51 protein-coding genes, 1 tRNA gene and 1 riboswitch (1 of these 53 only partly in view) are annotated in these 57,671 nt (G+C 43.3%); of the genes, 19 read left to right on the forward strand and 33 right to left on the reverse strand.

Annotation, left to right across the window (positions count from 1 at the left end):
* The 16 genes from FQ608_RS19180 to FQ608_RS19255 all read right to left on the reverse strand — a co-directional run.
* On the reverse strand, positions 1-2,791 hold the 5' portion of the coding sequence (locus FQ608_RS19180; protein ID WP_158860106.1) for a hypothetical protein. Its footprint begins 569 nt before the window's first position; 2,791 of the gene's 3,360 nt are visible here — the first part of the coding sequence; the start codon lies at positions 2,789-2,791; its stop codon lies off the left edge, out of view.
* Between the two features lie 9 nt (positions 2,792-2,800).
* Positions 2,801-3,871 (reverse strand): tail fiber domain-containing protein, encoded by a 1,071-nt coding sequence (locus FQ608_RS19185; protein ID WP_158860107.1) that lies wholly within the window; start codon positions 3,869-3,871, stop codon positions 2,801-2,803.
* A 33-nt stretch (positions 3,872-3,904) separates the two neighbouring features.
* Entirely contained in the window at positions 3,905-7,147 is a 3,243-nt protein-coding gene (locus FQ608_RS19190) for a baseplate J/gp47 family protein (RefSeq protein WP_158860108.1), read from the reverse strand.
* A 4-nt stretch (positions 7,148-7,151) separates the two neighbouring features.
* Positions 7,152-7,553 carry a GPW/gp25 family protein gene (locus FQ608_RS19195; protein WP_158860109.1) on the reverse strand — a complete coding sequence of 134 codons (402 nt, stop codon included), beginning with the start codon at positions 7,551-7,553 and terminating at the stop codon, positions 7,152-7,154.
* 14 nt (positions 7,554-7,567) lie between these two features.
* On the reverse strand, positions 7,568-7,852 hold the full coding sequence (locus tag FQ608_RS19200; protein WP_199856417.1) for a PAAR domain-containing protein: 285 nt from the start codon (positions 7,850-7,852) through the stop codon (positions 7,568-7,570).
* A gap of 15 nt (positions 7,853-7,867) precedes the next feature.
* Positions 7,868-9,616 carry a type VI secretion system tip protein VgrG gene (gene vgrG, locus FQ608_RS19205; RefSeq protein WP_158860111.1) on the reverse strand — a complete coding sequence of 583 codons (1,749 nt, stop codon included), beginning with the start codon at positions 9,614-9,616 and terminating at the stop codon, positions 7,868-7,870.
* On the reverse strand, positions 9,613-10,380 hold the full coding sequence (locus FQ608_RS19210) for a CIS tube protein (protein ID WP_158860112.1): 768 nt from the start codon (positions 10,378-10,380) through the stop codon (positions 9,613-9,615). Before FQ608_RS19210 ends, vgrG begins: the two co-directional genes overlap by 4 nt.
* Positions 10,380-10,568 (reverse strand): DUF5908 family protein, encoded by a 189-nt coding sequence (locus FQ608_RS19215; RefSeq protein WP_158860113.1) that lies wholly within the window; start codon positions 10,566-10,568, stop codon positions 10,380-10,382. Before FQ608_RS19215 ends, FQ608_RS19210 begins: the two co-directional genes overlap by 1 nt.
* Positions 10,569-10,582: 14 nt before the next feature.
* Positions 10,583-11,095, reverse strand: coding sequence for a phage tail protein (locus FQ608_RS19220; protein WP_158860114.1), 513 nt, complete (start codon positions 11,093-11,095; stop codon positions 10,583-10,585).
* Between the two features lie 2 nt (positions 11,096-11,097).
* Entirely contained in the window at positions 11,098-11,529 is a 432-nt protein-coding gene (locus FQ608_RS19225; protein WP_158860115.1) for a phage tail protein, read from the reverse strand.
* 27 nt (positions 11,530-11,556) lie between these two features.
* Positions 11,557-13,590: a phage tail sheath C-terminal domain-containing protein gene (locus FQ608_RS27555; RefSeq protein WP_158860116.1), complete on the reverse strand. Its 2,034-nt coding sequence runs from the start codon at positions 13,588-13,590 to the stop codon at positions 11,557-11,559.
* Between the two features lie 15 nt (positions 13,591-13,605).
* Positions 13,606-15,066: a phage tail sheath family protein gene (locus tag FQ608_RS19235; RefSeq protein WP_158860117.1), complete on the reverse strand. Its 1,461-nt coding sequence runs from the start codon at positions 15,064-15,066 to the stop codon at positions 13,606-13,608.
* 29 nt (positions 15,067-15,095) lie between these two features.
* Positions 15,096-15,713: a hypothetical protein gene (locus tag FQ608_RS19240; RefSeq protein WP_158860118.1), complete on the reverse strand. Its 618-nt coding sequence runs from the start codon at positions 15,711-15,713 to the stop codon at positions 15,096-15,098.
* Between the two features lie 2 nt (positions 15,714-15,715).
* On the reverse strand, positions 15,716-16,306 hold the full coding sequence (locus FQ608_RS19245; RefSeq protein ID WP_158860119.1) for a DUF4255 domain-containing protein: 591 nt from the start codon (positions 16,304-16,306) through the stop codon (positions 15,716-15,718).
* 491 nt (positions 16,307-16,797) lie between these two features.
* A complete protein-coding gene (locus tag FQ608_RS19250) occupies positions 16,798-18,981 on the reverse strand; it encodes a polysaccharide lyase family 8 super-sandwich domain-containing protein (RefSeq protein WP_158860120.1) in 2,184 nt (727 codons plus the stop codon).
* Positions 18,982-19,037: 56 nt separating this feature from the next.
* Positions 19,038-19,265, reverse strand: coding sequence for an MbtH family protein (locus tag FQ608_RS19255; protein ID WP_158860121.1), 228 nt, complete (start codon positions 19,263-19,265; stop codon positions 19,038-19,040).
* 187 nt (positions 19,266-19,452) lie between these two features.
* Between FQ608_RS19255 and FQ608_RS19260 the strand changes: the two genes are divergently transcribed.
* On the forward strand, positions 19,453-19,881 hold the full coding sequence (locus FQ608_RS19260; RefSeq protein WP_158860122.1) for a DsrE family protein: 429 nt from the start codon (positions 19,453-19,455) through the stop codon (positions 19,879-19,881).
* Between the two features lie 52 nt (positions 19,882-19,933).
* Positions 19,934-20,200 carry a hypothetical protein gene (locus FQ608_RS19265; protein WP_158860123.1) on the forward strand — a complete coding sequence of 89 codons (267 nt, stop codon included), beginning with the start codon at positions 19,934-19,936 and terminating at the stop codon, positions 20,198-20,200.
* 6 nt (positions 20,201-20,206) lie between these two features.
* On the opposite strand, the gene FQ608_RS19270 is transcribed toward FQ608_RS19265, so the two are convergent.
* The 5 genes from FQ608_RS19270 to FQ608_RS19290 all read right to left on the reverse strand — a co-directional run bounded on the left by FQ608_RS19270 (position 20,207) and on the right by FQ608_RS19290 (position 28,868).
* Entirely contained in the window at positions 20,207-22,168 is a 1,962-nt protein-coding gene (locus FQ608_RS19270) for a right-handed parallel beta-helix repeat-containing protein (RefSeq protein WP_158860124.1), read from the reverse strand.
* A gap of 153 nt (positions 22,169-22,321) precedes the next feature.
* Positions 22,322-23,005 (reverse strand): MarC family protein, encoded by a 684-nt coding sequence (locus tag FQ608_RS19275; RefSeq protein WP_158860125.1) that lies wholly within the window; start codon positions 23,003-23,005, stop codon positions 22,322-22,324.
* 647 nt (positions 23,006-23,652) lie between these two features.
* Positions 23,653-24,204, reverse strand: a complete 552-nt coding sequence (locus FQ608_RS19280; RefSeq protein ID WP_158860126.1) for a DUF2911 domain-containing protein — start codon at positions 24,202-24,204, stop codon at positions 23,653-23,655.
* A gap of 491 nt (positions 24,205-24,695) precedes the next feature.
* Entirely contained in the window at positions 24,696-26,909 is a 2,214-nt protein-coding gene (locus tag FQ608_RS19285; RefSeq protein ID WP_158860127.1) for an outer membrane protein assembly factor BamB family protein, read from the reverse strand.
* Positions 26,910-26,987: 78 nt separating this feature from the next.
* Positions 26,988-28,868 (reverse strand): c-type cytochrome, encoded by a 1,881-nt coding sequence (locus tag FQ608_RS19290; RefSeq protein WP_234364279.1) that lies wholly within the window; start codon positions 28,866-28,868, stop codon positions 26,988-26,990.
* Between the two features lie 361 nt (positions 28,869-29,229).
* Here FQ608_RS19290 and FQ608_RS19295 point away from each other — a divergent pair, with 361 nt between their 5' ends.
* Positions 29,230-31,857, forward strand: a complete 2,628-nt coding sequence (locus FQ608_RS19295) for a histidine kinase N-terminal 7TM domain-containing protein (protein WP_158860128.1) — start codon at positions 29,230-29,232, stop codon at positions 31,855-31,857.
* Positions 31,858-31,916: 59 nt separating this feature from the next.
* Here the strand turns inward: FQ608_RS19295 and FQ608_RS19300 are convergent, their stop codons facing one another.
* The 3 genes from FQ608_RS19300 to FQ608_RS19310 form a co-directional block, all read right to left on the reverse strand.
* Positions 31,917-32,237 (reverse strand): 2Fe-2S iron-sulfur cluster-binding protein, encoded by a 321-nt coding sequence (locus FQ608_RS19300; protein WP_158860129.1) that lies wholly within the window; start codon positions 32,235-32,237, stop codon positions 31,917-31,919.
* Between the two features lie 15 nt (positions 32,238-32,252).
* The gene (locus FQ608_RS19305) at positions 32,253-33,257 is read right to left on the reverse strand and encodes an NAD(P)/FAD-dependent oxidoreductase (RefSeq protein ID WP_158860130.1); all 1,005 of its coding nucleotides are present in this window, start codon (positions 33,255-33,257) and stop codon (positions 32,253-32,255) included.
* A 93-nt stretch (positions 33,258-33,350) separates the two neighbouring features.
* Positions 33,351-33,785: a MarR family winged helix-turn-helix transcriptional regulator gene (locus tag FQ608_RS19310; protein WP_158860131.1), complete on the reverse strand. Its 435-nt coding sequence runs from the start codon at positions 33,783-33,785 to the stop codon at positions 33,351-33,353.
* 126 nt (positions 33,786-33,911) lie between these two features.
* On the opposite strand from FQ608_RS19310, the gene FQ608_RS19315 reads away from it, so the two are divergent.
* Entirely contained in the window at positions 33,912-34,697 is a 786-nt protein-coding gene (locus tag FQ608_RS19315; RefSeq protein WP_158860132.1) for an SDR family oxidoreductase, read from the forward strand.
* Between the two features lie 136 nt (positions 34,698-34,833).
* On the opposite strand, the gene FQ608_RS19320 is transcribed toward FQ608_RS19315, so the two are convergent.
* The 3 genes from FQ608_RS19320 to FQ608_RS19330 are packed head-to-tail and all read right to left on the reverse strand — an operon-like array spanning position 34,834 to position 38,029.
* Entirely contained in the window at positions 34,834-35,841 is a 1,008-nt protein-coding gene (locus tag FQ608_RS19320; RefSeq protein WP_158860133.1) for an ABC transporter ATP-binding protein, read from the reverse strand.
* A gap of 6 nt (positions 35,842-35,847) precedes the next feature.
* Positions 35,848-36,882 carry an iron ABC transporter permease gene (locus tag FQ608_RS19325; RefSeq protein ID WP_158860134.1) on the reverse strand — a complete coding sequence of 345 codons (1,035 nt, stop codon included), beginning with the start codon at positions 36,880-36,882 and terminating at the stop codon, positions 35,848-35,850.
* On the reverse strand, positions 36,872-38,029 hold the full coding sequence (locus FQ608_RS19330) for an ABC transporter substrate-binding protein (protein WP_158860135.1): 1,158 nt from the start codon (positions 38,027-38,029) through the stop codon (positions 36,872-36,874). Before FQ608_RS19330 ends, FQ608_RS19325 begins: the two co-directional genes overlap by 11 nt.
* 98 nt (positions 38,030-38,127) lie before the next feature.
* Positions 38,128-38,343, forward strand: a riboswitch (cobalamin riboswitch).
* 201 nt (positions 38,344-38,544) lie between these two features.
* On the opposite strand from FQ608_RS19330, the gene FQ608_RS19335 reads away from it, so the two are divergent.
* Positions 38,545-40,428 carry a TonB-dependent receptor plug domain-containing protein gene (locus FQ608_RS19335; protein WP_234364280.1) on the forward strand — a complete coding sequence of 628 codons (1,884 nt, stop codon included), beginning with the start codon at positions 38,545-38,547 and terminating at the stop codon, positions 40,426-40,428.
* Positions 40,425-41,486 carry a YncE family protein gene (locus tag FQ608_RS19340; protein ID WP_158860136.1) on the forward strand — a complete coding sequence of 354 codons (1,062 nt, stop codon included), beginning with the start codon at positions 40,425-40,427 and terminating at the stop codon, positions 41,484-41,486. Before FQ608_RS19335 ends, FQ608_RS19340 begins: the two co-directional genes overlap by 4 nt.
* Positions 41,487-41,513: 27 nt before the next feature.
* Here FQ608_RS19340 and FQ608_RS19345 read toward each other — a convergent pair whose 3' ends face one another.
* The 4 genes from FQ608_RS19345 to ruvC form a co-directional block, all read right to left on the reverse strand.
* Entirely contained in the window at positions 41,514-42,119 is a 606-nt protein-coding gene (locus tag FQ608_RS19345) for a hypothetical protein (RefSeq protein ID WP_158860137.1), read from the reverse strand.
* Between the two features lie 10 nt (positions 42,120-42,129).
* Positions 42,130-43,407, reverse strand: coding sequence for an LVIVD repeat-containing protein (locus tag FQ608_RS19350; RefSeq protein ID WP_158860138.1), 1,278 nt, complete (start codon positions 43,405-43,407; stop codon positions 42,130-42,132).
* A gap of 219 nt (positions 43,408-43,626) precedes the next feature.
* Positions 43,627-44,043 (reverse strand): nucleotidyltransferase substrate binding protein, encoded by a 417-nt coding sequence (locus FQ608_RS19355; RefSeq protein WP_158860139.1) that lies wholly within the window; start codon positions 44,041-44,043, stop codon positions 43,627-43,629.
* A 119-nt stretch (positions 44,044-44,162) separates the two neighbouring features.
* Positions 44,163-44,735, reverse strand: coding sequence for a crossover junction endodeoxyribonuclease RuvC (gene ruvC, locus FQ608_RS19360; RefSeq protein WP_158860140.1), 573 nt, complete (start codon positions 44,733-44,735; stop codon positions 44,163-44,165).
* A gap of 98 nt (positions 44,736-44,833) precedes the next feature.
* Here ruvC and FQ608_RS19365 point away from each other — a divergent pair, with 98 nt between their 5' ends.
* The 13 genes from FQ608_RS19365 to FQ608_RS19425 all read left to right on the forward strand — a co-directional run bounded on the left by FQ608_RS19365 (position 44,834) and on the right by FQ608_RS19425 (position 55,513).
* Positions 44,834-45,922, forward strand: a complete 1,089-nt coding sequence (locus FQ608_RS19365) for a glycosyltransferase (RefSeq protein WP_158860141.1) — start codon at positions 44,834-44,836, stop codon at positions 45,920-45,922.
* Between the two features lie 23 nt (positions 45,923-45,945).
* A complete protein-coding gene (locus tag FQ608_RS19370; protein ID WP_158860142.1) occupies positions 45,946-46,197 on the forward strand; it encodes a hypothetical protein in 252 nt (83 codons plus the stop codon).
* Between the two features lie 22 nt (positions 46,198-46,219).
* On the forward strand, positions 46,220-47,434 hold the full coding sequence (locus FQ608_RS19375; RefSeq protein ID WP_158860165.1) for a PP2C family protein-serine/threonine phosphatase: 1,215 nt from the start codon (positions 46,220-46,222) through the stop codon (positions 47,432-47,434).
* 2 nt (positions 47,435-47,436) lie between these two features.
* Positions 47,437-48,063 (forward strand): polysaccharide deacetylase family protein, encoded by a 627-nt coding sequence (locus FQ608_RS19380; protein WP_158860143.1) that lies wholly within the window; start codon positions 47,437-47,439, stop codon positions 48,061-48,063.
* Positions 48,060-49,166, forward strand: coding sequence for a glycosyltransferase (locus FQ608_RS19385; protein ID WP_158860144.1), 1,107 nt, complete (start codon positions 48,060-48,062; stop codon positions 49,164-49,166). Before FQ608_RS19380 ends, FQ608_RS19385 begins: the two co-directional genes overlap by 4 nt.
* Before the next feature lie 47 nt (positions 49,167-49,213).
* Positions 49,214-49,996: a TatD family hydrolase gene (locus FQ608_RS19390; RefSeq protein ID WP_158860145.1), complete on the forward strand. Its 783-nt coding sequence runs from the start codon at positions 49,214-49,216 to the stop codon at positions 49,994-49,996.
* Entirely contained in the window at positions 49,986-51,062 is a 1,077-nt protein-coding gene (locus tag FQ608_RS19395) for an asparaginase (protein WP_158860146.1), read from the forward strand. The genes FQ608_RS19390 and FQ608_RS19395 overlap by 11 nt, the downstream gene beginning before the upstream one ends.
* Positions 51,063-51,222: 160 nt before the next feature.
* A tRNA-Ser gene (locus tag FQ608_RS19400) sits at positions 51,223-51,310 on the forward strand.
* 287 nt (positions 51,311-51,597) lie between these two features.
* Positions 51,598-52,404 carry a MotA/TolQ/ExbB proton channel family protein gene (locus tag FQ608_RS19405; RefSeq protein ID WP_158860147.1) on the forward strand — a complete coding sequence of 269 codons (807 nt, stop codon included), beginning with the start codon at positions 51,598-51,600 and terminating at the stop codon, positions 52,402-52,404.
* Between the two features lie 18 nt (positions 52,405-52,422).
* On the forward strand, positions 52,423-52,791 hold the full coding sequence (locus FQ608_RS19410; RefSeq protein ID WP_317168937.1) for a hypothetical protein: 369 nt from the start codon (positions 52,423-52,425) through the stop codon (positions 52,789-52,791).
* Positions 52,792-52,801: 10 nt separating this feature from the next.
* Positions 52,802-53,440, forward strand: coding sequence for an ExbD/TolR family protein (locus tag FQ608_RS19415; RefSeq protein ID WP_158860148.1), 639 nt, complete (start codon positions 52,802-52,804; stop codon positions 53,438-53,440).
* Between the two features lie 2 nt (positions 53,441-53,442).
* Positions 53,443-53,904, forward strand: a complete 462-nt coding sequence (locus FQ608_RS19420) for an ExbD/TolR family protein (RefSeq protein WP_158860149.1) — start codon at positions 53,443-53,445, stop codon at positions 53,902-53,904.
* Between the two features lie 118 nt (positions 53,905-54,022).
* A complete protein-coding gene (locus FQ608_RS19425) occupies positions 54,023-55,513 on the forward strand; it encodes an NAD(P)H-hydrate dehydratase (protein WP_158860150.1) in 1,491 nt (496 codons plus the stop codon).
* Positions 55,514-55,550: 37 nt separating this feature from the next.
* Here the strand turns inward: FQ608_RS19425 and FQ608_RS19430 are convergent, their stop codons facing one another.
* Both FQ608_RS19430 and asnS read right to left on the reverse strand, forming a co-directional pair.
* Positions 55,551-56,003 carry a hypothetical protein gene (locus tag FQ608_RS19430; RefSeq protein WP_158860151.1) on the reverse strand — a complete coding sequence of 151 codons (453 nt, stop codon included), beginning with the start codon at positions 56,001-56,003 and terminating at the stop codon, positions 55,551-55,553.
* Positions 56,004-56,078: 75 nt separating this feature from the next.
* Entirely contained in the window at positions 56,079-57,530 is a 1,452-nt protein-coding gene (gene asnS, locus FQ608_RS19435; RefSeq protein WP_158860152.1) for an asparagine--tRNA ligase, read from the reverse strand.
* Between the last annotated feature and the right edge of the window lie 141 nt (positions 57,531-57,671).

Genomic DNA, 57,671 nt, shown 5'->3' on the forward strand with positions numbered 1-57,671 from the left:
CTATTGCAAATCGATAGGAATCCGTTGCAGGATTTTCTACAAGGTAGTTGGATTCCTCCATACCATATTGTATCAATAGCTGCCCGGCGTGGGCTGCAGCAATCAAAGCTTCAGGTTCGGTATCCCCTGAAAAATTATCCACGCTTTCCAATAATACAACCCCTGACAATCCGATTTCCGACCAAAGCCGGAAACGTTTTTCCAATACCGGATTACCATCGATATCATCAAAAATTTCCACGAATTCCGACCAAGGATTGCTAATTGGACGCCTTTGCATAAATTTAACCCCAAGACAATGGTACATTCTCCATTCTAAAGGAATCAGGGCGGTAGAAATCCATAATCGTCTAAAGGTTTCGGCTAGTTGGGCCAGTCCATTTTCCACAAGAATATCGGAATCATAATCTTCCACAGATTCGGCAAGTACCCTGTTTTCGGAGCTTCTTAGCACAATCCTTCTTGTAGCCCCATCTAATATGATGGAATAATTACCCGGTTGGGTAGCTAAAATGAGGACTTGTTTTACAATCCTTTCCACTTCAATTAAAGATTGGGATGATTCAGATTGTCTTAACAAAGGAACTCCCGCACCATTATTTAATACCCAGTCATATACACTTCCCACATGCTGGATTTCTAGGAGATTTTTGTTTCTTTGCAAGAGCTGACCAAATGCTTGCCCCTTGTTCTTATTGAGTTCAGGTAAATCTCTGTAGTAGTCGGATTTTTCTTGAATCAAATTTTTCAGCACCTGAATTTTCTGTATTTGTTGAAGGTCCTGGATTTGGGTTATCGATAAATCAAACCTATCAGGGACATTAGATGCCAGTTGGAAAAGGTAATCCGAACGATGCTTCATTTCTTCGCCTTGAGTCGCCAAAAGGTGATCCAATACCGCGTTTCGTTGCACTAGGAATTGTTCCTCGGTCTCAATGTTATCATGCAAAATTCTTTCATAGGGATTGTTTTTATCCCCCTGAAATTCCTGCCAAGAGATAGTGGAGTCATCAAAACCTTTAATTAATGGGGAAATTTCGGGAATATTATACAAACCTTTTTGAAACAGACTGCGGTCTACATCAGCATCCGAGCTGAAAAAAGTGTTGAAGTTTGACAATTGAGCCTGGCAACCGGCAAGCATTTGTTCAAATAGAAAAAGATACCCCTTGAGCTGTTTTGCTTGAGATTTCCGTAAAGGAGGTGCATTTTCTGGCAGACCTGCTTCTCCCACTCCATAGGTTTTCGGAAGGTCACACTGTATGGGATAAAAATCATTTATCGGAAAAATTTCACCTTGGGGAACAGGTAAATCCAGGTCCGTACGCAATGCTTTCTGCCCATTTAAACTCAATTTTTCTTCAAAAAGCTCCAATACAAGATTTGAGTCATACGGTACTTTTAGACCATTTCGGAAAATGGTGATCCTGCTTTTTGTCACACTGAAACGGGGAACATGATTCTTGCTTTTAACTAAATGCAGGCAATCCCTTGCGCCGGAAGTGATAGGCCTATTGTTTAGGAAATTGGATAAGGTTAGGCTCCTTAAGGCAATAATAGTTCTATTTGCCAAATTTTCGCGTTGGGTCACATCTGAATTCCCCAAATTTCTGGTCTGGTAAATTATTCTAAGAATATCTGAAGCATAGATGGTTTCCATAATCTGATGTTTCCCCAAACTATTTTCTGAAAGAAATCCAGAGTCGGTCACAGGGCCATCAAAAATCCCATCAGCCGTACCGATGAGGTCCAGTTGATCAGAAAGGGAATCCAGCTGGATTTTAGGAGAAATCATCCTATAAATTCTATAAAAAATTTCAGCTAACAATTCTTCAATATTGACTTTGCTTCCTACCTCCAGAAGTGCGGAGATACTTATCTCCTGTAGACGGACGGCGTTAAACTCCCTAATGTCCTCACACATATTCCGATAGGGCATTAGGTACCTTCGTATTTCCCTCATGTTTTCATGTGCGAAAACCACCCTCCGGTTGAGTTGTTTTATTAGGCTTTGATCAGAAGGGCTATTGTCCCCTATGGTCTCTACCTCGGACTGAAGTTCCTGAAGGATGCCCGAGGATTCCAATAGAGGGTCATTCATTAATGTGATTATATTGGCCACTATCCAAAGTTCCATTACCTGTGGGATCCCATTCGGATCAAGGTAATTTATTTCAGCTCTGGCATAATAAGAGTGACCTCCAACAATGTTATTCCATTCATTTCCCGCTGTTCCATTGAGATTTATAGTTTGGATCAAAACATCCTCCCTAAAGGGGGCAATTTCCGGATCACTCCAATGCGGGAATGCCACTTCCACGGTATAGGGCACTGAAATCGGTGGAATATCAAATGCCAAAACAAAATTATTGGAATTCAATTCATCATTATTGAATTCCAGCAACACATTAAACCTGCCCAACGGGGTATTGGCTAAGGGAAAAACCCAGGCATTGGAAACAGTGGGATGGTTGATAAGAATTTTACGGAAGTCCGATAGGTTCACAGGAGCAGTTGGCAAAACCTCAGCTGCGGTAAAGAAACTTGCTTTCTTAAATTCCCCACTGCTGGAAATAAGATCTTTGGCATCCATACCCGCACGTAATCCGGTTTCAGTAAATGCATAGCAGATGGCTTCAAGAATAGTAATTCCAGGATCATGAAGGTTGTGGTCGGTCCAAGTATTGGCTGCCAATTCCTGAATTACATTCAGACCCTGTTGCCTAAGAAAATCGAAATCCTGGCTTTTGAGTTCAGGGGGTTGTTTGGATATGCTTTGGGATTGGTTCATCCTTTAAACCTATTTTGATTTTGCCGCAAGTTGAGATTCTAGTTTTTTAACTCTTTTTTCGAGTTCCTGTATGGCATTGATCATGATATAAAATAGAGGTTGGGTATCATAAGAAAGGTATTCTACATCATCATCTTCACTTTTTTGGGATTTAATGACCATAGATGGAATTACTTTTTGAATATCCTGAGCTATTAAGCCTATCCGCTCTTTGCCGTCCTCGGGTGTTCCCCCCTTTCCGTTGTACTTAAATGTTACCGGCTTTAGTTCAACAAGCTCTTTTAGACCAAATTTAAGTGGTTTTGTATCCTGCTTTAGCCGTATATCCGAAGGCCCAGGAGTAATAGATCCAGTAGCATTGATATTACCAGTAACACTGATATTTCCAAAAACTGACAAGTTCCTATTTTGTGTAGGAGATCCAAGCGCAGTATTTCCATTAAGGTTAATACTCGCTGAAGGGCTCATGGTGATGTTGCCAGCATTGGTAATTTGCATTCGGACCACATTGTTTTGTCTTAAAGAAAGGGTAGCACTGCTGCCTGAATTGAGTGCTGTATTTCCAAGTGAATCCTGCCGAACGGCATAGTTTTCGGAATTGACATTGTTTCGGTGTGCTAAATATGCGGCATCATCAAGCGGTCCATTGTGAAAAATGGTATTCCCTAGCCGTACCTGTTCCGATGCACCTGGTAGGTTTGCGGCCAATGGTACATCCAATCTATGGGCAGGATCTTCTGGAAATTCCCCTATACCTACATTTCCTCCTGCGAATGCAACTCCATTTCCATCAGGAACCGGAACAAATGCCCCGCCACCTTCCCCAGCAATAGCACCCCAGGTGCCTGCACTGAATACCTCCACCTGGCCAGCGGTAAACCGCAAGGTACCTTCTTGTCCATTGGTAGCATTTGAGAGATTCAGACCCGCTGGTATGGTCAAATTACCGTTGGTGTCCAGTTGAATATTGTCATCTACTTTGTTGATTGCAGAATCAATTAGATCTGAAAAATTTGATCCGGTAGGTCTTGCCCCGTCTTCAAATCTATCAAATAAGTAACTTCTACTTCGATTAGCCATGATTGCATGAAAATTAATGTTAGAATTAAATTTTTAAGAAACTAAGATGAAATCCAAACCGACCACCATTTGTCCTATGCCAATTTCCTGGGTACCTATACAAATATCCTCGGAATGGACACCAATTCTGTGGTGGGTATTTGATACCAAAATGGCATCCGGTCTGGATGCTGCGGCAATTTCCACCGGTACGCCAATTACAAAATCACTGTTGATGATTTTACCTGACCCTGGAGGACCAATGGTTGGTTCAGGGGTAAGTGCTACCTCAAAATCCAGATCTATCTGCATTTCGCTAATTCCACCAAAATCGCTACCTGAAAAGCGGTGATAAATTGCAAAATCAATTATATAGTCCACATACTGCCTCCCTTCAATAAATGCCTGTATTTCTGAGGAATGGATTTTACCCCCAAATACAATATCCTCTCCTTCATCATAGGACCAGGGACTAAGAAACTTTTTCAAATCTTCATTCAATTGATACGTATAAAATCCAGGATCATAGCCCGTCAAAAAGGAGATTTTGCAATCAACCAATATGGTTTCATAAACCGGATTGGAGACTTCTGTTTGGGTAAAGGGAGATACAGAATAAGAGTCAATAAAATCTTTAATTGTTCTTAGGAATGCACTGTTGGCTTTTGGTTGTAAAGGGTTGCCTGTAGGCTTTTTTCTCCAATCCGGGACAACGACCAACTTTACGCTGCCAGGTACCATCTGATTGTTGATATCCGTATGTGGCAAGGCCTTTACTTTGAAAATTTCAGGAAAGGTTTCAAGTACTAGGCGTTCAAAATCCCAGCCTGTCACGGCTCTATTCCTATGCCTTAACCTTTCATGTACCCGTTGATGGTACTCCCAATCTGTTTCAGACGGCCTTCCTGATGCGGATGGAATCGGTTGATTCACTTTCTTTATCGCCGCCTGTTTAAGCTTGAGGGATTTAATGGTGTTGGCAGGCAGCGGGTTAGAGAGATGTTGATCTATGTTTATTCCTTGGTTCTCCCAAAAAAGGGTAGCACTGGCGGATTGGGCAAATATCTGTTGAATGTCCGCGGCACCTTCCGAATTAGAATCAATACTAGCTCTTATCCAATGGAAATTTTCCGGCATCAGAAAATGCTTTGAAGTGGCATCCGGTCCCAACACCAGTCTTATGAGTCCGGAAACCTGGAACCCCTCCGTCTTATCCTCAAGGATATTGTTTTTGGGGATTTCTTTCCATTGGGCTCCTGCCAGATACTCCCATTTTATATCTGAGGATTGCAACATTTCCGTTCCAGGGGTACTTCCCTCGTCGATCTGAAAGAAAAGAGAAATTATCTGGGATGCTCCGGCGTTTTCCAGCCCAATATAAAACGCGCCTTTATAGGGATATTTTGGCACCAAATTCACCGTTTCCGATTCCTTTGACTCGGAAGCACCAAAAACATCCAACGTAAAGAAACGGTCTATTCCATTGGGGAAATTTGGCCTAAATTTTTCACTTGCGCTATAATCCAATTTAACTGAAGATAAGATTGGGGTGTAAGGGGGTTTAGGCAGTGCGACGCTACTATCCCCTGACGCAATCTGTAAGGCGTGTTGGGTAGTAATCGGGATAAAGCTGGAATGACCAAAAGCTTCCAATGGGGCATAGGCAGGCAAATTGTCTAAATCAGTTTTGGTCGGTCTGGTAAGTACTATTTTAATAAATCCCTGTTGCTGGTTTTGGCTGTATCTGTTACCAATGTCGAAGTTCGATTGGCGGGAATAGCTCTTATACAACGTAATTTGTTCTACCTGGCTCTTGTTGACAGGCATCTTTTGTGGGTTTTGAATATTGTAGGGGTTAAAAAGCCTGTGCTTGTAAGGGGTTAGCAAATGCCAGGATTTACCGGACAGCAGATATAAATCTGCCTGAAAGACACTGTTGTTAACTCTTGGGTTACCATATTCCAAGTAATGGGTTGCCATATCATCCGGAACATCTTTCCATTCTAAATTGACATCCAAGCTGGTAATTGATTTGGAAAAAATTTCATTACTTCCAATATAGAAATTGCTTTTTAGAGTAGGGGCATGGCCGAAAGGGACAACAGGGGAATCTATTGATTGGAGGGATTGATCATTTTGAATAACGAGATCCCTGATTCCTGTAACCTTCACCTCCATTTCTACTTCAGTTAAATAGAGCCTACTTAGCAAAGACTGAAAATGTGTTGCCGCTTTTACGGTCATTGACCATGCAGGTGAATTGGTATCTAGTTTTTTCTGATGTATTTCTTCCAGATAACCGATGATTGGCGGGGAAGACTCTTTAAATTCGACAACAATGGTAAGGGTAAGATTTAAGGAATTCTCCTCATTAGGGACAAGGGATGCCGATAGAATCCTGTCAGGAGAAATCCAACCCTTTTCAGCAGTCATTTGGATGTCCAGCGTATGTCTAAGATCATATTCTGATTCCGGTTCGTTGGACTGGAGGTGAAATATTACAGAAACTGTTCTGAGCCCTTCCGCAAGGTTGAAATGGGGTGAAGCTATCGCACATCCCAATGAGGCCGGTTGAATCAAGGGATCTTCTTTTATATTATGTGCCTGATGGGGTCCAAATGGCCTCCACCCAGATTCTAAACCAACTATTTTTCTGGCATCCATTGCCTTATAAATGGTGTGCCTTCCAAATATATCCTCCTCGATATAATCTAATAGAATGGATCCAATTTTGGATTGGGTAACAATACATTCACTGTCCAGTGCATACAACAACGGAACGCCTTCCGGGGAGACTCCTCCATCAAGTAGGGTTCCTTTCTCCAATCTGAATGGTAACCTGTCTTTAGCCAATTCAAAATACACATGAACTCGGTCCAATGCCAAAGGTCTGCGCTTAATTCGCAAGACTTCCTCAAAATAAAAGTTCAATCTTTTTGCTGTTAGTTTATTCAGATCTTCCTGCACATAGGCAAAAATCTTTAAAAATGCCATTATCAACGCAAGGTGCGGTGGACAGTTCTTCTCAACTGAAAAAAGCTTGTTTAGTTGGCTTTCATCCAAAACCCCGTTTCCATCCGTAAATTCCAACAGAAAGGATTTCCAGGTTCCCTGGGGTTGGTCATTCAGCCCAAAGAATTTAATCTCTTCGCTTAAGGCAATTAAAAAACGCAGAATATCCTGCTTGGATCGACCATCAATTTTTACAGCAGAAGGATCCAGGGAAAGTAGCCTTCTGTCCAATTGGTTAACTCCGTCGGTCGATAATAGATACTTGAAAATTTTTTTATCGCTCATTTAATTATATCTCATTTAAATAAAATGGATAAACCAGATTGCCCCTGGTGTTTGTGCTTCTTATGGTGTAGTCTATTTGGATTTCTATCCTGCCAGATGTGTTTTCATCAGGGATTAACCGAACGAAATTCAGGTTTATGCGAGGTTCAAAAAACAATAAAGCCATTTCTATTTCACTTTGGATGGAAGTGGCGGCCGTTGTGGTCAATGACTCAAATATCCATTTGTCCCGTTTCCATCCAAAGGAGGGATGCAATACCCTTTCACCCAGTTCGGTGGATAGTATTATCTCCAAACTGCTTTGAATATCGGCCTCTCCTTCCACCATTTCGATTTCCCCATTTACTTTGTCGAAGACTGGAGGAAAACTCCATCCCCTTCCTAAAAATTGACTGTCTCCTGCCATAATGCTTAAAGTTTTTAACCGATTAATACTGTAAATTCACCTACGACAATGGTGCCGCCGTGTGCTGTACTGTCTCCCAACCTTGCCGCGGGCTTCCCACCTATCAACACAGTAGCGGAGCCCGCGATTACCGTATCAGGAGGTCCGGTACAGGTGAGCATGTCTCCAAGCCTTAAAGCTGGCATACCTCCAATTAAAACTGTCGGCTCTCCCGGAGGTAATGCCGGTCCTCCGACATGAGGTACCGTCCCGGTCACCATGGGGCATACGTGCATATCACCGGATCTTGCTGCGGGCATCATATTTCTAGTATTTTAGTTTATCTGAACTAGGCTTCCCTTGATAACTGTAACTGCACTGGAAGAAATTTCCAGGCCTGCCGCACCCTCTGCTTTCCATTGGGTGCCGGCCTTAAGTTCAAGTTCAGTGGAGCTTTCTACTTTCACCATTCCGGAAGCTTTTAAAATAAGGTCACCACCACTTTCCAGGCTTAACCCACTCGAAGACATAGTTATTTTATTATTATTGCTATCCGCGAGGTGCAGCTCCCCTGCATCATCATCCAAAAGGATGCTATTGCCTGCCGGAGTTAGGATTTCCAGTTTGGTAGATTCATCGTCAAACCTAATATGCATCCCTGATCTGGAATATAACCCTCTGATTTGATTGTCATCGGTAGTTTCCTCCGGACGGCTATTGGAACTGCTATGTAACATTCCCAATATCAGGGGGAAACGGGGATCATCATTTAAGAATCCAACTACCACTTCGTCCCCTATATCAGGAAGAAAAAAAGACCCACGTGAATTTCCGGCGTCCATCGTAGCCAATCTAGCCCAGGCACCTTCATCAGTTAGGTTGATGGAAGGAACTTTGATCCTTATTCTCAGTTCACCCAAGGGGTCCCCCTCCAAGGCGGTGACTACGCCTGTTTGAAGTCCGTGTACGGGTGCCAATAATCCGTTTGCGGGAAGGGAGGAAGTTTGGTAGCGCTGGGCATGTGTTTCGTCCGAATACCCAAATTCAATATCAGTTGTCCAGTTTCCCTTTCCGATTTCATGTCTTACGGCACCCACCCAGACGGGGCCATTGAAGCGGTCTCCAAATCCTTCCAATTGGATGGTTTCCCCAGGTTTAATCTGGGAAAATCCCTGAACCCGAACTCTTCCTCTTGTGAAAGCCATTCGGCTACGGAGAAGCGTGGCATCAGACCATTCTTGGAGTTCGTCAGTCGTCATAGCTGCCCCATGTTTTAAAAACTGACTGTCAGCCCCAACGGCAGCTGCGAGTTCCTCTGTGGAAAGATTCCCATTGGTAGTCCAGGTCGGCTCCATACTTTCGGCTTCTGCGTAATCCTGTTCAGAAGGGTTCCAGGAGTGGGACAGAACCGCTCCCAGCTGTTTTCGGGCATCAATTTCAGCATCAAATTCAATGACATTTGTTCCAAAACGGATAATTGAGGTCGCCGAAGCATTGATGGAGGGTTTTATTGTCGAAAAACCTGTTTCGTCCACGCTGCAAACCAGGCCGTTTGCTTCCATTCGCATAACAATGAAATCCCAATCATTGCAGTCAAACTGGACCAGGTCATTGTGGATTACGTTTGTTGTGGCGATTTCGCTTATCGGAATCTCATATTCCCCTAAAATCTCATTCAAGGCATCACTGTCTTTCATATCCACAAAGTGCCTGCTCCTTTTTACCGTGGTCATCCTGATGGATTTGTCCTTACAGACTACTTTCAATTCCAAACGGCTATTTCTTACCTTGAGTGACTGACTTATTACAATACCGGAAAATATCAAATCATCCTCTCCATAATAGCCTGCTAAAATGGATATTTCATTCCCGGGAGAAAAATAGGTTTCGCTGCTTAATTTCCATTCGCCTGTTGAAGCATCCCCATCAGCCAAATAAATGCACGCGTGGGGTACCCTGTTGATTTCTTTGATTACTTCTATTGCAAATACCGGATAATGTCTAGGAAAGACTTCATCGTTAACTTCAATGGAAAAGGATACTAGGCCTGTACTTGCTGGAATTGGTAAAAGTGATGTGGTCATTTTACTTTCTTTTCAATTGGAGGTAAGGACAAAGGGGTACCCGCTTTAAGATTTCTGAAGTTGTATAAATTATTGGCTTTTGCCACCTCTATATAGTATTTAGTTGATCTGTAAATCTTATTAACCATCAGGGGTAGCTTATCCCCTTCATGGGCAAGACGGAGGTGGGTTAAATCCGGGGAACTGTCCTGGTCCAACAATTTCCTGAACTGGTCGGGAATGGAGCTTGTGAACGTTGCATTTGCCAGGGCCCTTAATGGATCTCCGGTTGGGGTGAACAGTTTATACTGTATGGATAATCTGGTGAGAACGCCTATAAAACTAAGCTTTCCCCAGGCAAGTTTTAATAAAGATGGTCTATGATCTTTACCCTTATAATCCACCACCTTAATGAATCGTTTTAATTGTGTTACCACATCATCCTCCTTCTCGCCACTTAGCAGTTCAGCTAAGGCTCCTGCCAAAGGAACACCGGTAAGTGGGCCCGGAGCTTTAGGGATCACACCAGTCCCATCAAATAGGAATTCAAATTCCATAACATGAGGCTCGGTTCCAGCATGTTTTGCCTCACAATTGGTATCCCCATGTCCAGACTGACAACTGTAATTAACCTTGTAGTTGAAATTGTAACTTTCCGGATTGACCTGAACATTAAACTTCAGTTCTTCCTCCTCACTTTCAATGATCTTACCGTTACTGTCAACCTCCACAACCTGGATATACATTTTTTCGAGACTGCCACTATCAAAGGGGTTTTTGATCATCAGCGCTCTTTTTTACGTTCCAAAATTTCCATAACCCTTTCCGTACTGTCCGCCAAGATGTTGTCCAATTGACCCGAATTTCCTGACATTCTTTCCTTACCGTGGGAAATGGCACTTCTCCCATTTTCCCCCTGGTGAGTGTCTTCCACAGTTGCTCTTACTATCAATTCTTTGACTACTATTGCCATAGTGTATTGTTTATTTAAAGGCCAATATTGATGTCCACTGAACCTGTTAAACCCGCCGCCAAATCCAAGCCTATGCTTACCGGATCGTAGTATTTAAAATGCTGGTAGGACAAAACCAAGGTTTCCACCACTATTTCACTGTTTTGGGCGTTGAAACCTGAGACCTCAAGCCGTTTTGGTATGGCATTGATAAGGTACCAATTGTATAAGGGTACGTGGTCTGCGTTCATCAGGGATATCATAACGTTGGATGGAGAAAACTGAAATTCATCAATGGCCTGTCGGCACCAATGTAAAATACCTGAGCCAAGAAATTTACCGCGTTTCAGCGTAACATCCCCAAACTTTGTCCTTACAGGCAAATTGTGTACAAAACGTTGTTCCCCTCCTTCCACTCTGGTTTCCATTTCCATTTCCACGCTCAATCCTGAAACCTCCTGGAATTTCACATCGTTTGGAAACTGTGGAAAGATTTCAAATAGAACCAAGAAATGAAAACCCACCTGTGGCGTATCAAATGCCGACATAATCAATCATTTTGGATAACAAGCCCTTCGTGGACCAACTCAACGCTCTCTATGGCCACCTCATTTCCATCTGCTTTTAGATCCGTTGATTGGACCTTTGTCGGCCACGCATTTTTGACCTTCCAAATGATGACAGGCTCATGGTTCTCATTCAGCAAACTAATCGTGACATCCCGCCTTTCTATGGTGTTTAGGGCAACGGAGTTCCACCAGACATAAAATTCATTGTCCCCCTGGAATGTTCCGCGTTTTAGCGTAATGTTGCTGAATTTCTGCATCCCGGGCATTTTTGTTTTTACATATTCAGGACTAGAGCCATCCCGGTATTCGATCACCTCAGTTTCGACATCCAGTCCGGATACTTCACTGAAACCTAAGTTTGCGCCACCCCATTCAACCTGAAAATGGAATTTTGGAAGAGGATAATTTGCCATAATTTTATTTGTTTAGTATAATTTTTTTTAAGATTCCTGCATTTTGTGGCTGAACCGAAGTATAATAAATTCCGCAGGTCGGACTGCCGCCATCCCAATTTCCACAATCAACCTGCCCTCCAGGATGTCTTGGGCAGTCATGGTTTCATTAAGTCCTACTTTAACGAAAAAAGCTTCCTTGGCAGTCGAACCTGCCAAGGCACCCTGTCTCCATTGCAGCGTGAGAAAATTTTCAATCATAGCCCTGATTCTCACCCAGGTATTGGCATCATTGCTTTCAAAAACGAAAGGTTCTGTTGCCTTTTTCGTTGACATCTCTACATATGTGAAGAACCTTCTCACATTGATATACCTCCATTCATTGTCATTTCCCGCTAGGGTCCTGGCGCCCCATACCAAAATACCTTTTCCGGTAAAGGCTCTGATGGCATTGATGGATTTCCCCGATGAATGGATATTCAGGGAACCCTGTTCCTGATCGGTTAATTTTATAGTCGGGGCAAGCACATTCCTCAGTCCGACATTTGCAGGTGCCTTCCAGACACCACGGGTTCGATCGGTAAATGCATAAATTCCGGCCATGGCTCCCGAAGGAGGTATGGTACACATAAACTTGGTTACTCTTTCATGTACAGCTTTAAAAAATGGGTGCTGCACAAAAAGTTGTTTTTCTGAGAGCTGCGAAAGCAAAACCTGATTACGGACAAGGGAAATAAATGCTTCTGATATTGTATCGAACACTGACTGAAATTCAGTGGATCTGGCAGCAGCCTGAGCTGTTAGGGAAATAGAAAGCGTTCCGCCGTTGGAGTAATCTATTCCATTGGGGTTAATATCAACCAATGCCTCTCCTCCTATCCAATCCGCTGAATCAAGAATGGAATAATCAGCTTCCACATCAGCAACTGTTCTTGCATTTGCAATAGAATTCATCACATCGGGATTTTTTTCGAAGGCTATTAGGTTGCTCAATTCGGTCTGTAGCCCGCTGTCTCCCTCCAATCGTAGAAGTGATTGTGTGAGCTCGGTAGAGTTACCGCCATCCTCTACCAAGTCTTGGAAGGCCAATGCCATCTGACGCACAAAATTCATCATGGCTATAAATGCAGGCCTTGTTATTCCAGCAGTGTTACCTGCAAGAACTGCGTTTCTCAATGTAATTAATTGCACGTGCAACTGAGTGTAATTCAATCTGTTTACACTAACTTCTGAGATTTTATCATAAATCCTATCTTCTTCGGCAATCCAAGCCCTCAGTGAAGTCAATAATCCATCTGTGACAGCAACTCCGCTCATAGTATCCAACGAGGCATCCGGGATTGGGTCAGGTACAGTTTGATTGTCTACAAAATTCAGTTGTGTGAAATGGATGGGTTTGGAATAGGAAGTTAGCAGCCAAGGATAATACGCAGCTGCATAATTCAGATTTTGCGTTCCGAGTGCGTCCCTGAACTCATCCACCGGGCCAGGAAGTTCCTGAAATCCCTGAAGTAAATCCAAAATGACGACCCTGTCCTGTAGTTTGGCACATTGGGCAATCATATCCTGATGAAGGGTTCCTGCCAAAGCATAATCAGGTCCTCCCAAATTGTTCCTTAAACCCACCAGGTCAGGGGCAACAAGTATGGTAGGTTCAGCTATCTTTTCAAGACTCCTTAGTCCGCCACGTAAGCCCGTTGTCAGGTCACCATATGTTATCTCACTTTCATAATCTCCTACAGAAACAATGTAACATGGACCGCCCCCGTTGTCAAAATAAAGCCTTAAAGCATCAAACAGGTAAAATCTGAAGCCTTCATCTGTGTGGATATTCAGAATGCTGAAATTGGAAGGATCTACCCCAACTGTATAACTAGTAGGAATATATTCACCTCCAAACAACTCTTTATATTCCAAAAGTGAGGTAAGGCGGACCGGTCTGTTGACAAGTGGATTTCCATTTGGATCTACTATCCGTTCAGTAAACCCAATAAATGCCGGCAGACCTGTTGCAACAGCTGCGACAGAAGGGGGAAAGAGGGGTGTCTCTTCAATAAAAACTCCGGGTACTTTATAGTCCATAATGTTTTTATTGATTTAAGATTCCTGCATTTTATGACTATACCGAAGAATAATGAACTCAGCAGGCCGTACAACTGCCATGCCTATCTCTACAATCATTCTGCCTTCCAATATATCGAGGGCAGTCATGGTTTGGCCAAGTCCAACCCTCACATAAAATGCATGTTCAGGTTTTGCTCCGGCCAAAGCACCTGCCCGCCACTGCAGGCTCAAAAAGTTTTCTATCATGGCCCTAACCCTTACCCATGTATTGGCGTCATTGGGTTCAAAGACAAATGGCTCAGTAGCTTTTTTTGTAGACTCTTCCACCATAATGAAAAACCTTCGGACATTGACATATCTCCATTCATTGCTATTGCCTGCCAAAGTCCTCGCACCCCAAACCAAAACTCCCTTTCCTGTAAATGACCGGATGGCATTAATGGATTTACCGGTTGTATGGACATTCAGGTCTTCTTGGTCCGAATCATCAATCACCACAACTGGCCGTCTCACCCTTCTTAAACTGAAATTTGCCGGAGCTTTCCAAACTCCCCGTGTCCCATCTATTGACGCATATACACCAGCTACAGCACTGCTGGGTGGTAGGATTACCGGCATTGCGGCAATACTGCCTCTTATCTGATGGTATAAGCCATTTGCCTGGTGATAGAGTGACCGGGATTCCTCGGCAGCATCGGCCGGATTTAGAATACGTAGAAATGAATTTGCCGGGAGTGCACCTGAAGCCAATGTTCCGCTTACAGCCAATGTCCCTTCATCATAATTAAAATTGAGGGAGGTCTCCAAATGGGGGTAATAGGCAGCGCCATAATCCAGAAAATTGTTTCCAATGAGCGATCGGAATCCGAAAGTAGCATCATCAATTACATCGTTGGCAGCATCACTGCTATCTGTAAAATCCAAATTGCCATTGAGAACATCACAAATAGTGAATCGGTCAGCAAGCTGGCTACATTGGGCCAAAGCAGCCTGATATATGTCATAATATTCACCGGGTGTTGCTAATAGGTGCGCATCGGGAAAAACCAATAGGGTAGGCTCATCTTCTTTGGAAACGGCATTTAACCCATCTTCGAAATCTTCAAATGATGCAGTTTCAGTATCCGCACCAAGAGAAACTATATAACAGGGCCCGCCACCGTTTGAAAAATACATTTGCATGGCATAATATAAACGGTAAAGCAAGGTAGGTGCGACAGGCTGAGTAGAAACTGAATCAATGCCTGAACCATTAGTGGCTACTGCTGCGGTAAAGGTTTCCAATCTGGCTCCAAAAATAGATTCATATTCCACTAGTGAAGTTATTCGAATAGGCTGATTTACGATGGAATCCCCGTTTCGGGACGTAATCCTGGTATACCCAAGAAATGCAGGAATGGCTGTGGCAACCTGGGCCACGGACGGTGGGAAAGATGGAATCTCATTAATATAAACTCCAGGGGTTCTAATTGCGGATTCATTGATTTGTGCCATTGGATTGTAGTTTTATGATTTGATATTTTTCAGTTATTTAATTGAATGGTGAACAGATGTTCATGCTCATTTCCATTGGCTGTGGTAAAGAATAACAACTGGTCTGTTACATTGGTATAAAGCCTATGGGTACTTGAACCCTCAGTGACAATGTCAATTACACCAAAATAACCACTTATATTGACTGGTATAGTCTCCCAGGATCCAGGATTTCCAGGTCGGAAAAATCTCCTGGGTTCCCTGTCTTCCACCTCACCCAAATCTGCTCCGGAAAGATCCATGGAATCAGCAGAGGATCGTAGATTGATGCGAAACCGGTATAAATTTTCCCCTCCATGTGAATCAGGAATATTGGTTTGTACAAGCAGTCTATCCTTGACACTGAAAAGAAACCTTGCTTGGAGGATATCCGGTAAGCGGAAGTAAGGGGAATCCATTTCCTCGTTTATCCGAATTATACACAATAGCATATCCTGTCTGGTCCTGAAGAGAATTTCCTGATTTTTGAATAATAGTCTGGTAAGTCTGTCGGGTTCAATGGTCAAAAAATTGGTCAATAATCCCCCGTTTTCTGCGGAATTTGGAAAAGCCGGATGGGTAAACCGGACAGAAAACAATTTTTCATATTTATAAATGACATGGTCCATCCCTAAGCATCCAATTTGTTGTAACGGGTATCCACTATTTTCACCAGGTTTATTTCTGCCCCTTCTTCCACATTGTCTATATATAGCAGTCTCATTTTATATACCACAGATGGAATATATTTTCCTCCCATTATACCCCAAAGCTGGTTTAATTCTTCAAAACTTGTAGAATATAGATCGAATATGATTCTGTCCAAATTAAATTCTGTTAAATTGGGAATATCTGCGATGGTGAAAATAGAATGTCTTTGGAAGAAGGTCAATACTTGGGAAATTCTTTGAAGCCCAATGGCATACTGGTCTTTATTGGCACCAATAATTAAATACACATTTAGATATATACCTGGGTTTCTCGCCACACCATTTGGTAATCCTGCATTGTTGAATATTTGCCTATTGGCAGGGGTATTCCTTAATGTACTTTCCTGCTGTATATTGATGATTGATACGACTACCCGATCAGAAAAACTATCCCCGACTCCTTCTTGATAGGTGTCCAGCATTGAAAGATTACCGAGCACTACATCTGGTTCTGTTGTTCCAATATGTTCGTTTAGCAGATTGACAACACTAATTAATACCTGGTCAATCATTTAGAAAGATTTAAGTATATGGAAATTTCTTTAACTGAGTACTTTATCACGAATAAGATTGGGAGCGTCGGATATAATTAATTAGAAAAAATCACAGCTTCGCCTCCTCATTCCCAGACAAAAGAACTGATAAAATTTTTATAAATTTACTTTTTTGAGAGATGGGCGGCAATACCCAAGCTTGGGTATATTTGGGTAAAAATGGAAAAAAATATAGGTCGGAAAATAGGGAGAAAGGTAGGGGGTTGGTTTAAAAGTATCCTCCCCTTTAAGCAAAACCATTCAATTCCAAAACCATAGTCTTTTTGACTAAAAGGCAGAAAAATAAAAGTCGCGAAATTGGGAGGACGGTATCTGCAATCCTGATTTAGGTTGGGGGGATTTCAAATCCCCGGAATCTGGGTTCGCCATTGCAAATGCCGAACAGCGGTTAGGGCGATTTCAAATCCCCCGTATCTGGGTTCGCCATTGCAAATTTTCAACAGCTTTAACTAATGTCCCGACCGCAAACCCACTGTCACAGACTTACCCGCATACACCCCTTGGGGCAAGGTAATCAGAAGCCGTGTGGTATTCTTGTTTCTGTCCCAATCCGCCTTTACCTCGTTGGATGTTCCTTCATACTGGCCTGGCACATGGATTACAAAACTCTCCCGTGATCGCAACGGATCGGCGACTGTTAGAGATTGAATGGACTTTCCGTCCTTGCTGATCAGCAAAATCCCCGGCTGGTCTACCGTCAATATGGATCCATCTGCCATAGAAAGGGATCCTCCTTCATAAAATACCGCTTGGGTTTGTTCCAATCCAGGATGGTGGACCGCCTGGAGGTTTTGCTTATTGGCTAATATGCGAAGGCCGGACTGTGGGAAGGAAGCAAGTTCTTCGGGGCTGGTTCTCGGAGCAACCACATAGGCATACCCGGCATCCTGCGGGCGAATTCCATGATCAAAATAGGCGGTAAGGACTTTCTTCTGGATTTCTTCGGTTGAGACATTCTTTTGATCTGTAATAGCTGCCCAGCTTCCGCGTTCTATCTGGTTTTTGACAGTCAATGTAGGACCTTCCGGAAACCAATAACCTACGCCGTCATGAAACAGCCATTCCAAGTTTTTCAGTTCATGTTCACCCTCGGCCAGCTGCCGGGAGGATGCCCCCTGTTGTTGTACCTGAATCGGGCCGCGAAGCAGTACTTGATCCACCGTACTGGCCACCGGATACGGCTTTTCGGAGGCTATTCCGGCACCCAGACATACATACACCCGGTCAAAGAAAAACCAGCCTTTTTTCGCCTTTGTGCCATCGTGAGGGCTAATGAAGTCAAATCCTACCGCCCCAAAATATCCGTCTTCAGCAGCTCCCACAAAGCCCGTGAGGCCGTCCAGTTGAATATTATCCGGACTGTGCAATTCGGGTTTTTGTAGGATTGTGGTTCCAGAAATCTTCTGCCAATCGTAAACAGGCCAAATGTCTTGGTATTCATTGCCTTTCAATTGCAGGTAATTGGTACCGTCAGCCCGGTGGTGTGTGGTTTTTCCGGGGCCGTTATAGGGCATTTCCATATTTCTGTTCCGAGTAGAGAACATGCGTACCGTGGTATAAAAATCAGGTCGCTGCAACACAAAATGTTCTGTTTGCCAGAAGAATTTAGCGAAAGCTCGGGTAGGGGAGACGTTACCTTTTCGGAGTTGGATAATTTCCTCCAACTCCTCCTTCCGGTAATCGGTGCTGCGTAAAAGCCGTTCTATCTCAACAACATCCTTTGGCTGGAAAGTGGACCGATTCGAAATGGATCTGTTTTTTACGCTTATATCTTCGTAAATCCCATAGACCAATTGCTTATAAACTCCATCCAGGTAATAGTCCACCAACTGATTGATCCTATCCCGGTCAAACGCATAAGAGGTTCCGGCCACGTAATCCGCCCATTCACCGAAGGCATTGGCATACTTGCCGTATCCGTAGGAAGTGGTATTGTTAACCCTGTCCACACGGTGGTGAAAGCTGTAGTCATGTTGCATTCCCCTTTCCCCAGTTGCGAATTTGATTTCATTGGCAATGATGGAGATAACCCCGTCAAAGGCTTCTTTGTCTCTAATGAACAACAGGTTTTTTGCTAAAATACCGGCGATTACGATACGATCCCCACTTGGCCGTGCTCCCGAAGCCTCCATGTGGGCACGCCCAATCATGGGCTGGGCATTTTGCACCAATTCCTTCGGCAGTTCATCCCCAATCAACAACATTAGATTCACCAGATTTGTGGGGGTAGAGATTTGGTTGTCATGCCAGTTGTCGCCAACGAAATCATGGGTTACCCAATATTCAAGGGATAAAATAATCTTTTCCTTTATCGCCGGATCCTGATAATAGGGGGACGAAGGAATGGCAAAGGCTTTGGCCAGATAGACCAAATTGGCTGTGTGGTGCCGGTGCGGAAATCCGGCCGTTCTACTCAGGTCTTGGTAATCGATATGCGGGTACGAACCATCCGGGTCCATCTGGTTCAAGATATTTTTTACCTGATCTTCAGATATCTCTGTATTTAGCAAGTCGGCTACGACGCGTTTCCGGATGGTATCCAATTCGTTGCCAAGGCTGGTATAGGATTGGAGCAACAGAAAAAAAATGATTGAACGTGTAAGGTATTTGATGCCTGTTGACGGTATTCGCATAGTAACGTTATTTTGGGTTGGTAATTGGGGTTTTCGAGGATGGGTTAGGGCTAATTTTATTTTCCTTGCTGTTGATGTCTTTCCATTTCTTCCATTTTTCCCCGAAGGGAAAGCGGTCGCATGTCGGTCCATACTTCTTCGATGTAATCCAGGCATTCCTGCTTACGGCCTTCTTTTCCGACTGCCTTCCAGCCCAGGGGAAGTTCACGGTCTACCGGCCAGATGCTGTATTGTTCTTCGTGGTTGACCACCACCTGAAATTGCGTATTATCGTCTTCCCACATCGATTCGGTTTTTGGGTTGTACCGTTAAATGTACGTATAATTCCAACTTTTGCAAACCTTTCTTTTGTGGCCTGTTTGTTCCTCATCTTCGACGCCTGGTAAAGGTATTCAAGCGGAAAATGGAGGAGCAGGTAACCGCAAAAAAATAAAAAATAAACGTATATTCGGGCAAATCAGAAAAAAAGCCATGAAACCAATCGTACGTTTAGTTTTGCTCGTATTTTTCCTCGGAAGTCCACTGGTACTTGCGGCCCAGGTAGTGGACGAGGAGGTACACCGTGTCGTTTTCCAGGTCACCAAAGGAGAAACCGCTGACCAGGAGCAGGTTATCGGCCAACTCAACAACATCCTGCGTGCCTTGCCGAATGCGGAAATTGAGGTTATCTGTCACGGAACAGCGCTTCCGCTGGTGCTGCAGGCTAAGAGCGAGGTCAAGGAGGGCATTACAGACTTGCTTACGCGTGGGGTGGTTTTTGCCGCCTGTGAAAACACCATGCGCAGGGCTAAAGCAAGTAAGGAAGACCTGATTCCCGGAGTGATTACCGTTCCGTCCGGACTCGCAGAAATCATCATCCGACAGGAGCAAGGCTGGGCCTATATCAAGGCTGGTAATTGAACGCCTGAGATTACTAGGGAAGGTGTTTCTTCCCATGTATGTTGGGAGAAACATGGCTTCTTCGAAGGAGCAGAAAACATCTCATTATATTGTCCCTAGCTCTAAGGACGCCATCCTTGACGAGGGCTCCTACAGCGAAAGTAAGTTATATCAGATCCGGGGTGTGAAGATTTCTGAAGCGAAAGCCTATCAAGAAAGATTGAACCCGTATACCCAAGGTTTGCCGGAGGAGGTGAATGCTGCGTTTACGAAATGCTACCTCGAGTTTTTCACCCTGTTTTTGAAACACGTCGATAAAATCAGACAGAACGTATTATAGCTACCCCTATCTGTACCAATTCCGGTCTTCTAGGCCCCTTGGACCATATACGGGAGGGGTATCACCTGTTTCCAGGGCCCCCAAATCCGGAGCCTTTCCCGTATAGTGATCGTTAATATTGGGAATCACGGTGCCTTTATCCACTGCTTTTCCAGTTGGATTTAAGGTGAAATTCAGATCTTCTGCATGGTAAATACCGTGGGGGTCTTCGGGATCAGGAGCAGTTAATTCGTTGAATACGGTGTAATCCAGTATTACTCCGTTCGCCTCCAATCCGCTGGCGGCGTGTAAAGCTTCCAGTGAGGAAAAACGTTGCACATCCCCGCTGTTTAACTCGTAATCATATACCTTATTATCCGCTGGCCCAAGGTAAAGGAAATGATTTTCAGTATCGGGGTTAGGCCGGTACCCATTATAATCTGAGGTAGAATAAGCCGTTGCAAATGGAAATGCATTTACTGGCCTTCCGGAAACGTTGGTACCCATAAAAAGGTTGTTCCTGAAATGGGCATTTGAGAAGGTCTGGGAATTCCTGTTTTCTGCAATGATGGTATTGTGGTAAACTACCAGACCTGCAGGTTTGGACATGAATTTAAGTGCAAATCCGTTGGGTATGTGGTAGACAACATTCCGGATAAAATAGGCCGGACCGCCAATGACCGGCTGCGCACTCAGCGCGCACTGTCCTGAATTGACCCCCCGGTTTCTCATGATCCGTATGTTATGCACCCCACCGTCTGCTTCTATGAAGTCATCTACCATCAGGTGCAGGTCATTATTGTAAATATCAATGGAAACAGCCTTTAGACCCTGCGATTCTTCCGGTGTACCGTACGTCGAAACATTGATGCCGTCGTGAAAAAAAGCCACGGCATTGTGGCAGATTACATGTCCTGAACCGTAGACTTTAATGCCCATGTAACTCTTTAAAGGACTGGGGGGATAGGGATCCGGATTGGCCCAGCCTACCAGATGGTTTCGTGGATCCCTTCCTAAAATCACGTTATCGGCAATGTAGAAGTCCCTTGATCCAGCAAATTCCGAAATCAGTCCCAAACCAACCTCTTCCATTCGGCAATTACGGATCGTAAGGTTGCTGGCTCCGACAACCCCTTTCGTGCCGGCCGAAAACACGATGTCCGTATTCCTGAATGTGAGATTCTCAAAAATATGGTGTTGCGTGCCCATTACATCAAATAGCCGGTGGGCACCATTTCCGTCGAAAATGGCTGCTCCATCTCCCGCGCCACGAATGACAATGGGTTTCTCTTCAGAGGCTTTGACATTCAGAAGGTAGGTCCCGTCAAATGGAATCCCGTGGGGGTCAACATAGTCCAGTAAGTCGGCTTTATAGGTACCGGCATGAACCAGAATAACGTCTCCAGGTTGTACCGTTTTCTCGCTTACTACCGACCAGTCTCCCAGCCCGGACCCATAATAAGCCTTTTTTAGCCCCTCAAAGGCAGGCTGTATCTTTTCGCCTTTAAAACCAGGAGGATAAACATGAAGGGTACGTCCCTGTTCGTAAGCTTTCGGAACCGTTCGGGTTTTGACTTCTACTTCCTTAATGGAAGTTCCTGACACGCCATCCGGATCCGAAAGTTCAAAACGACAGGCATATGTAGTTCCGGGTTCGAGGTCAAGAATGCTTCCTGCGAACTGGTGAGGCACCGTATATTCCAACTGTTCGGCTTCACGGAAGATCTTTTCGCCCCCGATTCGAAGTAGGGGCATTCCCGGCAGCCATTCCGAACTGCCCATTTTGCGGTAGCTTACCTCCACTTCTGCGTTGCGGTTTTCGTCACCGGTAATTTTCCATTCGAATCCCAGGTTCAGGAGGGTAGGAGGTTCGACAATAAACTCACCCGAGATGACTGCATCCTGTGCGCTTAGTATTGAAAAACTGGCAAAAAAAAGAAGAAACAAGGGGAATTTCGTGCCGGCATGGCTGCATATTTTGGGTTTCATGGCTGACTGTTTTTAACGAAAGATAATTACTTTTCCTGAGATGAACATCCTGGCGGGAACCTAAACCCGATTCTCTTAAGGTAGACCAAGCAGTATTGCAGCAATGGCTTGAACCCAGCAGCGAAATATCCGAAAATAACATCCTAATTAGTCCTAGCTTTCCGCTTTCTCTCCCGTTTCTACAGCCGAATCTCCCTCCATCCAATTCGGAAAGACTTCACCTAACCCTTCTACCATAAATTGAACGGCAATTGCTGCGACGATGAGTCCAAATAACCTGGTAAATCCTGCAAAAACAATATCATCGACTCTCTCCTCTAGCAGATAGGAGTAGCTGAAAACGATAAAAAGTAAGAAGTAACATACGAGCAATACACCGGATAGACCGACGTAGGTGGTGGGAGTAGTAGCGGTAAAACTGTACAAAAGTACCGTGGTCAATGAACCCGGCCCCGCCAGCATCGGAATGGCCAGCGGAACCATCACCTTTTCAAACCGTAGCTTCGCCAATTTCAAATCCGTTTCCGCTTCCTCCTTAACTTCCTCCAATTTGGTCGCCGACCCCTGTATCATCGATAAAGCGGTAAAAAGCAGCAGAAATCCGCCTGCAATTTTAAACACTTCTATATCAATGCTAAAAAAGCTTAAGATGTATTTTCCAAGAATTAAAAATATGAGTAAGATAAAGACCGAGGTTCCTGTGACCATCGCTGCCACTTCCCTTCGGACTTTCGGCGTCGCATCGCCCGTCAATTCATACCAGACCGGAATTAAGCCTATCGGGTTTACCATTGCCAACATGGCTGCCAGAAAGTTTAGATTCAAGCTCCAATCCATAGCTATTTTTAGGTGATTTTAACCATTTCAAATCAAGCAGGATGCATGCCAAACTTACTTCCAAGTAATGAACTTTAACAAGAGCCAGTGCAGGTTCATTGCTTTCCCCGACCAGAAAACGCTCAATCCATCCCTACCCACATGGGTAGCAGAAGGAGAAGTGAGGATAAGGACCGAAATTTCGCCCAGGTCTTCCCTAATTTTTCACTTATAATAAATAAATTAGCAGCCTGTCCTGCTATTGCCAGGACGCAAGGGCCGTTGAATTACTTCGGGAATCAAAAAGAAAATTCGATGCACTTCAGGATTTTTATCGGGTCGATCTGTGGATCTATGCATCCACCCATTTTGCTGAAAAGATAGTCACGATAGACCGTAGGCAAACATGGGTTTCCTACGAATTCTCAAACATGGAATTTGATCAGGATCTTCCCTATAGCACCTTTCAATTCGATACACGTAATTTTCAGGGGGTGGTTTTCGATGAACGGGAATGAGAGGCGAATCCTACCAAGGTAATTGAAACAATTCCCGAAAAGAATAGCTCCCCTAGCCCCCTCCTGTTTTCTGGAAGGGGAGAAAAAGGAGTGAAATATTCAACACGCTTTAGTTACATAAGGCTGTTATTAGCAACTTAAAGTAACGCATTATTGCAAGGCTACCGGCACGGTTAACAAAACATCGTCCCAGCTAAAGGCAATCGTCGCACCGGTGTTGGCAGAGCGGATGTCTATGGTAAAGGTTTCCACCACGGAATCGGTTTTCTGGACCGGAGCCTGAACGGTCAGCAGGTCCAATGCGTAATCCGGTTGCGCTGCACCAAAGAATACACTGGTTTCACTGTTGAGTCGAACCTCAAATGCATCCGCTCCGGGCACCGCGTACATGCGGTAGGTTCCCGCCTCTACCGGCTTACCGCCAAAGGTTACGTCCTGGTTAAAGGTGATTTCCGTTGCCGCATTGGCACCCAGCCGCCAGTATTGCCCATAAGGCTGCAGGGCACCGGAACTTTCTTCTCCAAAGATAAGCCGGCCTTTTTTGGAGGGTTGGCTGTAGTCAATGTTGATTTCCAGTCCGCTCTGACTGTAGGAAGCCGTGGCCGGAGGACTTACCGGCGTGGCGAAAAACATGCCATACACTACCCAGATAATAAAAATCAGTAGGATGATTCCGGTGCCAATTAATATATTTTTTTTCATGTGTTTATAATTGTTTTTTAATGGCCACATGGAATCTCGCAATAATAATCATCCCTCCGTGCGTCGCCTGCGTCATGCTCGATTTCATCTCCTTATCATTGTTTTTTAATGGTCAGACCTGACTGCCCTCAGGCAGGTGGAATCTTGCATGGCAAATAATCAACCCAATGTGTGACTTTCTCGTCATGCTCGATTTCATGGTTTTGTAATTTAATTCCGGATAAAGGTACGAAATAAAAGGTAGAGGAGTACCGATTTTCCGGGTACAAATGTAATGAGAAAGTAATTTGATGGCGTTTCCTTATCCTAATCGAAAAATAACATAAAGGAGGTATGGGCAGCAATATGATGTAGGAGGGATGTAGGCGACGATGATTTGCCAAAGATGGCTAGACCAACCAAAGGAAAGGGCAGAAACGGGCCCAATGGTCGTCAAAATTGTTCCGCTGGTCCAAAATTACCACAAACGCTGCATGAGCTTTATTCGCCCATTAATCCGGCAAGGAAAAAGCCATTACCGACCCCGCTGTGTTTTTTGAGTTTCCGCCTACAGAAAGCACGACATACTGCTTTTCCCCGACCTGATAGATACTCGGATTGGCATTGGCAAAGCCAGGTAAATCAAACTCCCAGAGCTTACTTCCCGTGTCCTTGTCAAATGCCCGAAACCTATTGTCCCGTGTGCCCGCAATAAATACCAATCCTCCGGCGGTTACAACAGGTCCTGCGGAGCCTGCTTCACCAGTTTCTTCAGGACTGGTTTGCAGCTCCGGATTATTTCCCACAGGGACGCTCCAGGCATAATCTCCCGTATTAAGGTTAATTGCATGCAACATGCCCCATGGTGGCTTTATGCCGGGTCTTCCCTCAATATCTCTAAAGTAGCCGTACGCAGTGAGGTTCAGGTAGCGAGGGAGGGTATCGAGGGACAGGGTTTCGAGAGATGCGCCATGGTTGCTGCTTATCTCTTGCAGAAGTGATGTTTCCCGATTGGGACGACCTTTGTTTTCATTTTCAAATAGAAATGCCAAGATGGCATCTTCTTTTTCCCTGTCCGTGAATACACTGGAGAAGTTGGGCATTTTACCAGCTCCCTGCTTGATTTTGGTAAGCACGTCTGCTTCGCTGATTCGGCCTTTAAGTCCTACCAAGGAAGGATTTCCCTGTTCATCACCATTTCTATCTTTTCCATGGCAGCTTACACAATAAGTGTTATAAATCGATTCTCCCCGCTTGTACACGGAAAGGTTGGAGATGGATTTTTCAGGCTCCACTTTTTTCAGGCGCATGATTTCAGGGGAGTCATTTGACTTGACATAAAGCAGTCCCGTGGAGGCATCAAAGGCTGCACCGCCCCAACTTGAACCTCCCCGCGAACCGGGAAATTGTAAGGTGCCTTGGACGGAAGGGGGAGTGAAAAGTCCCTCATAGCGTAAAGACCTGAACACTTCAATCAGTGAGTCTCTGGATGAGGTTGAATAGTCAGCTATATCCGATTCGTCCAGGTACTGTCGGGCATAAGGGGCAGGTTTCAACGGAAAGGGTTGGGTAGGCCAGGCTTCTTCACCGGGGATATCCGAAGGTGGTACCGGCCGTTCTTCTATGGGAAATAATGATTCGCCAGTTTTTCGATCCAACACATAGAGAAACCCAACTTTGGAGGTTTGGGCCACCGCATCAACTTTGCGGCCATCGTGTTCCAAGGTCACTAAATTTGGCGGTGCGGGCAAATCATAGTCCCAGAGGTCATGGTGTATGGTTTGGAAGTGCCAGATATATGCACCTGTGCGGGCATCAACGGCCACCACGGAGTTGCCAAACAAGTTCATTCCTTTTCTGTCTGCGCCGTAATAATCGTATGTAGGGGATCCCGTGGAAAAAAAGACCATTCCAAGGGAGCTATCCAGGCTTAATCCACCCCAATTATTAGCTCCTCCGGCATATTTCCACGCGTCAGGGGGCCAAGTTTCATAACCGACTTGCCCTGGGAGGGGTATCGTGTGAAAGATCCATACAAGCTCCCCTGACCGCGCGTTATAGGCCCTTATATGGCCGGGTTCGGCACCGTAAAGCTCCGAAACCTCTGTGCCCAAGATCAACAAATCTTCGAAAACAATGCCTGGTGATGTGGGAATTACAGAAATTCTATCCGGATCGCCCCGCATGCCTTCATTTAAATTCACTTTACCCCCAATACCAAAAGTTGGGATTGGATTCCCTGTTTTTACATCTATCGCAAATAACTTATCCCCTCCGGTAAATAGAATTCGTTTGTCTGAACCATCTTCCCAATAGGCTACGCCCCGTTTGATGCCTCCTCCCCGTCCCCCTTCGAATGGATCGAAACTCCATTGCAATTCGCCGGAAACTGCATTCACGGCAAATAGACGCCCTCTGGCAGAGGTTGTGTATAGGATATCTTCTATGATAATGGGATTACTTTCGCTATTAAGCGGTCGTCCACCTTCAATGGAATCGTTAGGTTCGAAGACCCAGGCCACATTGAGTTTGGCAACATTTTCCTTGTTGATTTGATCAAGGGGGGAATAGCTGCTACTTTGCGAATCAGCCTTATAGACACCCCAATTGGCATAGGGGTCGGGCTTCACGACACACCCAGTAATCCCGAATAAAAGGGGAAAGAAGGGGATAAACCACAAAATCAACAGGATATTCCCGGTCTTATTAATCTGTGCGGATTTCATTTCGAGACTTCTGGTTTTGTTACGTTTCCAGGTTGAAAGCAGGTAAATTAAGAATTTTCGCTCAATATTTTTACCTAATCAGTTGACTACCTTTCCTCTTATTTTAGTAACTTCGCTAGGTGTTACAGCACTTGCTTTATTGCCCCATCTGCTTCGGATATAGGTGGTTATGGATGCTACCGCATGGTCGTCGAGGATATTGGCGTGTGGCGGCATATATCCGTTGTAAGTTTTTCCCCTTACCGTGATTTCTCCCTGTATGCCGTTTAGGATTGAAGCGACTAGCGGCTCGACTTCCCCAAGTACCCGGTCGGATAGGGCAAGAGGTGGGAAACGGTTTTTGTCGCCCTCCCCATTGCGCTGATGACAGGTGGCACAATAGGTGTTGTAAAGAATTCCACCTTCAAGCAATGATCCTTTATCCAAATTATCAACTCCTTCCACGGGTGTTTTGATATAGGTCTTAAGCGCTGTAAGGCGGTTCATTTCCTCAAGTTCCTTTTCCCCAAAAGCCTTCTTGTTTCCCTTGTACATCACCCGCCAGATTTTGCCCTTGTTCGATTCAGATATGTAAAGCGATCCATCAGGACCTTCGGCCAAACCCATGGGTCTAAAGTTGGCATCTCCGGTATTTTCTACCGTATCTACTCCCGCAAAACCATCCGCAAATACCTCCCAATCACCCGCAGTGCCGTTGGATAACGGTACAAAGCAGACGATGTATCCGGCTTGCGGATAGGGAGACCGATCGGTAGAGCCATGAAAAGCGACGAAAACACCCTTTTTGTACCGGTCCGGAAACTGATTTCCTTGGTAAAAAAGCAGTTCCATAGGTGCCCAATGTCCTGGGAAACCCACTACTGGGTTCGCAAATTCGGCTGCCCTGCCGACAATATTTCCATCTCCGCCATAACCGGGGGCCAATACATTTTTCCCCTGCAATTGGTCATAATAGGCATACGGCCACCCAAAATCGTCTCCTTCCGTTACCCTCACTAGGGTTTCAGATGGTAATACAGCAGCTTGCCATGAAGAGTATAGTTTTGGATAAAGCGTATGGAAATTGTCAATTCCGTTGACCACTGCATAAAGATGGTCATCCAAAGGGCTCCAGGTCATGCCTACAATACTCCGAAGCCCGGTAGCATACTTCACCCCATCTGACTGAATTTGTCCCTCCATGTTGGCATCAAACTTCCAAATGCCTGCATTCATCTCCCGCTCAGGACTGGGGTCAAGTCCTTTCCCTTCTGGGATGCCCGTAGGACCATACAAGTTGATATCCTGACCTGCATCCGAAGGAGATCCAAAAGGTATATACATGTTTCCGCGACCGTCAAAAGCAGCCGGTTTGGTCGTATGCCAGTTTCTGGCCACATTCGGATGATTATCTGTTAGAATGACCTCTGTCCTGCTACGGGGTATCAGTTCCCCAGGTGTTAGTTTATTTCTCAGCACTTGCTTGACGGTGCTGGTATATAGGTATCCGTTGTGAATAGTTACGCCAACTGCAGAACCTCCTACATCTTCATAATCTCCAAATCGGACTACAGAGTCTGCTCTACCATCCCCATTGATATCCCGAAGCCCTACGGTGCCCCCTTGTTTGTCCCTGGAAAAGCGGAGCTTGGCATAAATGTCCCCATTTTCATTAACAGCAATATGACGGGTGGGACCAACGCTGTCAATGACTACCAATGCCTCAAAGCCACCCGGTAAAATCAATCCGCCATTGTCCGCGTCACTAGGTGGTAGTGTTATATGCTCATTTTCACAGGAAATTAAAACAAGCATTGCGATGAATAGACAATAGCCCCTGAATCTTAAGATAGGTTCATGAATGAAAACAGTTATATTGATCATTCTTGTTGAGGAAGGCATGATTTGTTGGATAATATGGGAGATCTCCTTTTTCGAAGGTAATTTAACTCCCCCAAAGGTATTTTTTACATTAGTCATCAGATTTTATTTGAAAACCGCATGTAGTTTGATGGATGGTAGGAAAAATTGTTTAGGTAGGGGATAATGTTTTTTTTATCTTGATTGTTACAAAGGGATTTTGAATCGCCCAGGTTTAATTTCTTGTAGTCTGGGTGTTTTTTCAAAATTTTTTGAATGGCAGTTGAATAGGTAAAGTTAATTTTTGCCCTAGAATCTGCGTTTTAGTAAATTATTCTTTACTTTTACACCATTAACAGCTCTATTTATCTGCATTCCGTAAAAATTCCATTAGATTTAAGTTAATCTGTAGGTATCAGGCTTATACTTTATTTTGTTTAATGAGCCGTCGATTACTTTTTGTGTCCCCGAAACATTTGTTATGTTGGAAAATTTCGACTTAAATAGTATCGTTTTATTGATGGGGATATCAGGCCTTGTCCCGCTGATACTGGCTTGGAAAGCTTCCCAACTAGGCAAATCGGAGGAAATTAGGTACTTTATTTATCTTCTGGTATCTTGTGCCGCCTATTCGGTTTTTTATGCGTGTGAGCTCTCAGCATCCACGCTTCCTGTTAAGGTACTTTTTCTGAAATTACAATATTTTGGGGCGGTTTTTTTTGGGCCATGTATGTTTCTTTTTACCTTGAATTATTCAAACAGAGAAACGGCCATAAATCCCAGATTGCTGAAAATGATTTTTATATTGCCACTGCTTTCTCTTTTGATGGTTTTATCAAATGACCTTCATTTTCTTTTCTATGCCTCGTATCGGTTGGTGGATTACGGGATTTTTGAGGTGTTGGTAACTGAAAAGAGATTTTTTTACTGGTTTCATCAGGTGTATACGCTACTTTTTTTGATTCTAAGTCAGCGCTACATTATAAATATGATTAAAAATGGAACGGCATCCGGCACCAAGCAAGTTAAGTTGATTTGGTTTGGAATGTCCTTCCCGGTGATAGCATATGCCATCTATTTAACAGGGACCGTTCCTATGAATTTAGATCCTATTCCAATATCATTTATTGGGACCGGATTATTTGTTTTTCTGGGTTTGACCAAATACCAATTATTTAAAGAAACTCCGATTATTTATAAGACGCTATTTGAAAGCCTATCGGATGGTGCATTGGTATGTGATACGGAAGGGAACCTTGTCTTCTGTAATCCCGCCGCTGCTAGAATTCTGAAGCTAGCTAAAAGTAATCAAAAATTTCATCCAAATCTTACTACTCAAGTTGCGTGGAATAAATTAAAAGGTGTCTTAGAAAAATCCGATGAAAAAGGTATAACGATATTTAAATGGGACGAAAATGAAGAATACAGATGGTACTCAGCCTCGAAATCACCCATTAATAATTCAAAAGGTAAGTTTTTAGGGGAAATTGTAGTATTGAGGGACGTGACTTCCGAAAAAGACTATCAGCGAAAACTTGAATTGGCAAAGGAAGAGGCCGATAAAGCAAATAAAGCCAAATCCGAATTTTTAGCAAATATGAGTCACGAAATCCGTACACCACTGAATGGGGTTATTGGTTTTACAGAGCTATTAAACAACACCCCATTGTCGAATCAGCAAAAAAGGTATGTTTCTACCGCCTATAATTCAGCTAATACCTTGCTGGAGTTGATAAATAATGTACTTGATTTATCTAAAATTGAAGCGGGCAAATTTGAATTGGATTACCAGGATATAAATTTACAAATGTTATATCGGACCATCTCCGATGTGATGAGCTTTCACGCAAATAAGAGTGGAATCGAATTCCTTATAAACTATCCCGCAAATGTTCCCATCTTGGTTCGTTCGGATGAACTGAAGATAAAGCAAATCCTCATTAATTTACTCAATAATGCGCTGAAATTTACCAAAGAAGGGGAGGTGGAATTGTCTGTAGAAGTGATGGACCGACTCCCAGATAAGAAAGTTCTGTTGAGGTTTCAGGTCAGAGATACGGGTATTGGAATAGATCCAAAAAAGCAGGAACTAATTTTTGAAGCGTTTTCCCAGGCCGATTCGTCCACAACCAAACAGTATGGAGGTACGGGGTTAGGATTGACTATTTCCAACAAACTACTTTCTCTGATGGGGAGCCGCCTCCAAGTGGAAAGTGTGTTGGATGAAGGAAGTATATTTTACTTTGATTTGGAGGTAGACGATTTGAATGCACCCAAGCCGAGGCAACTACCGTTTGAAGAGTTATCAACTGCCGTATTAATTGGATGTTCCCCCATGCTGATAAACAGCGCGAAACTTTACCTGGATCAGCTAGGCTACGAAATCCGGAGCTGTGATGAATTGACAGATGCAAAAGAGATGCTACAGCGGGTATCTGGGGTAAAATGCATACTAATTAACCAACAGCTTTCCGAAAAGGAGAAAAATTTCACCGACCTTAGGGATTTTATGGTTTGGGGGAAAACAATAAACTTGCCGCCCTGCCTCATGTTGTTACCCGCGGATGTCCCGGAGAATACTCTTACCAAGTTTACTTCTATTGGGTATTCTAACGTGCTAATTAAACCAATGATGCTCGATAACTTGACAGAAGCGTTGGATAAAATTAGCAGCTTGGCCCTCAAGGAAGAAAGTGAAGTTATTCCGAAGGATAAGGAGCTCTCCTATTACCACTTCAAGGTACTTGTGGCAGAAGATAACGCAGTCAATAGGATGTTGGTTCGCGTCTATTTGGGAAATATTTTCCCAGGTATAAAGGTACTGGAGGCGAATAATGGGAAAATAGCACTTGAGTTGTTTTATTCGGAAAACCCTCATTTAGTATTGTCTGATATCCAGATGCCTGAGATGAGTGGATACGATTTGGTAGCAGCAATAAGAGAACATCCCTCAGGAAAAGACTTAGGTATTATAGCCTTGACTGCCAATGCAGGGAATGCTGAGGAAGAAAAATGTAAGGCTGCTGGCTTCAATGACTTTATTTCCAAGCCGGTTAGACAGGAATCCTTTAAAGAGGTCGTTCAGAAATGGGTCAAAAAAACACCCTAAAAGGAATCAAGCTTGACACTGAATGATTCCTTCTAGGGTGTTTTTAATGTGATTAGCACCTAGTTATCTTCTCCTCTAAGTTTGATCACGGATCCTTCCAAGAGATCACTTATTCGTATTTGACAGGCGAGTCTACTAGTTGGGAAGTATTCCGGCAAAGCTTCCAATTGATCAAGCTCCACATCAGAAGCAGCACCCAGTTCATCTTTTCCATCGAGTATTTCCACGTGGCAGGTAGCACAAAGTGCCATGCCTCCGCAGGTAGCCAACACCGGATATTCATACGCTTTCAAAATTTCCATAAGGCTCAAGCCCATATCGGCAGGAGCCTCAACATCCTTGCGATTTCCTTGGTGGTCTTCTATCGTAAATTGTATCATGACGCAAATTTAACATTAAAATGCATTGACACCATTTACAGTAGTATATTTAAAACTTAATTTTTGATCTGGGTAGACAAATTTGAAGGCCGAATGCATCATGATGGCAGCTTCATGGAAACCGCACAAGATAAGCTTGAGTTTGCCTGGATAAGTGTTGATGTCTCCTATCGCAAAGATTCGGTCCACACCTGTAGAATAATCCCTGGTATCTACTTCAATTGCATTTTTATCTATTGTCAGTCCCCAGTCAGCAATAGGTCCCAGCTTGGGACTTAACCCAAATAGCGGAATAAGATAATCTGTGCCTATTTTGATCTCTGCTTTGGACTTGTCGGTCAAAATAACGGTATCAAGATGTCCATTTCCCCCAAGTTCTTTTAGATTGGCGGATAAAATCAAATCAATTTTCCCATTGTTTGCCATATCAAACACCTTGGCGGCTGTGTCCGGTGCGCCGCGGAATGTCTCGTTCCGATGAACGAGAGTGACCCTTTCTGCGACATTTGCCAAGTAAATGGTCCAGTCAAGAGCTGAATCTCCACCACCCGCTAGAACAACCCTTTTATCACGAAATAATTCGGGGTTTTTAACCATGTAAGTCACTCCCTTGCCCTCGAAGTTTTCCAATTTTTCGATTACAGGCTTCCTGGGTTCAAAACATCCCAGTCCGCCGGCGATAATAATTACCTGGGCATGTATCTGTGTTTTGTCACTAGTTGTGACGGTATAGGATCCATCCCCCTGCTTGTTCAATTGATCCACACGCTCTCCCAATGTAAACGTAGGCTTAAACGGTTTGATTTGCTCCATCAAGTTGTCTACCAGTTCCTGGGCCTTCACTTCGGGATATCCTGGAATGTCGTAAATTGGTTTTTGGGGATATATTTCGGAAAGCTGGCCTCCGACCTGAGGCAATGCGTCAATCAAATGACAGCGCATCTTCAATAAACCTGCCTCAAAAACAGCAAATAAGCCAACTGGGCCTGCTCCGATAATGCAAATGTCAGTAGTAATCATGTCGTGTCTTTTTTTGAAAGTGTAACGTCTTTGAAAAGCGTTTGTTTGCGTAAGTATAATTCGTATAGCAACCAAATTTAAAATGCTGTTGCTCTATGATTCTAGGTTCTGATAGATAGTGTCAAGAATCCGTTTAAACTCGTTGAAATCATTTTCACCAAGATTTTTCCAAGCCTTTTGCCGGATTGCGGAAATTTGTGGTTTAAGTTCCCCCACTTTGCTTTTGCCTGATTCAGTGAGGAGCAATTGGAAACTCCTTCTATCCAAAGGATGCGGAAGCCGTTGAACATAGCCTTTCTTACATAGAAGATCAATGATCCGGGTAAGGGTAGGATGATCTTTAAATACGAGTTGGGCCAGTTCAGTCTGGCTTAAGCTGTCATTTTCAGACAGGTTTTTAAGGATAAGCCATTGGTCAACGGTGACATCGAATTCGTTTTGCTTAAACTTTTGCTGGGCATATTGCTTAACCCTCCGGGCGGTCCGGTCGAGTAGAAAAGAATACTTGCTAAACTGCTCCTGTGTCATACCAATAGTTAGTGCAACAAATATACGGATATTTTAAAAAAATAAAATAATAAACTCTATAATGTTTATAGGTTTTGTTAAAATGTTTTTCGTCACCCGGATGTTTTTATCTTTGTATAAAAAAAGATGAACATCAATCTAAATGGATATCAGGCCGTAGTGGGAGGGAGCAGTCGCGGATTGGGCTTAGCTGTGGCCAATCAACTGGCAGCTTCAGGTGCACAGATCACCCTAATGGCCCGAAATGAATCAAAAATGCAGGCGATACAACAGAAATTGCCAACCCCTAATGGTCAGCTGCATGATTATTTGGTAGTGGATTATGCGGATTTCCCCGGTTTTGAGCGGATAGTCACTGACTTTTTTGAAAGCAAATCAGTGGATATTTTGGTGAACAACACCAATGGACCCGCACCGGGTACGGTATTGCAAAAGGGAATTGACGAATACCAACAGGCTTTTGATCTGCTGTTTAAATCGTATCATTTGCTCACGCACCTCCTTCTTCCCCGAATGCATTCAAACGGGTTTGGTCGCATCATTAATTTATCTTCCACCTCTGTAAAAGAACCGATACCCAATTTAGCGCTGTCCAATACGATTCGAACGGCCGTTATCAGCTGGGCAAAATCATTGTCACGGGAAGTGGCACCTTTTGGGATAACGGTAAATAACATTCTTACCGGTTCCTTTGACACCGAAAGAATCACGGAAATTTTGAAAGCGCAATCTGAACAAACAGGAGCTTCTTTGGAAAAATTGACGGAAGAAAAACGGGGTAAAATCCCAGCTGGGAGATTTGGTAAACCTGAGGAGTTTGGCTACCTCATTGCCTTTTTGGCATCTCCGATGGCGGGTTATATCAATGGTGCCAGTATCCCCATTGACGGGGGGTATTTGACGGCTTTATAAATAGGTGATATTAATAGATACCTGCCTTAGGGACGAAGAGACGAAGAAAGGGGGAGGCATAGGGACGAAGAGAGGGGGAGACTTAGAGATGTCCCTACGTCCCTCAGTCCCTTAGTCCCCATGTACCTCCGTCAACTCACCCCTCACTCATCATTACCTGTCTAAACCCAATGATCAACTTTTCGATGCTATCACATGCTATTTTTTGTCCCTTTACAAGTGCGACAAGGTGGAATGGATTCGACTCTATATCGATCTTGATGGGGGTTGTGTGTATTGGTAAACTCGATTTTTCCAGGGCAGCAACAACCCAGGGAACAAGATCGCTTGGACCACTAATATTAAGAGGCTGAGAGGAAATCTTTGGTTTGATTTTACCAGATTTCTGATCAAAATATAACCTTTCATTTGGCAGCAAAGTATCTAATTTCCCTTGGATAACAAGGTCTTCCGGTAGCCCGGAAATAATCGGATGACCGCAGGGCATCAGTAGGAGCTTATCTGCTGATTCCAATGCAATTTCCAGGTCATGTGTCACTACCAAAACGGCTTTTTTCTCCTGCTGAGCAATTTGGCGCAATAGAAACATGATTTCATGTCGATTGACCAAATCGAGGTGCGCTGTTGGTTCATCCAAAAGCAGTATTTCTCCATCCTGAGCCAATGCCCTCGCAATCATTACCTTTTGCAACTGACCGTCACTGAGCTCATAAGTTGGGAAATCACGGAGGTATCCTGTTTTGGTCGCCTTGATAGCTTCATTGATTTTGGACAAATCTTTTTCCCCCAGCCGGCCCATCCAGCCTGTGTGCGGAATTCTTCCCAGTGCTATTAAATCTCCCGCCTTCAGATTGCCTACCTGTAAGCGGTCTGTCAATACGACGGATAATTTTTTCGATAATTCTTCTTTTGAATAGGCATCGACTTCTTTCCCGCAAATCCGCATTTCACCGGACAAAGGAGGTAATGTTCCCATTATGGTGCGTAGGAGGGTGGATTTTCCAACTCCGTTTGGTCCCAACAGGCAGGTCAATTCACCAGCTTGTATCTCAAAGCTAATCGCATTGGCCACCTCATGGATTTCCTTTCTATTCCGGTAGCCAAGGCTAAGGTTTTTTCCGACAAGTGGGGTAGGCGTTTTCATATTGGGTTAAAATTCCTTGCTGAAATTTCTTCTTAAAATCAACCAGATGACAACCGGAGCACCGAAAAGAGAGGTAATGGCATTTATCGGCAAAGTTTGCGCCGATCCAGGAAGCTGACTGATCGTATCACATAAAAGCATGACGATAGCACCTAAAATGGCCGATCCTGGAAAAAGTAACCTATGGTCACTTGTCTTTAGTATCATCCTCGCGATGTGAGGCACAGCAATACCGATAAAGGCAATCGGTCCGCAAAATGCAGTCGCACAGCCTGTTAATATTCCCGTACTGATGATCATGATCCAACGAAGTCGGGAAATATTGACACCCATACTTTGGGCATAATTTTCACCCAACAACATGGCATTATATGATTTGGCCAAGTACATTGCTGGGGAAACACCTATCAACGTGGCAACGAAAAATACAGCTAATTGATTCCAGCCCGTACTACCCAAGCTGCCCATAGACCATACCGTAAACAGTTTGAGTTGTTCGGCTTGGCTAAAAAAGGATATTACAGAAATGATTGCGGCCGCCAAGCTGCCAAACATAAGGCCGATGATCAATAAGGTCATACTATCCCGAACCCTCCATGCGGCTAGGCTCATCAAAAGTAAAACGGCCATAGAACCTGAGGTTGCGGCCAAGAACAGCATCCATGCATTGCCGAATATTCCCGGAATTAGGGTACCAACAGCCGCTCCCGCCATGAGCCAAATGGCTACACCCAAACCTGCACCCGAACTGATGCCCAGTACAAAGGGTCCAGCCAATGGATTTCTGAAATAGGTCTGCATTTGAAGGCCACTTACAGATAGGGAGATTCCAACAAGAATGGCTGTTAGGGATTTGGGTAATCGATATTCCAAAAAGATGATTTCCCAAGAAGATTTACTGAATTCGTTGCCCAGGATTCTGCTGACTATTTCAGTAAATGGTATAGCAACCGAGCCCAGTCCTAGATTCAGAACCCAGACTAGTAGGCACCCTATCCCGGAAAGCAGGAAGTACAATGATGGAGTAAACTTATTTTTCATCCATTTGGGTGTAAAAATACAATTCATAATCCGGCAGCAGGTCCGGGTTAAGGATTTTTATTAGATCAAGCAGCACTAAATCCGGCCGCACATACCCCAGTTCAAAATAAAGCAGTCCTCCTTTTTCACCTTTTCTATGGGTATAAGTGAATACCTGCTGATTACGGAATGCGTCAAATGCCAAATACCTTTGATCCGCATTTGCCATGGCCGACAGGTTGGCGAAGTCAGCCGCACCTATCCAATAGTCGGCATTTTGCGCCTGATCAAGGACATATTCATAGCTTAATGTCAAACTGCCAGTCCCATCCAAATCATGGAAAATATATTGACCACCAGCCGCCTCCAACAGGGCTGCGGCCCAGGATTTGTTTCCAGGTGCATACCAGATGTCCTGATACAGTACTCCTGACAACACAGTTGGCTTTTTGATTAGTTCTTGATTTTGAATAAGTGCTCCGGCAGCCTCAAAAGCACTGGAAATAGAATCGAATACAACCGTTGCCTCATCCAGTTCCCCCATCAGGGCACCTGAAAACTTAATCCATTCGGCCCTCCCCAAGGGAGTTTCTTCCACATAGTCTCCGTTAATGACCGCGGGTATTCCTGCTCTCCTGTATAAGTCTAACTGATCCAGATCATTTCCCAAGGTGGAAAGCATGATCAGATCCGGGTCCAGTTCCACCACCTTTTCAAGGTTGGACGTAGGACCGCTACCCAAGTCCGACACTTCTCCAGCGTTGATCCTTTTTCGAACGGATTCTGAGGAGATCAAATCCAAATTCGGAAAGCCCGACAAGTAATCTGAGACACCCAATAAGTCTAAGTGTGGAACTTGGGTGGTGGAGGTCAGTACCACTCTATTTAGAGGTAAATGAATGACGGCATCAAATTCAGTTGTGTCCAAAGAGGGATCCTGTTCTGCAAGGACTAGGTACCGAAAGGAGTTTTCAGCATTTGGAAACGGGGCTAATACTTCCACCAAAAAATTTTTGCCGGATTTTTTTAGTGTAAAACCTCTAGCGTGCATCAAATCAATTTCTTCCCATTGAATCTCCGCCTCATGAGAATTGCCTGACGGGGTACAGGTCCACAGCAAACAGGGAGAAAGAGCAAAAATTAAGCGTGATTTTAAGAAAACATTCATCAATGGAGAAACTAAATTCGCATCAAAATAAACCATTGTTGAAGCGATATCCAAAAAATTATTTTTGGCAGAAGATTTTAAACCGTCCGTTTTTGCGTATGTTTGTTCCGAAGATTGGTTCCCAAACCTATTTCTAGGACCTTGGGATTAATAGGGAATTCGGTTAAAAACCGAAGCTGTCCCCGCAACTGTAACCCTAATCGGTATTGCCGATTGGTAATTTGCTCTTACATCGCCATTGTTCCCTCAAAAAGGAACGAGAAGGCCGGCAAATTCAGGGAAGCCAGGAGACCTGCCATTTTCAATAGTGTTCAACGCGTTCGGGTGAAAGGCTTAGAAAGAATTTAATATTACGCAATTTTCAAGGAATTTCGGTTGGTTTTAAGGGGACTTCATCTCTTGAACGTCTAATCTTTTTGCTTTGGTGACACGTTGCGTGTATTGGATTTTCTCAATCTACGAATCAAATGCGTTGGACAAAGTTCATACAAGTTCTAAGTGTAGGTTGAAAAATTTTGGTCGGTTTAATAATTGCTATATTATTTAGTTGGTTTCCCCTTGGTGCTGATCGTGGGGTTAACCTTTCTGATACCTTGGAGTTGGGCATTGTAGACGTGTACGGTGACTCCTTGGGGAAATATGCCATGGGCCAATACATCCTTAGGTTCGGAAAAGAATCTTTGGAGGAGTTTGGCGGGCAGTCCTTGGGGGACTTTTTGCAGGCTAGATCGGGATTGTTTTTGCGGCAATATGGTCCGGGCATGGTCGCGTCACTCACTATGCGCGGAACATCTGCGGGGCACAATGCGGTTTTCTGGAATGGTCTGCCCATCAACAGTCCTTCCTTGGGACAAATGGATTTTTCGATTTTGCCGGTAGGGGGGTTCGATCTCGCCCAGGTACATTTCGGTGGGAGTGGGGCCTTGTATGGGACAGATGCCATAGGCGGTTCTATTCATTTAAGCAACGAGTTAGCATTTAATCAAGGCCTTTCTTTTAATACCAGTAATCGTTTTGGGAGCTTCGGTGCTTTCCACAATCAAGTTCAGGGAACTTATTCGACAGCCGGATTCTCATCCAAAACCCAAGTGTACAGGCAGCAGGCTACCAATAATTTTCCTTTCACCAATTTAGCCAAAATTGGCACTCCAGAGGAACGGCAGGATCATGCGGCTGTTTTTCAGTGGGGTGCGGTTCAGGACCTGGCATGGAACCTTTCTTCCCAAACCCAAGTCAGTACATCTCTCTGGTGGAATTCCAATGACCGACAAATACAGCCGGTTATGGGTAGCAATAACCGGGATTTGCAGCTAGACCGGAATCTCCGTTGGGTGGCAGATCTGCATCATTTTGAGAATAGCCGTGTCTGGAATCTAAAGACGGGAGTAGTGTGGGATAAGCAATTGTTTAATGAACAGGCGGACAACCGTACGAGTCAATTTTTTCTGGCTGGAGAGTTGGATTGGGAAATATCCAAAATGCTGCAGTCCAAATCAGGTGTCCGACTTACTGATGTCAGAGGCAACCTGAGTACGTTTTCGGAGAATGACTTTCGGGTAGAGCTCTATCAATCCACAAATATAAGACCAACGGAAAAGTTGGGGTTTTCGTTGAATCTCCGCCAATTGGTATACTCTGGAAACTTTGCCCCATTTACGCCTAGTTTGGGAATGGAATACACGGTTTTTGAGCATGAGCAGCATAAAATTTCAGGATCAGCCGCACTTTCAAGGAGTTTCAAAGTCCCCTCGTTGAATGATCGGTTCTGGATTCCCGGTGGAAATCCGGCGCTTCTTCCAGAGAGGAGCCTAAGTGGAGAAATTGGGATGGGCTATTTGTATAATATGAAGAACCGGAAGTTCAATGCCAAGGTGACCTATTACCGTATGGCCGTCGACCAATGGATCGTTTGGATGCCGCAACCCAGCTATTGGGCACCCCAAAACATACAGGAGGTCAACAACCAAGGCTTGGAAGTGTTTTTGGATTCTGACATTCCCCTTTCTTTTGGGGTATTGCAACTCACAGCTAATCATGCTTGGAATGCAACACAAATTATTAAGACTGGGGATTCAAGTCGGGCAAACAATGGAAACCAACTTCCCTACACCCCTGCACATAAAAGCCAAGCCACCGCACGCATAAAAAATAAATCCATGGGGTATTTCATCAACACACATCGGGTAGGAACACGATATATCAGCATGGACAACCAAACTAGCTTGAGTCCTTATCTCCTCGTGGACATTGGGATAGACAGGAAGTGGTCTCTGGGAAAAAACCTGCGTGGATCGATGGGATTTCAAGTCAATAACATCGGGAACACTGAATACGAAGTGTTGAGGCTTAGACCCATGCCGGGAAGAAATTTTCAATTTAATCTAACTATATCTCAATGAAATCAATTAAATTTTATCAGTATCTTTTTGTTAGTTTCCTTCTTGTCACTACCCTTTCCTGTATCTCCGATCCGATAGAAATTCCCTTGGGTGAATATGAAGGAGGCGTTTTGATCATTAATGAAGGGGCGTTCGGTGCCAATGACGGAGAAGTTTATCACTATGACCGGGAAGGACACGGAATTACTTCGAACGTTTTTGAGCGTGTCAATTCCAGACCTTTTGCCGGTGTCATCCAGCACCTAGCACATCATGAATCCTATTTTTATTTGGTTGCCAATACAGGTAAAGTGGAAATCGTGAACGACGCTGACTTTGTAAGTGTCGGTGCCATCACTAGTGATCAATTGGTTATTCCCAGAGCAATAGCCGTTGCCGGCCAAAAGCTATTTATCAGTGATTATGGTCCATACGATGACCAATGGAATAATCCAGATTCTTTTATCGCCGTAGTGGAGGGCAAAGAAGGAGGTGGAGTTTCCAAGACCATTCCTGTTCCCAGCCAGCCTGAAGGGCTTTTCGTAGTAGGAGATAGACTTTTGGTGGCCTGTACCGGAGGAAAAGAAGTAGTTGTAGTTGATACTCAAACAGAGGAAGTAGTCACCAATTTGCCGCTGCCTGAAGGGTCTCCATATTCCTTTTTTAATTACAATGGGAAGTTATATCTATATGCCAGAAGTGCTACCCATGTGTACTTTTACCAGCTAAATCCCAGCAGTTTTGCAATTACCGACGTAATCGATATCCCAGTCGCAAACTCCATTTATAATGGAAATTTTGCCTTGGGTGAAAATGGAAACGTGTATATCATCCAAACTGGCGGAAGCACAGATAAGATTGTGGTAGTATCTTTATCTACACGCGAGATCTTGGATGATAATCTGTATCAGGGGTCAAATTTCTATGGAGTCGGATACGATTCATCGACCAAGAACTTGTACATTGGTGATAATGCAGGCTGGCAGTCCAATGGTGAGGTGTTGGTAGTCAATGAGGAGGGTTCTTTGCAGCGAACCTTGGAAGTAGGAAAGGGACCCTCCGGATTTCTGTTCCGTTAAGTCCCTTGAGTTTCTGAATATAGTATTCTAATGAAAGATAAATCCCAGCTTCACACTCATACTCCGAAGGATGATTTCGTCTTTGCGGATAGAGTGCCAATGGTCAGGATTGGAAGGGGACGGAAAATCCAACCAAGGATCATTTATGGGACTGCCTACAAAGTAGGTGGTTCCCTGTCTTTTGTAACCCAAGCTAAAGATCATAGTAGATGATTCTCTTTTTCTAAATTGAAATCCTACAGTAGGATGGACCATTAGGCCTCCTTCAAACCAAGAATGCTGACCCCATTCGGAAATTATTTTCCTTTCCAATATCATGGAGCCATAGCCCAAATCAAACCCTGCGAACAGAGACACCTTGTTTTCTGGTCGCAGGGTACCCCTCCATCCCATGCCGAAAGGGACTATCTTTGCGCCTGGATATCGGTCAAAGCCGACTAGAAAACCAAAATCATGGTTCTGGTTAATCCGAACTCCGTGAAGAGTTTGTAGACTGAAATTGACTCTATCTCCATCTTCTACCTGTCCAATTAGCACTCCTACCTCTGAGTGATTTACATAAGGGAGATTTTGCCCAAAGGAGGTGAAAATAGTAATCAGCGATAGCAAAAGGGCTGTAGAAAGCTGCTTCATCCTTAAGGGATTATTGAAAGCCAACAGTGATACAGCTCAATTTTTCCAGTTTATCTTTCTGGGTATAATTAAACTGACAGACACCATCAGGTCCTATCACAATAAGTGACTTGGGACCGGGGATGATATCGACAGATCGAAAATCGTCAATATGCTCTACAGGCAGGATATTCATGACATTGGTGACATCGTAGCTTTTCAGACCAAATTTACCTTCGGCTAGGTAAAGGTGCTCGCCGGAAAGACCCAGGCCGTGTGGGTTTTCCATCGGATAGGATTTAAGGAGCTTTGGATTGTAGGGGTCTTGAATGTCCAAAATTTGCAATTGGTCCACACCCATACGGCAGGTTACTCCAGACCTTAAGGTAACAAAAGCATACTTTTCATTGACCACCACGGGATCGCAGGCGGTGACATGCTGGTAGTTGGACATCTGTGTCGGGGAGGCAGGGTCACTAGCATCATAGATGTACATGCCTGTCATAGAGCCGATAAATAGTTTGTTGTCAAAAGGGAAAATGGTCTCAATACCCCATCCTAGAGAAACATCAGTAACAAAATTCGGGTCAGCGGGAGTGTTTACATCAAATACCCTAAGCTTGCGGTCATCTACGGCATACAAGTGGTTGTTTAGTAGGGTAAATCTAGCCATGGATCCTCCCTGACCATAACTTTGTGCCCCTGAAAAACTCGCACCGGCATTTGCGAAGGTGGTAAAGGCCATCATGTCTGTCCTCCATGCTGGCCTACCCCAATGGCCGAACATCATATTCGCATCAACGGATGTGACGAGCGTATCTTTATAGGTGACGATAGTTCCCGTTTCCTCGTTGGAATAGATATTTGGAAATACGTCGGTTTCCCTTTTTATCAATTTAATATCTCTGGGATCGGATATGTCAAAAGCCAATAAATCTACGTAGTTATCAGCATATAAGACGTTGCTGTTGATAGCCAAATCTACGGTGCCTGGAATATTGATAAAATTTAGATTTCTCGGAGAAGCGGGGTTGGCATTGTCCAAAATGTGGATTCCCTTATCGGGCTCACTGATGAAAAGGTAATCCCCATAAATGTAAATTTTACCTGGACTTTCTAGCTGCTTGCCGGGTTCAATGACTATATCCGCTTCCCGAAAGGTATTGACCTGGAGAAATACAGGTACCTGTGTTTTGTAGGAATAGGTTGTGACAACCTCGTCTTCACATGCTGTAAAGAGAAAAATCAGTGGAAGCAGCGCCCAGACTGCAAGATTCTTCATAAACTGTTGTTGTAAGAATTTTTTCATGGCGAGTTGACTTTTGGTTATAATGAAACACAGATAGGTTGATAACCTTTCTTGTTTAATTGATAAACCAAAGACGAAAGTTTTGTTAAAACCGCTACAACTCAAACAAAAATAATTTGACTTTTTTTTAACCCCAAGAAAGTACTGATCTCAAGGACCTTTTTTTAATTACCCATTCGGAAATCAAGCAATGAAGGCAGATTGAATCGTTTTAGTGGTCTAGGCATTCAATTTTTTAATAAAATTTCGCTCAAAGTTTTGCAACAAATAGAGGTATTTTTTTACAATACCTTCTGCCAGTGAGCCCAAATAATCGCCGGGATACATAGGAGTGTATTTAATCCGGCAAATGATAATGTCAAGCCATCCTTGCCCGTCATCAATAAGGTCTTCGTTGAAAGCTTCTACGGTAATGTCCCTGGGACCGGTAAAGGGTGCTCTTCCCTGTTCTTTAAAATACGTCTGAATAGTTTCCATAGCCAATTCATGGGCCTCTTCGAATTTAGTAACTATATCAGGACGCAATTTTTCCAGCGTGCCTTTGGCTTTGGCGTTTTCTATTAGCTCCCTTAACTCTTCAAGGGTAGCCTGGAATTTTTCAAAACAGTTTTCGCAAGTTATTATGGGCTTTTTCATGTTGTTCATAAGTTGTAGTTTAAACAGAAAGGTCGGTGACTCCCAATTGCCGTAGGAAATTAACTATTTCAATATAGTGTGATTTTTTTAGATTGCCAGAGTTTCTATGAAAAATCAACTTATTTTAATCGCTCGGGATTTTCTGCCAAAAACGATTTCCAACCTGCATTCCTTCCGCTGCTCTGTATACGTCCCGAATGGAAATGGTGGCAGACAGCCACAGCCAATGCATCCGAAGCGTCCAGCAATTTGGGTATCTCAGTCAAGTGAAGTAAGGTTTTTAACATTTCTGCAACCTGTTCCTTGGATGCATTGCCATTGCCGGTTACGGACTGCTTTACTTTTTTAGGAGAATATTCGGTGATGGAGATTTCTTTGGCAAGTGCCGCAGCCATTGCTACTCCCTGAGCTCTTCCGAGTTTTAGCATAGACTGGATATTTTCCCCATAAAATGGCGCCTCCAGGGCCACGGAGTCGGGATGGTATTCGTCGATGATCTGAGTAACCCTGTCGAATATCTTCTTTAGCTTTAATGCGTGGTCACTATATTTTTTGAGGTGGATGACACCATATTGGATGGTTTCCATAGCGTTGCCACGGATTTGAATTAATCCATAACCCATGACATTTGTGCCCGGATCTATTCCTAATATAATTTTTTCTTTTGTATTTATTTTCGCTTCTTTACCCATCACCGCAATTTAAGAGATTTCCCGCTATGCATCTGTCCTACCCCGGTTATTTATTCAGTCTATCCGTGGTGGACGCGGTTCATTTTGGATGGTTAATCATGTACATAAGCATCATGGTCTACCTTTATTTAAGGTATAAGCGGATTGAGTCTAAGCCACACTGGACTTCTCAGCCCTTTAAGGTAGCGTTGATAATACCTTTTAGAAATGAATCGAAAAACGTTCAGCGACTAGCTGGACAATTGGCCAAGTGCGTCCCCAATTCATGGGAAATCATTTGGGTAGACGATCACAGTGAAGATTCATCCACGCAGCTGCTAGTGAGTTGGATTAACACACATGAAATTGAAGGCTGGCAGGTGCTTGCCGCCAAGGGTGAGGGAAAGAAAAGGGCACTACATACTGGGATTCTGTGTTCCTCTGCCGAAATAATTGTAACTACCGATGCGGACGTGATTTTGGATCAGGACGCCTTCGCTGAGTTAATTCTCCCATTCTCTGACCCGGATGTAAACTTGGTGGCCGGACCAGTGATTTCCCAACGTGGTTCTGGCGTGTTTGACGCCTTTCAACAGATAGAATGGGCCAGTGTATTGCTGGTAACCGGTGCGTTGTTTGAAGCTGGAAAACCGCTGATGTGTAGTGGTGCCAATCTCGCTTTTCGAAAAAAAGTATTTCTTGAGGTAGATGGATATAAAGGCAACGAACATCTATTGTCCGGGGATGATGAGTTTTTGTTGAAAAAAGTCGCCAAAAGATATGGTCCTTCCTCGACAGTTTTTCTGGCAACTACCAAGTCACTTGTGTTCGTTCCTCCAGCTAACCTGGTAGGTGAATTTCTTCAACAGCGGGTTAGGTGGGGAAGCAAATGGCGATCCCATGGGTCGTTGTTCCATGCAATTTCTGCGATGTTTGCCGTTTTGTTTACTGTCCTTCCATTGTTCTCATTACTGTTTTTTCTGGCAGGATCCCTGTCAGGATGGATGTTGGGGATTATTTGGATTGGCAGATTTATGTGCGACTACTATATACTAGGTAACGTATTGAAAGTACTGGCTCTCGATTTCCAGTGGTTTTATTTCCCAGTCACGAGTTTGATACATCCAGGGTACGTTCTTGCGGTATGTCTAGGGGTTATTCAGGGAGGATTTTCTTGGAAGGGTCGAAAAAGTAAGTTATTTCATTAATTTTACATCTTAATTAAATAAAAATGTCTGACGATGAATTTGACTTATTGGATGAGCTTTACTTTTTGCAGTCATTCGCTTATCTAAAGGAAGTAATGGATTGGGAGGAGGAGAGACTTTTGAATACCCTCCAACAATTATATGACAAAGAGTGGATCAAACCTTATACTGCTCCGGATGAGGAAATATTTGAAAAGACCAATCTCCATATCTCTGGACAGCTTTACTTTTATTTGGCAACTAAAAAAGGACTTTTAAGTCATAATACAATCTAGGGAATTAAACGGAATGAACCCATTGACTACAGAAACGGTAAAATATCAGCGAAAAGAACTTGAATTGAAAGCATTACTGGAAATTACCCAGGCAATCAACGAGAATAAGACCGAGTCCGTATTACTGAATATTTTCAAATTTACCTGTTTGGTTCATTTGAACATCAAATCTATGGTATTGTATGTGGCGTCCGGTGGGAAATTTGATCTTCGTATTTCCCATAATGTCAAAGGAAAAATCCCCCAAATTATCCCCCAAGATGCTGTGGTGGAGAATAAAGCTCTGGGAAAACTCAGTCTGACGCTTTCCGAAGATTATTCGTTTTCGGAAATAGATATATATGTGCCTGTCTATCATAAAGACAAAATGCTGGCAATCCTGCTGCTTAAGCGGAAAGACGAATCGTCGGAATTGGATTTGAACTTCACCCAGGCACTGACCAACATTTTGGTAGTTGCGCTGGAAAATAAACGCTTTGCCCGCCGCCAGTTGGAGGAAGAGCGGCTAAGAAGAGAAATCGAAATTGCCAGCAACGTTCAGCGGATGTTGTTCCCCAGCAAACTGCCCCAAACAGACAATCTGAACGCTAAAGTGACGTATATCCCTCATAGCACGGTAGGAGGGGACTATTATGACCTCATTCAAAAAAGTCCTGACGAGGTATTTTTCTGTATAGCGGACGTCTCGGGAAAAGGAATGCCAGCGGCCCTACTGATGTCAAATTTTCAAGCTGCACTCAGGACATTGTTGCGGAGCTCCTCTGATTTGAAAATGATTGTTGAACAGCTTAACTTTACCACTTTTGACAACACACAAGGGGAACGGTTCATTACCTTCTTTTTGGGCTATTATAATTATAAGACCAAATCGCTAAGTTATGTAAACGCAGGACATAATCCCCCTATTCTATGCAGGGATGATGCGAGAGGTGAACCGGAGTTATTGGAAGCCGGTACAACTATATTAGGAGCATTTGAGTCGCTCCCATTTTTGGAAACAGGTTTTAGAACCGATTTAAACAAATTTACACTTCATCTATATACCGATGGACTGACAGAAACCATGAATCCAGCAGATGAGGAATACGGTGACGAAAAGTTCACCGAATTTATCAAAACTAATAGTTATGATGATCCTACGGTATTTCATAGTCGTTTTTTCGATGAATTGGATTCGTATTCACAAGGTCAGCCAAAATGCGATGACATTACCTTACTTAGTATAAAATTCAATTAGCCATGTTTCTTTATCGGGTGCCAACTCTCGTTCAGTGGATTTATCCCAGATATGTCTGGCACATGGACCGTTCCGAACCAAAAGTATACCTTACTTTTGACGATGGGCCAGTGGACGGGATTACCGATTTTGTGTTGGATTTGCTTTTGGAAAGGAACATGAAGGCCACATTTTTTATGGTTGGTGACAACATCCTTAAATATCTCCCTCTGGCGAGAAGAATTGTGTCCGAAGGCCACCAAGTAGGAAACCACACCTTTAATCATCTTAACGGATGGAATACCTCACCTGAAAAATACCTTGAAAATGTAGCTCAATGTCAGCGGACAATTGAGGATCATTTGGGGGTGAACACCGACCTTTTCCGCCCCCCATATGGAAGGATGAGCCAACTTCAACGAAAGCATTTGTGCAAAGAATACCGCATTGTTATGTGGGAAATATTGTCCGGAGACTTTATCACCGGGAAAAATGTTGCAGGAACTCTTAAAAAGATCTCAAAAAAGACCCAAAACGGTTCCATCATCCTTTTTCATGATCAACAAAAAACAGCCAAATTTGTCAAGCGGATATTACCTGGATATTTGGATTTTTTGGAAAAGATGGATTTTAAATCGGATCTGCTATGATTTTCTATTTAGCCATTTTAATAATAACCCTACTTATTTTACAGGACTTGGCACTTTTTGTTTTTTTCCGGTTTGGTAATGTTAGGGACTATGGGAAGGAAGATATAGATCATTTCCCGGAATTGGCGGTAATTGTCCCGGCAAGAAACGAACAAATCAACCTACCTTCCTGTCTGGCAGCCCTGGAAAAGCTGGACTATCCAAGTGAGAAAATTGATTTTTATATAGGAGACGATAATAGTAACGACGCTAGTTGGGAAATAATGTCTAATTGGGCAGCACTTGGTTATAACAGGTATTCGGTGCGGTTAGCATCCCCCGATTCCCCAACGCTCAATGGAAAGGCGGTAGCCCTGCAAAAATTAGTTGCGAAAAGTGAGGCGGATTTTTATCTGTTTACGGATGCAGATTGCCAAGTCCCCGTGTCTTGGGCAAGGCAGATGGTAGCCTCCTACCGACCTGGAGCCGGAATGGTGACCGGAATTACGAAAATCGAGGCAGATAACTGGTTTGGACGTATGCAGGCTTGCGACTGGTGGCTGAGTTTGGGAATGGTTAAGGGATTGGCGGATTTTGGGATCAACCTTACCGCCATGGGCAATAATCTAATGGTCGAAAAGGATGCCTATAAGGCGGTAGGAGGGTTTTTGGAAGTTGCTGACTCGGTGACAGAAGACTTGGCCTTATGCCGGAAAATGTTTGAATCGGGATTTCGCCCGATTCATCAGGTAGACTCCAAATTGTTGGTTATTACGCAGCCTGAGGCTACTTTTCCCGCCCTTATGCGCCAGCGGAAAAGGTGGGCCAGGGGGGCACTTACACTTCCCTGGACTTGGAAAATGCTTTTGTTTCTTCAGGTTGCCTTTTTTCCGTCGATAATTACCTTGATAATTTTCTTTCCCGTCGTGGGTATCCTTTGCTGGATAGTAAAAGTGATTGTCCAATCGTCAATGTTAAAAAATTTTGCAGCCCGGACTGAAACTAAATTGACAACATTAAACTTATTAACCTTCGAGTGTTATTATGGCATCGTGGGATGTTCAACAGTGCTTTATTATTTTTGGCCATCCAAGATTCTCTGGAAAAACAGGGAATATGCTTAAAACCGAAGAGAATTAAACTTCGATAGTTTTAGATTAAAGAGAAAAAGATGAAATTTATAGATACACATGCACATATTTATTCTAAAAAGTTTGACGGAGACCGGGAAAAAATAATCCGGGAAACTCAGGATGAAGGGGTGGAAAAAATATACATGCCCAATATAAGTGTAGAATCGATAGACGATATGCTGGAGCTGGAGCGGATATTTCCGGAGGTTTGCATTCCAATGATGGGATTACATCCCTGTGATGTCTTACCCAATTTCCAAAAAGACCTATATGTGATGGAAGAGTGGATTTCCAAACGGGATTTTGCCGGAATAGGGGAGACAGGCATTGATTTATATTGGGATAAGACCTACCTGAATGAACAAAAGGAATCGCTAAAAATTCATGCTGAATGGGCGAAAGAAAAGGGGTGGCCTTTGATTTTACATTGCAGGGATTCAATGGACGAGACCTTGGAGGTGATTGAATCCTTACAGGACGAGCGTTTATTTGGGATTTTTCATTGTTTTTCCGGCTCGTTGGAGCAGGCAAAAAAGATAATTGAGTTAGGTTTTTATCTGGGTATAGGGGGGACTGTGACCTACAAAAACAGCAGTCTGAAAGCACTTCTCCCCCAAATAGGCCCTTCAAGATTAGTCTTGGAGACGGATAGCCCATATCTTGCTCCAGTACCCCATAGAGGTAAAAGAAATGCTCCTTCTAACATCCCATTGATTGGGAAGGAAATAGCTGCGATTTTAGACATATCTCTAGCTGAAGTAGCAGCAGTTACCACTGAAAATGCCAAGAAGATTTTTAATCCTGCAAAAGATGAATTATAAAATCGTCCGATTAAATACGGCAGCAAAGAAGGAAATAGAACATTCAGTACTCATAATATATACAGGGGGTACATTGGGAATGGCTTACGATGCCTCTGGGGCATTGGTGCCGTTTAATTTTGGTCAAATTCTGGAAAAAGTACCCAACCTGACCAACATGAATATCAGTATTACGGTGATTTCCTTTCCCGAGCCGATAGACTCATCCAATATCAACCTGCAGCATTGGGTGGATATGGCATACATCATTTATGAAAATTACGACACCTACGATGGATTTGTTGTTCTTCACGGGACAGATACCATGGCTTATTCTGCTTCCATGCTGAGCTTTATGCTTCAGGGCTTAAATAAACCCGTGATATTCACAGGAGCCCAGCTTCCCATCAGTGAAATGCGCTCAGATGCCAGGGAAAATCTCATGACTTCCCTGGAGATTGCTATTTCCAAATCTGATGGAAAACCCATTGTTCCTGAGGTATGCATTTTCTTCAATCACATGCTCCTCCGCGGCAATCGGTCAAAAAAGGTGCAAAGCGTTCATTTTGATGCCTTCGAGTCGGAAAACTATCCACCTTTGGCAGAGTCAGGCATCATCATTGACTACAATTATCCTGCAATTCGAACCTTTGAACCGGGGAAGCAGCTGAAATACATGAATCAGTTAAACAATCAGGTGGTAGTTTTAAAACTTTTCCCAGGCATAACCAAGAAGGTTATTGAAAGCTTCATTAAAATAAAGGGGTTGAAGGGAATTGTTTTGGAAACCTATGGGTCTGGAAACAGTCCAAGTGAACCTTGGTTTTTGAAATTGATGGAAAGAGCTGTCGCCACTGGGTTAATCATTTTTAACGTGTCTCAATGCAATGGGGGACGGGTTATTCAGGGAAGATATCAGACCAGCCGAGACCTCAAACGTATCGGGGTTTTGAGTGGTGGAGACATTACTACAGAAGCGGCGATTACCAAACTGATGTTTCTTTTGGCAAATGAAACGCTGGAATCTGAAATAAAGCGTAAGTTGATTACTCCAATGGCTGGTGAGATGTCTGATCTGAGTAACTAATTTTTTTTTTAAAATAAGTTGATTATCAACGAAGTATTAAAAAAATTAAAAATATGACAGGGAAGTCTGGGTAATTTTAAATAATAAAGCAATCATTTACTTGCATGGGCTGATTATTATAATTTTATTTGTTGCACAATATATCAGCCTTACACCAAACAGAGAGGTGTCCGAGTGGTTGAAGGAGCACGCCTGGAAAGCGTGTATACCCCTAAAGGGTATCGAGGGTTCGAATCCCTTCCTCTCTGCTTTAAAGTTCTTTCTCATTCAAATTATTAAGGGATTACGTTAGGTATCATTAGCCATATGTATCTCCGCCCAAAATCTTTTATCCCCATTTATATTACGTATGCTTATGGTTTATATAAGAATATTTTAATTTGAGTGGGTAAAGAAAGCGGCTAATGGTGAAATATTTATTACAAATTATCTTAACAACCCTTGCATTTTGAACTGAAAAAATTATAACTTTAAAATCTTAATTCGAAAATTAGAAAAACCGTTCAACCTTTAAAATTCTATTAAAAACTAAATTATGAAAAAGTTTATCGCTTTATTCATGCTTGCGGGAATTTTATTCTCTCCAGTAATCACACAAGCACAAGATGAATCAGCAGAAGCCACTGCGCAAGACACCACTCCTCCACCTGCACCTGTTTCTACACCTGAACCAGTCTTGGTAGATGATGAAATTATCGATGAGGATGCCTCTTTCCATCAAGTAATTAAAGATAAATTCATTGAAGGAGATCCTACTTACATGACTCCGGTTCTACTTTGCTTGATCCTTGGTCTTGCCGTTGCTTTGGAAAGAATCATCACGCTTAATCTTTCTACGACTAACACGAAGAAATTGTTGGCGAAAGTTGAAGAAGCTCTGGAACAAGGAGGTATTGAAGCAGCTAAGGATGTAACAAAAAGCACAAAAGGTCCTGTAGCTTCTATCTTTACACAAGGTTTGATGCGTTATTCTGAGGGAATAGACATGGTTGAGAAATCTATCATCGCCTATGGATCTGTAGAGATGGGCCGTTTGGAAAAAGGATTGGTTTGGATATCCCTATTTATTTCACTTGCTCCAATGCTTGGTTTCATGGGTACAGTAATCGGTATGATCGGTGCATTTGATTCCATCGAAGCGGCTGGTGACATATCGCCTTCTCTTGTTGCAGGTGGTATTAAGATTGCATTGTTGACTACTGTAGCTGGTTTGATCGTTGCGATTATACTTCAGTTGTTTTACAACTATTGTGTTGCCAAAATTGATTCCTTGGTTAACGAGATGGAAGATGCCTCCATTACTTTGGTGGACATACTAGTACGTCACAAACTGACTAGGTAATAGATACCTGGAACGTTTTTGCATAAAAAAATTGTTACACCTAAGAAGTTAATTAAAATGGATACTACTGATATATTCTTATATGCAGGGTACTTGTTGACAGCAATTGGAGTTATATTGGCGATAGTAATGCCGCTTATCAAGTCTATTGACGATCCGAAAAGTTTACTCGGTACGGTCGTTGGGTTCTTGGTGATAGCTGGGTTGTTCTTCATCGCCTATTCAATTGCCGACTCGGAAGTTACTCCAAAGTTTGCCGCGGACCCTTATAATATTTCTGCGACGACTGCGAAAGCAGTTGGAGGAATGTTAATTACTGTATACGCATTGTTCTGTATTGCGATTGCAGGTATCGTAATCACTGAGATTACTAAGATTGTAAAGTAAAAATATTTATATGGCAAAGAAAAAAATCAGGACGAGTCAGGAAGTTAATGCAGGTTCTATGGCAGATATTGCCTTCTTGCTACTGATCTTCTTTCTCGTGACTACGACAATTGCCTCGGACAAAGGGATTTTAAATATCCTTCCTCCCAAGCAAGATCCGGATCAGCCGCCTCCAGAGGTAGAGTTGAATGAGAGAAATATCTTCAATATTCTGATTAACGCTAACGATCAACTTTTGATTGAGGGCGAATTTAGAACAACTACTGAAGGTCTTTCGAATGAAATCAAATCCTTTATCTTAAATTTCGGGAATCCGGATGAAGATAATTTAGCACTATACAATGGTTTACCAGCTTCATTGAGAGCTCTTGCGTTGCGAAGTCCGGAGTCCTCAGATTACCCCGGCGCCGGGGGCGCCGTGGTCTCCATTAAAACAAATAGAGGTACTAGTTACGAAATCTACCTTGAGGTTCTGGATTTGGTTAAAAAGGCTTATTTTGAAATATACGGTGAACGCGTAGGTTTAACCGCCGAGGAATACAGAGCTTTGACGGGTAACACAGCAGCGGAAGTTGAGCTTCAGAATAGAGGTAAAGAGGGTATTCCAATGGCGATTTCTATTGCGGAACCAGATAAAACAGGAAGTTAATTATGGGTAAGTTCAATAAAAAGACAAAAGCGGACACTAATATTCCGACTTCTGCATTGCCTGATATCATATTTATGCTATTGTTCTTCTTCATGGTTACCACGGTGTTGAGAGAGCAAGACCTATTGGTTGAGCAGAAAATACCGCAGGCAACCCAACTCCAAAAGCTTCAAAAGAAATCCTTGATTTCCTATTTGTTTTTGGGAAAGCCTAAGAATACGGCTTTATATGGTGTGGAACCTAGGATACAGGCAAATGATGTGCTAATCAACACAAACGATATTCTTCAGTGGGTCAACCAGGAGAAGGATGCGTTATCAGAGGCAGAGAGAGATCAGATAACTATTTCGCTCAAAGCAGATAGAGATGTGAAAATGGGACCTGTCAGCGATATTCAATTTGAATTGAGAGAGGCAGACGCAAGAAAACTTATGTATGCCACTGTAGGAAAAGTTCAAGATTGATTTTCAATCTTTCAAACAAAAAAAAGGCCATCTTTTATAGATGGCTTTTTTTGTTTGAAATTAATGCGAGTTGTAAATATTCAGGTGATTTTATTGTACCTACTGAATTTAGCTAGCTATGCAACCAATTATTTCAGGTGAATTTGTACAAGAACTGGATAAAAAGTTTGTTCAGGCTCAAAGCATTACCTCCTATCAATTAATGGAGCGGGCAGCGAAAGGTTTCTGCCAATGGTTTTTGGGGAAATTCGATAATCAAAAGCCAGTTCACATTATTTGCGGTGTCGGAAATAACGGAGGTGATGGATTGGCCATTGCACGCATCCTTCATCAAGCGGGCAGGAGTGTCACAGTTTTTTTCTTCGACAGTCCAGATAAGAAATCCGCAGACTATACTTATAATTTCGCAATCCTTGCCGAGGAAATTTCAAAAGTAAGTATTCAGGCGTCAACTGAGTTTCACTTTCAGGATGAAATCATTATAGATGGGGTTTTTGGAGTAGGCCTTAATAGGCCATTAAGTGGTCTTTATGAGAATGTAGTACAAAAAATCAACTCTTCCAATAATACAGTTATAGCGATTGATATACCATCAGGATTGGCATCAGATGATTTGTTGTTGGGGATTGCCGTTCAAGCAGCATATACTGTATCATTTCAGTTCCCAAAATTATCACTATTATTTCCTGAGCATACAACATATGTAGGAGAATTAGTTGTAGTGGATATTGGAATTGGGATTCATTTTTTTGAATCATATTCAACTCCATATCTTTGGCTTCGTTCCTTTGATATTCCTAAACTTCATAAAACCTTTCATAGATTCAGTCATAAGGGCGATTTTGGTAAAGTGTTATTGCTTGGAGGTAGTGAGGGGAAGATGGGATCAATCGTTCTTTCATCATTGGCTGCGCTCCGAACAGGCTCTGGACTGGTATCTGCCTGCGTTCCTAAATGCGGGATTCCTATTCTTCAGTCTTGTGTCCCTGAAGCAATGGTTCAAGTAAACGAAGGTGAAAAAATACTGGAACTACCTATTCAGATTGATGATTTTGATGCCTTGGGAATTGGTCCAGGATTAGGCATTACTCCCCAGGGTGTGGATTTGTTAACTTATATTATTGAAAGTTTTTCCAAGGGTCTTGTGGTCGATGCTGATGCCATTAATATCCTGGCGAAAAATCCGCAACTTTTAAGACGCCTTCGTAATTGTATTCTAACACCGCATTTAAAGGAATTTGAACGATTAGTTGGGCCCAGTAAAAATCACTTGGAAAGGTTGCAGAAAGCCCGGGAATTTACAACGCAACACCAATGTGTGTTAGTGTTAAAGGGGGCAAATACGGTAGTATGTCTTCCTGACGGCAGACAGGTATTTAATAGTACAGGTAATCAGTATATGGCAACTGGCGGTTCCGGGGATGCATTGACTGGGATTATAACCTCATTTTTAGGGCAGGGCTATTCGCTGGAACAGGCCGCGCTTTGCGGAGTTTTCCACCACGGTTTGGCTGGAGAATTGGCTTCAAAAGATAAATTGAGGGGCACAGTAGCTTCTGATATTATTGATAAGATACCGGAAACTTTTAAGAATTTGGGAATCTTATAAATTGTTTATGGATTTGTTTCGAAGAATAAAGGTGTGGCTAATGAGGCCATGGCTGTGTTAGTCGCTGGCGGATGTATTCCTTATAGGAATTCCCCAAACAGTAGATAGCCGACCCAATTAGTAGTACAATATGAAACAAGCCATTATTATACGTTCCCAAAAATGAATTGATAGCATTCAGGTAAGAGTCTGTCCCCAATACAGTATCCTTGACCCAGTTGTAGGAATACACGAGCCGGATAAAGATTGCAAGAAGGGCCAAAAGGGCTCCAGCTATGCCATAGATGGGCATTCTATAATGGATTAACAATCCGAATGCGGCAAGCGTCTCAATCGCGGCAACCAATACAGCACCAAAAATGTTGTTTTCGAGAGCACCTATTAGAATTAATTTTGTAAAACCCCCAAATAGAAGAAGACCCACCAATGATAGCCGGATTATTATACCTCCAATTGCCTCTGTTTTCAGAAATTTTAAAAACTGTTCCATAGTTCTTTCAATATAAATAATTTTGATCCAAAGGCAAAAAGAAGGCCACATATTTTCATAGGTGGCCTTTACAATTTAGAATTCAGCATTTCCCGGAGTTCTGGGGAAGGGAATGACATCCCGTATATTAGCCATCCCAGTAACAAACTGAACCATTCGCTCAAAGCCCAGACCGAATCCGGAGTGTGGCGTGGTTCCAAACCTGCGAGTATCCAAATACCACCACATTTCTTCCCGACTAATCTGAAGTTCTTCCATCCGTTCCTCCAGTTTATCCAACCTTTCCTCCCGCTGAGATCCTCCTACTATTTCTCCAATTCCGGGAAAAAGGATATCCATGGCAGCAACGGTTTTCCCATCGTCATTTTGCTTCATGTAAAATGACTTGATGGCTTTGGGGTAGTCGGTGATGATTACCGGTTTGTTAAAGTGCTTTTCTACCAAATACCGTTCATGCTCAGACTGCAAGTCCATTCCCCAATCTTCAATGGGATAGGTAAATTTCTTTTTCTTATTCGGTGTGGATTGCCTCAAAATGTCCAATGCCTCCGTATAGGTAATGCGGATAAATTTATTTTCGACAACAAAATTTAGCTTTTCTATCAAAGTCATGTCACTCCTTTGGTCCGCTTTTTTGGTTTTCTCCTCTTCGGAGGCCCGGTTAGCAAGAAATTCCAAATCATTTCCGCAGTTTGTCAGTGCAAATGAGATGATATATTTAAGGAATTCTTCGGCCAAATTTTGGTTGTCCTCAGCATCGTAAAATGCCATTTCCGGCTCAATCATCCAAAACTCAGCCAAGTGCCTGGTCGTGTTCGAATTTTCAGCCCGAAAGGTAGGTCCAAAAGTGTAAATATCAGATAGAGCCAAGGCCGCCAATTCCCCTTCAAGTTGACCAGAAACAGTCAGGTTTGTTTCTCTCTCAAAGAAATCTTGTGAATAATCCACTTTTCCTTCCGGTGTAAGTGGCGGATTCTTTGGATCCAGTGTTGTCACCCGAAACATTTCTCCGGCTCCTTCAGCGTCAGACGCCGTAATGATTGGAGAATGAATATAAAAGAATCCTTTATTATGGAAAAATTGATGGACAGCAAAAGCCAAATTATGCCTTACCCGGAAAATCGCAGAAAAAGTGTTGGTTCTTATGCGGAGATGTGCATTCTCCCTAAGGAATTCCATAGTGTGCCTTTTTGGCTGTATGGGGAATTTTTCAGGATCAGCTTCACCTAGCACGATTATTTCATCGGCCAAGAGCTCACTGGACTGTCCGGATCCCTGTGATGGGACGATTTTCCCGTTGACTTTTAGGCAGGCACCTGTGTTTACCTTTTTGAGGATTTCTTCAGGGATGTTCTGAGGGTCAGCTACTACCTGAAAATTTTGAATGCATGAGCCGTCATTAAGTGCGATGAACGCCACATTTTTATTGCTTCTTTTAGTACGCACCCAGCCCATCAGGGTAACCTGATCATCTGTTTTGGCTGATTCAAGTAAAAGATTGATTTTTGTTCTGTTGTTAAATGCCATGTGTCTATAGTTGATTTACCTACCCTATCTGATATATGCTGACTTCGATTTTTAGTAGAATGCAAAAAACGATATAATAAGCTTTTTATCAAAATTTTGATCTTATTTCCTAAATTTGAATTCCCAAAGCTCCGGCATACT

This window comes from Lunatibacter salilacus, assembly GCF_009797935.1.
Taxonomy (GTDB): domain Bacteria; phylum Bacteroidota; class Bacteroidia; order Cytophagales; family Cyclobacteriaceae; genus Lunatibacter; species Lunatibacter salilacus.

Coding starts and splice junctions, on each gene's coding strand:
- FQ608_RS19185 (WP_158860107.1), bottom strand. CDS start 3,871: ATGGCTAATCGAAGTAGAAGTTACTTATTTGATAGATTTGAAGACGGG.
- FQ608_RS19190 (WP_158860108.1), bottom strand. CDS start 7,147: ATGAGCGATAAAAAAATTTTCAAGTATCTATTATCGACCGACGGAGTT.
- FQ608_RS19195 (WP_158860109.1), bottom strand. CDS start 7,553: ATGGCAGGAGACAGTCAATTTTTAGGAAGGGGATGGAGTTTTCCTCCA.
- FQ608_RS19200 (WP_199856417.1), bottom strand. CDS start 7,852: ATGCCCGCAGCAAGATCCGGTGATATGCACGTATGCCCCATGGTGACC.
- vgrG (WP_158860111.1), bottom strand. CDS start 9,616: ATGACCACATCACTTTTACCAATTCCAGCAAGTACAGGCCTAGTATCC.
- FQ608_RS19210 (WP_158860112.1), bottom strand. CDS start 10,380: ATGATCAAAAACCCCTTTGATAGTGGCAGTCTCGAAAAAATGTATATC.
- FQ608_RS19215 (WP_158860113.1), bottom strand. CDS start 10,568: ATGGCAATAGTAGTCAAAGAATTGATAGTAAGAGCAACTGTGGAAGAC.
- FQ608_RS19220 (WP_158860114.1), bottom strand. CDS start 11,095: ATGTCGGCATTTGATACGCCACAGGTGGGTTTTCATTTCTTGGTTCTA.
- FQ608_RS19225 (WP_158860115.1), bottom strand. CDS start 11,529: ATGGCAAATTATCCTCTTCCAAAATTCCATTTTCAGGTTGAATGGGGT.
- FQ608_RS27555 (WP_158860116.1), bottom strand. CDS start 13,590: ATGGACTATAAAGTACCCGGAGTTTTTATTGAAGAGACACCCCTCTTT.
- FQ608_RS19235 (WP_158860117.1), bottom strand. CDS start 15,066: ATGGCACAAATCAATGAATCCGCAATTAGAACCCCTGGAGTTTATATT.
- FQ608_RS19240 (WP_158860118.1), bottom strand. CDS start 15,713: ATGGACCATGTCATTTATAAATATGAAAAATTGTTTTCTGTCCGGTTT.
- FQ608_RS19245 (WP_158860119.1), bottom strand. CDS start 16,306: ATGATTGACCAGGTATTAATTAGTGTTGTCAATCTGCTAAACGAACAT.
- FQ608_RS19250 (WP_158860120.1), bottom strand. CDS start 18,981: ATGCGAATACCGTCAACAGGCATCAAATACCTTACACGTTCAATCATT.
- FQ608_RS19255 (WP_158860121.1), bottom strand. CDS start 19,265: ATGTGGGAAGACGATAATACGCAATTTCAGGTGGTGGTCAACCACGAA.
- FQ608_RS19260 (WP_158860122.1), top strand. CDS start 19,453: ATGAAACCAATCGTACGTTTAGTTTTGCTCGTATTTTTCCTCGGAAGT.
- FQ608_RS19265 (WP_158860123.1), top strand. CDS start 19,934: ATGGCTTCTTCGAAGGAGCAGAAAACATCTCATTATATTGTCCCTAGC.
- FQ608_RS19270 (WP_158860124.1), bottom strand. CDS start 22,168: ATGAAACCCAAAATATGCAGCCATGCCGGCACGAAATTCCCCTTGTTT.
- FQ608_RS19275 (WP_158860125.1), bottom strand. CDS start 23,005: ATGGATTGGAGCTTGAATCTAAACTTTCTGGCAGCCATGTTGGCAATG.
- FQ608_RS19280 (WP_158860126.1), bottom strand. CDS start 24,204: ATGAAAAAAAATATATTAATTGGCACCGGAATCATCCTACTGATTTTT.
- FQ608_RS19285 (WP_158860127.1), bottom strand. CDS start 26,909: ATGAAATCCGCACAGATTAATAAGACCGGGAATATCCTGTTGATTTTG.
- FQ608_RS19290 (WP_234364279.1), bottom strand. CDS start 28,868: ATGACTAATGTAAAAAATACCTTTGGGGGAGTTAAATTACCTTCGAAA.
- FQ608_RS19295 (WP_158860128.1), top strand. CDS start 29,230: ATGTTGGAAAATTTCGACTTAAATAGTATCGTTTTATTGATGGGGATA.
- FQ608_RS19300 (WP_158860129.1), bottom strand. CDS start 32,237: ATGATACAATTTACGATAGAAGACCACCAAGGAAATCGCAAGGATGTT.
- FQ608_RS19305 (WP_158860130.1), bottom strand. CDS start 33,257: ATGATTACTACTGACATTTGCATTATCGGAGCAGGCCCAGTTGGCTTA.
- FQ608_RS19310 (WP_158860131.1), bottom strand. CDS start 33,785: ATGACACAGGAGCAGTTTAGCAAGTATTCTTTTCTACTCGACCGGACC.
- FQ608_RS19315 (WP_158860132.1), top strand. CDS start 33,912: ATGAACATCAATCTAAATGGATATCAGGCCGTAGTGGGAGGGAGCAGT.
- FQ608_RS19320 (WP_158860133.1), bottom strand. CDS start 35,841: ATGAAAACGCCTACCCCACTTGTCGGAAAAAACCTTAGCCTTGGCTAC.
- FQ608_RS19325 (WP_158860134.1), bottom strand. CDS start 36,882: ATGAAAAATAAGTTTACTCCATCATTGTACTTCCTGCTTTCCGGGATA.
- FQ608_RS19330 (WP_158860135.1), bottom strand. CDS start 38,029: ATGAATGTTTTCTTAAAATCACGCTTAATTTTTGCTCTTTCTCCCTGT.
- FQ608_RS19340 (WP_158860136.1), top strand. CDS start 40,425: ATGAAATCAATTAAATTTTATCAGTATCTTTTTGTTAGTTTCCTTCTT.
- FQ608_RS19345 (WP_158860137.1), bottom strand. CDS start 42,119: ATGAAGCAGCTTTCTACAGCCCTTTTGCTATCGCTGATTACTATTTTC.
- FQ608_RS19350 (WP_158860138.1), bottom strand. CDS start 43,407: ATGAAAAAATTCTTACAACAACAGTTTATGAAGAATCTTGCAGTCTGG.
- FQ608_RS19355 (WP_158860139.1), bottom strand. CDS start 44,043: ATGAAAAAGCCCATAATAACTTGCGAAAACTGTTTTGAAAAATTCCAG.
- ruvC (WP_158860140.1), bottom strand. CDS start 44,735: ATGGGTAAAGAAGCGAAAATAAATACAAAAGAAAAAATTATATTAGGA.
- FQ608_RS19365 (WP_158860141.1), top strand. CDS start 44,834: ATGTACATAAGCATCATGGTCTACCTTTATTTAAGGTATAAGCGGATT.
- FQ608_RS19370 (WP_158860142.1), top strand. CDS start 45,946: ATGTCTGACGATGAATTTGACTTATTGGATGAGCTTTACTTTTTGCAG.
- FQ608_RS19380 (WP_158860143.1), top strand. CDS start 47,437: ATGTTTCTTTATCGGGTGCCAACTCTCGTTCAGTGGATTTATCCCAGA.
- FQ608_RS19385 (WP_158860144.1), top strand. CDS start 48,060: ATGATTTTCTATTTAGCCATTTTAATAATAACCCTACTTATTTTACAG.
- FQ608_RS19390 (WP_158860145.1), top strand. CDS start 49,214: ATGAAATTTATAGATACACATGCACATATTTATTCTAAAAAGTTTGAC.
- FQ608_RS19395 (WP_158860146.1), top strand. CDS start 49,986: ATGAATTATAAAATCGTCCGATTAAATACGGCAGCAAAGAAGGAAATA.
- FQ608_RS19405 (WP_158860147.1), top strand. CDS start 51,598: ATGAAAAAGTTTATCGCTTTATTCATGCTTGCGGGAATTTTATTCTCT.
- FQ608_RS19415 (WP_158860148.1), top strand. CDS start 52,802: ATGGCAAAGAAAAAAATCAGGACGAGTCAGGAAGTTAATGCAGGTTCT.
- FQ608_RS19420 (WP_158860149.1), top strand. CDS start 53,443: ATGGGTAAGTTCAATAAAAAGACAAAAGCGGACACTAATATTCCGACT.
- FQ608_RS19425 (WP_158860150.1), top strand. CDS start 54,023: ATGCAACCAATTATTTCAGGTGAATTTGTACAAGAACTGGATAAAAAG.
- FQ608_RS19430 (WP_158860151.1), bottom strand. CDS start 56,003: ATGGAACAGTTTTTAAAATTTCTGAAAACAGAGGCAATTGGAGGTATA.
- asnS (WP_158860152.1), bottom strand. CDS start 57,530: ATGGCATTTAACAACAGAACAAAAATCAATCTTTTACTTGAATCAGCC.